This window comes from Streptomyces colonosanans (assembly GCF_001866645.1).
In the GTDB taxonomy this organism is placed as follows: domain Bacteria; phylum Actinomycetota; class Actinomycetes; order Streptomycetales; family Streptomycetaceae; genus Streptomyces; species Streptomyces colonosanans.
Genome location: NZ_MLYP01000059.1, coordinates 55,784 through 103,288, shown reverse-complemented (window position 1 = coordinate 103,288; position 47,505 = coordinate 55,784). Strand labels below are relative to the sequence as shown.

Genomic DNA, 47,505 nt, shown 5'->3' with positions numbered 1-47,505 from the left:
GGGCCGAGGCCGACGCCGCCTCCTGGAGCGCGGCCAGGGAGGTCAGCGCGCCCGGGCCGGTGGACAGCAGGAGCGGGGCGGCCTCGCCCGTGATCCGGCCGTAGGCATCCGCCGCGAAGCCCGCGTTGTTCTCCACCCTGAGCCCGACGTACCGCAGGTCGGAGCGGCGCAGCGCGTCGAACATGCCCAGCGCGTGCTGGCCGGGCAGTCCGAAGACGGTCGTCGCGCCGAGACCGGCGAGGGTCTCCACGACCAGGTCTCCGCCGTTGCGGCCGGTCATCACGGGGCGCGAAGCGCCTTCATGAGGGGTGGTGACCGGGCCGGGGGCACCTTCCAGCGGTGGCTGGGGGAGGGTGGGAGGGTTGAGGTCCGCCTCCGTCTGGGCAGGTCTGGGACGGAGTACCTGGTCGTGGTCCTGGGTCACTTGCCCTCGTTCTCCTTACGGGCTGCCGCGATCTGGCGGGTCATGATGGTCGTCAGCTCGTACGCCGTGTGGGACGCGGCCACGGACGTGATCTCCGCGTGGTCGTAGGCGGGCGCCACCTCGACGAGGTCCGCGGAGACCAGGTTGCAGGACGCGAGGCCGCGCAGGATCTCCAGGAGTTCGCGCGAGGTCAGGCCGCCGGCCTCGGGCGTGCCGGTGCCGGGGGCGTGCGCCGGGTCCAGGCAGTCGATGTCGATGGAGATGTACAGCGGGCGGTCGCCGATGCGCTGGCGCAGCTGGTCTGCGATCTCGTCCGCGCCACGCCGGTATACGTCGGCGGACGTGACGATGCCGAAGCCCATCTTCTCGTCGTCGGTGAGGTCCTGCTTGCCGTACAGCGGGCCGCGGGTGCCGACGTGGGAGAGAGCGGAGGTGTCGAGGATGCCCTCCTCGACGGCGCGGCGGAAGGGGGTGCCGTGGGTGTACTCGGCGCCGAAGTACGTGTCCCAGGTGTCGAGGTGGGCGTCGAAGTGGAGCAGCGCGACCGGGCCGTGCTTCTTGGCCACCGAGCGCAGCAGCGGGAGCGCGATGGTGTGGTCGCCGCCGAGCGTCATCAGGCGGGCGCCCGTGCCGAGCAGGTCGTCGGCGGCGGCCTCGATGGTCTCCACGGCCTCGTTGATGTTGAACGGGTTCACGGCGATGTCGCCGCCGTCCGCGACCTGCGCGAGCGCGAAGGGGGAGGCGTCCTGGGCCGGGTTGTACGGGCGCAGCAGGCGGGAGGCCTCGCGGATCGCGTTGCCGCCGAAGCGCGCGCCGGGGCGGTAGGACACTCCCGAGTCGAACGGCACACCGACCACGGCGACGTCGGCGGTGCCGACCTCGTCGAGGCGGGGCAGCCGGGCGAAGGTCGCGGGTCCCGCGTACCGCGGAACGCGGGACGAGTCGACGGGGCCGCGCGGCCCGTTGCCGCCTGCTGCGGGGTTCTCGGTGCTGCTCATCGTCGGGCTCCTTCAGGTCATGCACAGGTGGGTGCCGAGGACACGGCCTACTGCCCCAATGCCCCGGCAGGCGTGGACGGCACCGGCTCGCGGGGACATCCGCCCGGACCCGTGACCGCCGGTCCGGACTGACCTTAAGTCGCTGGAAGGCGCCGCTGAAGTGTACGTTTCATCCACTCGAACCGACCGAGATGGAGGAATCGTCCACCATGCGGGACCCCATCACCCCGGCGGTACCCCCCACCCCAGCGGTACCGCTGTCCGCCCTGCTCGCCCGGGACGACCTGGCCCTGCGGCAGATCGCCGGGCCGACGGATCCCGGCATCGTCATCCACTGGGCGCACACCTCGGAGATGGCGGACCCCTACCCGTATCTGCTGGGCGGCGAGCTGCTGCTCACGGCCGGCGTGCAGATATCCGAGGCCACGGGCTCCGGGACCCGCTTCGACGACTACGTCTCCCGGATCGTGGCCGCGGGCGGCGCGGGGCTCGGTTTCGGCCTGGCACCCGTGCACGACGCGGTGCCGGCGGCGCTGGTGGCGGCCTGCGACCACTACGCGCTGCCGCTGCTCGAGGTCCCGCCGCAGACGACGTTCTCGGGCGTGGCGCGTGCGGTGTGGCAGCTGATGGCCCAGGCCCGCCTCGCGGAACTGCGCCGCGTCACCGAGGCCCAGCAGAGCCTGGCCGCGGCGGCGGCCCGCCCGGCCCCGGTCCCCTCGGTACTGCGCCAGCTGGCCCAGCGGGTGGGCGGCCGGACGGTCCTGTACGCACCGGACGGCGCGGAACTGGCAGGCGCGGGCCGGGCCCCGGAGCAGGCGGTACGGGGGCTGCGGAAGCTGGCGAAGGTGGTACGCCCGGAAGGCGCGGGGCCCACCCCGTCCTCCGCCACCGACACCGTCGCCGGCACCCATCTCGCCGCCTATGCCCTCGGCACCGGGCAGGGCTTCGTGCTCGGGGTGGCCTCCCCGCGCCGCGAGCCGGGCGACCACACGATCTCCTCGGTCGCAGCGGTGCTGCTGTCGCTGCTCACCGGTGAACACCAGAGCGCCGACGGGGCGGCACGTTCGTCGGCGCTCGTGCGGCTGCTGCTCGGGGCCCCGCCCCAGGAGGTCGCACCGCTGATCGGCCCGGACCGATGGCTCGTGGTGCATGCCCGGCCCGCCCAGGACGGCTGTGCACCGGACGCGGTCGCCGCGTCGACGCTCGGCGCCGCGCTGGGCTCCCCGCTCGTGGACGCGGCCGGTGAGGTCGTACGCGTCCTCGTGCCGGCCGACCGGGTGCCGACCGCCCAGCCGGGCTGGACGCTCGGCGTCAGCGCGGCGGCGGAACCCGGCGAGTGGGCCGGTGCCGACGCGCAGGCCTCCCACGCGCTGGCCCGCGCCCGCGCGCGACGGCTGCCGCTGGTGCGCCACGGCGGGCGCGCGGGCGTGGCCGACCTGGTCCCGCCCGCTCAGGCCGCACTGCACGCCAGGACGCTGCTCGCGCCGATCGCCCGGACCCCCGCGCTCACCGACACCCTGCGCACCTGGCTGTCCCTGCACGGCAGTTGGGACCGTACGGCGGTGGCCCTCTCCGTCCACCGCAACACCGTCCGTCAACGCATCGCGCGCTGTGCCGCGTTGCTGGACGCGGACCTGGACGACCCGGACGTGCGCATGGAGTTGTGGTTCGCCCTGAAGCACGCGCAGGGATGACGGGCCGATACTCCGCCTTGGCGTGCCGGGACACCAGACGGAGCGCGGCGGCAGAATGGGGACATGCCGATACCCGGGATGCCCAGCCGCACCGAGCTCGTCGACCACCTCGTTCGGACCCGTATCGCGGGCCATGTCGCCACACCCCGCGAGAACAACCTCTCCCACTATCGCCAGCTCGCGAACGGCGACCGCAACTACTGGCTCGGCCTGGAACTCGGCGACCGCTGGAGCGATGAGCAGGACGTCCTCGCGGTCATGGCGGAACGCTGCGGCGTCAGCGACGACCCCGAGCACCGGTACGGCCAGGACACCATCGACCCGGAACTGACGGTCGACGCCCTGGAACGCCTCGCGGCCCGGCTGCGCAAGGCCGCCGACGGCGAACAGCGCGTCCTGTTCGCCACCGGTCACCCCGGCGGGCTCCTCGACGTCCACCGTGCCACCGCCGCGGCTCTGCGCGCCGCCGGCTGCGAGATCGTCGTCATCCCGGACGGGCTGCGGACGGAGGAGGGGTATGTGATGCAGTTCGCCGACGTGGCCGTCCTGGAGCACGGCGCCACCCTCTGGCACACCCACTCCCCCGAGCCGATGCGCGCGATCCTGAACGGCCTTCAGGCCGAGGGCCGCCCCCTGCCCGACCTCGTCGTCGCCGACCACGGCTGGGCGGGCTGTGCGGGCCGGCTCGGGATCGACTCCGTCGGATACGCCGACTGCAACGACCCGGCGCTCTTCCTCGGCGAGGCGGAGGGCACCCTCCAGGTGACGGTGCCCCTCGACGACCACGTCACCAGCCCCCGCCACTACGACCCGCTGACGGCCTACCTGCTGGGCCAGGCCGGTCTGACGGCCACCGGCTGAGGCCGGCGGCAGGCCGTCACCGGGGGACGCGGACCACGCCCTCCTGGATCACCGAGATCGCCAACCGCCCGTCCTGGGTGTAGATGCGGGCCTGCCCGAGCCCGCGTCCGCCGTACGCCGACGGGGACTCCTGGTCGTACAGGAGCCACTCGTCGGCCCGGAACGGACGGTGGAACCACATCGCGTGGTCCAGCGATGCCCCGACGACGTCACCGACGCCCCAGCCGCCGCGCCCGTGCGCGAGCAGGATCGAGTCGAGGAGCGTCATGTCGGAGACGTACGTGGCGAGGACGACGTGCAGCAGCGGGTCGGCCGCGTACTCGTCGAGCTTGCCGTTCGTACGGAACCACACCTGGGAGCGCGGCTCGCGGACCGTTCCCGCCGTGGCGAACGGCGGCTCGTCCACGTATCGGAGGTCGACGGCCGCGCGGGCCTCCAGCAGCCACTCCAGGACCTGGGGGCCGTCGAAGACGTCCGCGTAGCGCGGCAGCAGTTCCTCGCCCGCGGGCAGCGTCTCCGGGTCCGGCGCCGACGGCATCGGGGCCTGGTGGTCCAGGCCCTCCTCGTGCGTCTGGAAGGACGCGGAGAGGTGGAAGATCGGCTGACCGTGCTGGACCGCGACCACCCGGCGGGTGGTGAAGGAGCGGCCGTCGCGGATGCGGTCGACCGTGTAGACGATCGGGGCGCCCGGGTCACCGGGACGCAGGAAATAGGAGTGGAGGGAGTGGGCGTGCCGGTCCTCGGGGACCGTCCGCCCGGCGGCGACCAGCGCCTGGGCCGCCACCTGCCCGCCGAAGACGCGCGGGACGAGAGAAGGCCGGGACCGGCCGCGGAAGATGTCCTGCTCGATCCGCTCCAGGTCGAGCAGATCGAGCAGGGACCGAAGTGCGTGACTCATGGCGTCGGTTGTACGGGGCGATCCTGTCGCGGACCCTAGAGCCCCATGTCCTTCGCGATGATCGACTTCATGATCTCGCTGGTGCCGCCGTAGATGCGGTTGACGCGGTTGTCGGCGTACAGGCGGGCGATCGGGTACTCGTTCATGAAGCCGTAGCCGCCGTGCAGCTGGAGGCAGCGGTCGATGACGCGGTGCGCGACCTCGGTGCAGAACAGCTTGGCGGAGGCGGCCTCGGCGGCGGTCAGCTCACCGGCGTCAAGGGCCTCGGTGGCGCGGTCGACGACGGCCTCGGCGGCATCCACCTCGGCCTGGCAGGCGGCCAGCTCGAACTTGGTGTTCTGGAAGGACGCGACCGGCTTGCCGAAGACGGTGCGCTGCTGGACGTACTCCTTGGCGAACCGGACGGCGGCCTTGGCCTGCGCGTAGGCGCCGAAGGCGATGCCCCAGCGCTCGGAGGCGAGGTTGTGGCCGAGGTAGGAGAAGCCCTTGTTCTCCTCGCCGAGCAGGTCGTCGACCGGCACCTTGACGTCGACGAACGCCAGCTCGGCGGTGTCCGAGACGCGCAGGCCGAGCTTGTCGAGCTTGCGGCCGATGGAGTAGCCCTCGGCCTTGGTGTCCACCACGAAGAGGGAGATGCCGTGACGGCGGTCCTCGGCGGTGGGCGCGGCGGTGCGGGCGCACACGATCATGCGGTCGGCGTGCACGCCGCCGGTGATGAAGGTCTTGGCGCCGTTGAGGACGTAGTGCGTGCCGTCCTCCGAGAGCTTGGCGGTGGTCTTCATGCCCGCGAGGTCGGAGCCGGTGCCCGGCTCGGTCATCGCGATGCCCCACATCTCCTCACCGGAGACGAACTTCGGCAGGTAGCGCTTCTTCTGCTCGTCGGTGGCGAGCAGCTTGATGTACGGCAGGCCGAGCAGCGTGTGCACGTTGGAGCCGCCGAAGGTGACACCGGCCCGGGCGGTCTCCTCGTACATGACGGCCTCGAACTTGTGGGTGTCCAGGCCGGCGCCGCCGAACTCCTCGGGGACGTTGATGCCGAAGAGGCCCAGCTCGGCGAGCTGGTGGTAGAACTCGCGCGGGGCCTGGCCGGCGGCGAACCACTCGTCGTACACCGGGACGACCTCGGCCTCGATGAAGGCGCGCAGGGTCTCCCGGAACGCCTCGTGATCCTCGTTGAACACCGTACGGCGCACCGCCGCCACCTCCACCTGGGTCCTGGGTATGTCTAAGCGCTTGCTCAGATCAAACCGTACCGGCGGGTAGGGACGGCCGTCCAGAGTCACCGACCCGTAACGCTCGTCACGCTCCCGGAGCAGCCCCGCACGATCACGGGATCGCCTCGCGATCGCCCGGCTCAGTCCTTCCCGGCCGCCGAGAAGGCTCCCCTGGCCATCCGGTGCAGGAGCGTCGCCATCGCGTCGCGGCCCGGCAGGGCGGAACCCGGGCGCCCCAGGTGCGGCGTCGAGTTCAGCAGACCGAACACCGAGTGCACCGCCGAGCGCGCGGTCGGCTCGGCCAGCCCCGGGTACACCTCGCGGACGATCTCCACCCACAGCTCGACGTACTGCCGCTGCAGCTGCCGTACCAGCTTGCGGTCGCTGTCCCGGAGGCGGTCCAGCTCCCGGTCGTGCAGGGTGATCAGGGGACGGTCGTCGAGCGCGAAGTCGATGTGCCCCTCGATCAGCGAGTCGAGGACCTCCTCGGGGTTCCGTCCCGCGGGGCCCCCGTCGGCCTCGGCCACCCGGCGCCTGGCCCCGGTGAGCAGCTGCCCGCTGATCCCCACGAGGAGCTCGGCGAGCATCGCGTCCTTGCCCGCGAAGTGCCGGTACAGACCGGGTCCGCTGATGCCGACCGCGGCTCCTATCTCGTCGACGCCGACGCCATGGAAGCCGCGCTCGGCGAACAGCCGCGCGGCCTCCTTGAGGATCTGCTCGCGACGGGTGGGGCCGTCGGTTCTGGTGGCCATGAAATCGATTCTAGACAGGGAGGTTAGCGGTCGTTAACCTGAAGGAAGTGCGTTAACGCTCATTAACTCGGTGAGGGGATCGCAGGATGCAGGAGGCACCGGAGCTGACGAGCGCGGCCGAGCCCGCGTCGGAGGCCTGGCGGGCCAACGAGGAGGCGCACCGCGCGCTCGCCGAGGAGCTGCGCGGCAAGCTCGCCGCGGCCCGGCTGGGCGGCGGCGAGAGGGCCCGGGCGCGTCACACCGCGCGCGGGAAGCTGCTGCCGCGTGACCGCGTGGACACCCTGCTGGATGCGGGGTCGCCCTTCCTTGAACTGGCACCCCTCGCCGCCGACGGGATGTACGACGGGCAGGCACCGTCCGCCGGAGTGATCGCCGGGATCGGGCGGGTCAGCGGCCGCGAGTGCGTGATCGTCGCCAACGACGCCACGGTCAAGGGCGGCACGTACTACCCGATGACGGTGAAGAAGCACCTCCGGGCGCAGGAGGTGGCCCTGGAGAACCGTCTCCCCTGTGTCTACCTCGTCGACTCCGGCGGCGCCTTCCTGCCCCTGCAGGACGAGGTCTTCCCCGACCGGGAGCACTTCGGGCGCATCTTCTACAACCAGGCGCGGATGTCCGGCGCCGGCATCCCGCAGATCGCGGCCGTCCTCGGCTCCTGCACGGCGGGCGGAGCGTATGTCCCGGCGATGAGCGACGAGGCGGTGATCGTGCGGAACCAGGGCACGATCTTCCTGGGCGGCCCGCCCCTGGTGAAGGCGGCCACCGGAGAGGTGGTCAGCGCCGAGGACCTGGGCGGCGGTGAGGTCCACTCGCGCGTGTCGGGTGTGACGGATCATCTCGCGGAGGACGACGCGCACGCCCTGCGGATCGTGCGGACCATCGTGTCGACGCTCCCCGCCCGCGGGCCGCTGCCCTGGGAGGTCGTCCCGTCCGTGGAACCGAAGACGGACCCGTCCGGGCTGTACGGCGCGGTGCCGGCGGACTCCCGCACGCCCTACGACGTGCGCGAGGTCATCGCGCGCGTGGTGGACGGTTCACGCTTCGCCGAGTTCAAAGCGGAGTTCGGGCAGACCCTTGTCACCGGCTTCGCCCGTATCCACGGCCACCCGGTCGGGATCGTCGCCAACAACGGCATCCTGTTCTCCGAATCAGCCCAGAAGGGCGCCCACTTCATCGAGCTGTGCGACCAGCGCGGCATTCCCCTGGTGTTCCTGCAGAACATCTCCGGCTTCATGGTGGGGCGCGACTACGAGGCGGGCGGCATCGCCAAGCACGGCGCCAAGATGGTGACCGCCGTGGCCTGCACCCGCGTGCCGAAGCTCACGGTGGTGATCGGCGGCTCGTTCGGCGCGGGCAACTACTCGATGTGCGGCCGGGCGTACTCCCCGCGCTTCCTGTGGATGTGGCCGAACGCCAAGATCTCGGTGATGGGCGGCGAGCAGGCCGCGTCGGTCCTCGCGACCGTCAAGCGCGACCAGTTGGAGGCGCGTGGGGAGTCCTGGCCCGCGGAGGACGAGGACACCTTCAAGGCCCCGATCCGTGCGCAGTACGAGCGCCAGGGGAACGCCTACTACGCGACGGCCCGCCTCTGGGACGACGGTGTGATCGACCCGCTGGAGACCCGGCAGGTGCTGGGCCTGGCCCTGACCGCGTGCGCCAACGCGCCACTGGGTGACCCCCAGTTCGGCGTCTTCCGGATGTAAGGGGGAGTCCATGTTCGACACGGTGCTTGTGGCCAACCGGGGCGAGATCGCCGTACGCGTCATCCGCACGCTGCGGTCGATGGGCGTGCGCTCGGTGGCCGTCTTCTCCGACGCCGACGCGGACGCCCGGCATGTCCGGGAGGCCGACACGGCGGTACGGATCGGTCCGGCTCCGGCGACCGAGAGCTATCTGTCGGTGGAGCGGCTGCTCGACGCGGCGGCCCGGACCGGCGCCCGGGCGGTGCACCCGGGGTACGGCTTCCTCGCGGAGAACGCCGGGTTCGCGCGCGCGTGCGCGGAGGCCGGACTGGTCTTCATCGGGCCGCCCGCGGACGCCATCGCGCTCATGGGCGACAAGATCCGCGCCAAGGAGACAGTGAAGGCGGCCGGGGTCCCGGTCGTCCCCGGATCCAGCGGCAGCGGGCTCAGTGACGCGGAACTGGCCGACGCCGCCCGCGAGATCGGGATGCCGGTGCTGCTGAAGCCCAGCGCGGGCGGCGGCGGCAAGGGCATGCGGCTGGTGCGGGACGCATCGGTCCTCGCCGACGAGATCGCGGCCGCCCGCCGTGAGGCCCGCGCCTCCTTCGGCGACGACACGCTTCTCGTCGAGCGCTGGATCGATCGCCCCCGCCACATCGAGATCCAGGTCCTGGCCGACGCCCACGGCAATGTGGTGCATCTGGGCGAGCGCGAGTGCTCCCTGCAGCGCCGCCACCAGAAACTCATCGAGGAGGCACCGAGCGTGCTCCTCGACGAGGCCACGCGCGCGGCGATGGGCGAGGCGGCGGTCCAGGCGGCCCGCTCGTGCGGGTACCAGGGCGCGGGCACGGTGGAGTTCATCGTGCCGGGCGGGGACCCCTCGTCGTACTACTTCATGGAGATGAACACCCGCCTCCAGGTGGAGCACCCGGTCACCGAGCTGATCACGGACGTGGACCTGGTGGAGTGGCAGCTGCGGGTGGCGGCGGGCGAACGGCTGTCCTTCGGGCAGGAGGATGTCACGCTCACCGGGCATGCGATCGAGGCCCGTATCTGCGCCGAGACCGTGTCCGTCAAGGAGGGGGCCCGCGGCTTCCTCCCCTCCGGCGGCACCGTGCTGTCGCTGCACGAGCCGCAGGGCGAGGGAGTACGCACCGACTCGGGGCTGTCCGAGGGCACCGAGGTCGGCAGCCTCTACGACCCGATGCTGTCGAAGGTCATCGCCCACGGCCCCGACCGCGAGACCGCGCTGCGCAGGCTCCGGGCGGCCCTCGCCCAGACCGTCACCCTGGGCGTGCAGACCAACGCGGGCTTCCTGCGCCGTCTGCTGGCCCATCCGGCGGTCGTGGCCGGCGAGTTGGACACCGGGCTGGTGGAACGGGAGGTGGACGGCCTCGTCCCGACCGAGGTGCCGGACGAGGTCTACGCGGCGGCGGCGCTGCTGCGCCAGGCCGCTCTCGGACCCCGGGAACCGGGCTGGGTCGATCCGTTCTCCGTGCCCGACGGCTGGCGCCTGGGCGGTGAGCCCGCCTGGACGGCGCACCACCTGCGGGTGCCGGGCCACGACCCCGTGACCGTCCGCGTGCGCGGCACGGCGGACGGCGCCATCGAGGTGCTGTTCGACGGCAAGGAGCCCCTGCGCGGGCCCTCGGGTCCGCTGCCGGGCGCGGCACGGGAATCCCGGTTCACCTTCCCGCTCGACGGTGTCACCCACACCTTCGCCGCCCTGCCGGGGGGCACCTGGCTGGGCCGTGACGGCGATGCCTGGCACGTGCGCGACCACGACCCGGTCGCCGCGTCGCTGGCCGGTGCCGCCCACTCGGGCACCGACTCGCTGACCGCGCCCATGCCCGGCACGGTGACCGTCGTGAAGGTGGCCGTCGGCGACGAGGTGGCCGCCGGGCAGAGCCTGCTGGTGGTTGAGGCGATGAAGATGGAGCACGTCATCTCCGCCCCGCACGCCGGCACCGTCGCCGAACTCGACGTCACGCCCGGCACGACGGTCGCCATGGACCAGGTGCTGGCCGTGATCACACCGCACGACGACGGCCACGACGACCACGTGGACACGGAGGCCCAGGAATGACCGCTCAGGGACTGCCCATGGTCGTACCGGCCCAGGACCTGCCCGCACGGGTCAGGATCCATGAGGTCGGCCCCCGCGACGGCCTGCAGAACGAGAAGCGCGCGGTACCGACGGAGGTGAAGGCGGACTTCATCCGCCGGCTCGCCGACGCGGGCCTGACCACCATCGAGGCCACCAGCTTCGTCCACCCCAAGTGGGTCCCCCAGCTCGCCGACGCGGAGAAGCTGTTCCCGCTCGTCGCCGACCTGCCGGTGGAGCTTCCGGTCCTCGTGCCGAACGAACGCGGCCTGGAGCGTGCCCTCGCGCTGGGCGCCCGCCGGATCGCCGTCTTCGCCAGCGCCACCGAGTCCTTCGCCAAGGCCAACCTCAACCGCACGGTGGACGAGGCCCTGGGCATGTTCGACCCGGTGGTCGCGCGTGCGAAGGACCGGAAGGTGCACGTCCGCGGCTATGTCTCCATGTGCTTCGGCGACCCCTGGGAGGGCGCCGTCCCGATCCACCAGGTCGTCCGCGTCTGCAAGGCGCTCATGGACATGGGCTGCGACGAGCTGAGCCTGGGCGACACGATCGGCGTGGCGACTCCGGGCCATGTCCTGGACCTGCTCTCCGAGCTGAACGAGGAGGGCGTGCCGACCAGCGCGCTCGGCGTGCACTTCCACGACACCTACGGCCAGGCCCTCGCCAACACCCTGGCCGCACTACAGCACGGCGTGACGACCGTCGACGCCTCCGCGGGCGGCCTCGGCGGCTGCCCGTACGCCAAGTCCGCCACCGGCAATCTCGCCACCGAGGACCTGGTGTGGATGCTCCACGGCCTCGGCATCGACACCGGGGTCGACCTCGACCGGCTCACCGCGACGAGCGTGTGGATGGCCGCGCACCTGGACCGCCCCAGCCCCTCCCGTACCGTCCGAGCCCTCTCCCACAAGGAGTGACCCCCATGGACCATCACCTCTCCCCCGAGCTGGAGGAACTCCGGCGCACGGTCGAGGATTTCGCGCATGACGTCGTGGCTCCCAAGATCGGCGACTTCTACGAGCGCCATGAGTTCCCGTACGAGATCGTCCGTGAGATGGGCCGCATGGGCCTGTTCGGGCTGCCGTTCCCGGAGGAGTACGGCGGCATGGGCGGCGACTACCTCGCGCTGGGCATCGCGCTGGAGGAGCTGGCCCGCGTCGACTCGTCCGTCGCCATCACCCTCGAAGCCGGTGTCTCGCTGGGCGCGATGCCCATACATCTGTTCGGCACGGAGGAGCAGAAGCGTCAGTGGCTTCCGCGCCTGTGCTCCGGCGAGATCCTGGGCGCCTTCGGCCTGACGGAACCAGAGGCCGGCTCGGATGCGGGCGGAACCCGTACGACGGCCCGCCTGGACCCGGAGACCAACGAATGGGTGATCAACGGCACCAAGTGCTTCATCACCAACTCGGGCACGGACATCACCGGCCTGGTGACGGTCACGGCGGTCACGGGCCACAAGGAGGACGGCCGCCCGCGGATCTCCTCGATCATCGTCCCGTCCGGCACGCCCGGCTTCACGGTGGCGGCGCCGTACTCGAAGGTCGGATGGAACGCCTCGGACACCCGTGAACTGTCCTTCGTGGACGTCCGTGTCCCCGCCGCGAACCTGCTGGGCGAGGAGGGCCGCGGCTACGCCCAGTTCCTCCGCATCCTGGACGAGGGCCGCATCGCCATCTCGGCGCTGGCGACGGGTCTGGCGCAGGGCTGCGTGGACGAGTCGGTGAAGTACGCGAAGGAACGTCACGCCTTCGGCCGGAGCATCGGCGCGTACCAGGCCATCCAGTTCAAGATCGCGGACATGGAGATGAAGGCGTACACGGCCCGCCTGGCCTGGCGTGACGCTGCGTCCCGTCTGGTCTCCGGCGAATCCTTCAAGAAGGAGGCGGCCCTGGCCAAGCTCTACTCGTCCACGATCGCGGTCGACAACGCCCGCGACGCCACCCAGATCCACGGCGGCTACGGCTTCATGAACGAGTACCCGGTGGCCCGCATGTGGCGCGACTCCAAGATCCTGGAGATCGGTGAGGGCACCAGCGAGGTGCAGCGGATGCTGATCGCACGGGAACTGGGGCTGACGGGCTGACCTCGGCAACCGGTCCGCGCCCGTCCGGGCCCGGACGGGCGGGCGCCCCGGTGTACGGTCCACCGGGGCGCCCGTCACACGGCCTGTTTTACTGTGTCGGCCAGGGAACCTGCGGCGACCGGTAGTACCCGATCCCCAGGGCCTCCCATCGCGGCCCCTGCGCCGCGAGCCGCACCTTGTACGCATCCCAGTCGTGCGTGGCGGCCGGCGACCAGCCCAGCTCGGCCGCGCCCGGCAGCCTGGGGAAGGCCATGTAGTCGATATCGGCGTCCGTCACGAGCGTCTCCGACCACAGCGGCGCCTCGACCCCGCGGATCGCCGAGGCCGGCGCCCCGGGAAGGTAGGTGGCCGGGTCCCAGTCGTACGCCCGCTTCACCTCCACCAGGCCCGCCCAGGCCAGCCCGAGCGGGGTGTCCTTGGTGTACTTCATGTCGAGGTAGACCCGGTCGGCCGGGGACAGGATCAGCCCGGTGCCGTTCTGCGCGGCGTTCGCGACCTGCTCCTTCTCCGCGGCGCCGGTGTTGTCCAGACCCCAGTACTGGGCCAGCGCGCCCTCGACCGGATGCGCCCCGGTCAGCTGATGCCAGCCGATCACCGTCTTGCCGTACTTGGCGACAACGGGCTGCACCCGGTCCATGAAGGCCACGTAGTCGTCGTGGGTCGTGGAGTGGGCCTCGTCGCCGCCGATGTGGAGGTAGCGGCCCGGTGTGATCGCGGCCAGCTCGCGGATGACGTCGTCCACGAAGTCGTACGTCACCTGCTTGGGCACGCACAGCGAGCTGAAACCGACCTTGGTGCCGGTGTAGAGCGGGGGCGCGACACCGTCGCAGTTCAGGTCGGCGTACGAGGCGAGGGCGGCGTTGGTGTGGCCCGGCATGTCGATCTCCGGGACCACCTCCAGGTAGCGGGAAGCCGCGTAGCGGACGATCTCCTTGTAGTCGGTCTTCGTGTAGTAGCCGCCCTTGCCGCCGCCGACCTGGGTCGAACCGCCGTACGTGGCAAGACGGGGCCAGGAGTCGATGGCGATGCGCCAGCCCTGGTCGTCGCTCAGATGCAGATGCAGGGTGTTGACCTTGTACAGCGCCAACGCGTCGATGTAGCGCTTGACCTGCGCGACGCTGAAGAAGTGGCGGGAGACATCGAGCATCGCGCCGCGGTAGGCATAGCGCGGGGAGTCCTCGATGGTGCCGCCCGCGACCAGCCAGGGGCCGGTCTGCGCGGTCTTCTTCTCGACGGCGGCGGGCAGGAGCTGACGCAGCGTCTGCACACCGTGGAAGAGGCCCGACGGCCCGCGTGCGGTGATGGTGACGCCCTTGGCGCCGCTGTCAAAACGGTAGCCCTCGGCGCCGAACGGACCGCTCTCCAGGCGAAGTTGGATACCGCCGCTGCCGCGCGTGGTGACCGGTAGGCGATAGCCGGTCGAGGGCCGCAGGATGTCCGCGAGGTACTCGCCGACCCGGCGGGCCTCACGCGAGTCGTCCACCCGGATGTGCGTGCCCCGGGTGATCTCGTAGGGGGATCCGCCCGCGTCGACCGAGGCGGGCGCCGGGACCACCCGGCCGAGCGGTGTGGCGCCGCGGCCGGCCGCGGGTGCCGCGCCGACGACGGAGAGACCGGCAGCCGCCACGAGCAGCAGCGTGCCGAGAAGGCGGGGCGTTCTGTGGTGCGATCTCACATGCGCTCCCTTCCACAAGGTTCCACTTGCTTCTCTGGTGCATACCCAATGGGTATAGACCACTCTCTCGCACAGCGGGTGGAACAATCACCTCCATGGCGGAAATCATCCAGAAGGACGGCTCATGGACCTTCGACGGCGAGATACTCCGGTTGACTCCCGGACATGACAAGGGCGTTGGGCTGGTCCGCAGAACGCTGGGTGAACTCACGATCCCGCTGGACGCGTTGGCGGGAATCTCCATCGAACAGGGCAGGAAGACCGGGCGGCTCAGACTGCGGCTGCGTCACGGCGCCGACCCCCTGCTCCAGGCGACCGGCGGCAGGCTCACCGAGCCCAACGACCCGTACCAGCTGACCGTCGAGTCCAGCAGCTACGGCGTCGCCGAGTACCTGGCGGACGAGGTCCGCAACGCGCTCCTGCTCGACCAGGTGCCGTCCGAGCCGGTCGACGCCTATCTCCTGCCCGGACCCTCGGTTCCGCTGTCCGCGTCCGCCGGGGACGGCGCGGCGAGCTTCGACGGCGAGAACGTACGCCTGGAGTGGAACTGGAAGACGGAGGAGTCGAAGGCGGCCGCCGGTATCCGTTCGCTGGCCGTGGCCGACATCACCGCCGTGGAGTGGCAGCCGTCGGCCGGCCTGGAGAACGGCTACCTCCGCTTCACCGTGCGCGGCGCGGAGACCAAGGCGCCGCCGAAGTACGACCCCAACGCCGTGGTGCTCTGGGGATTCAAGAAGGACCCGCTGATGGCGCTCGTAGCGGCGGCCGTGCAGGCCCGGCTGCCGCACCCGGCGGCGCCCGCGGCCGTCACGCCGCCGGCGAAGGAATCGACCGCGCCCGCACCGAAGCGCTCGGGCGTGGAGGACGACCACGACACCCTGTTGCGCCGGCTGGGCGAACTGGGCGAGCTGCACCGGGCGGGCGTGCTGACGGACGAGGAGTTCACGCTGGCCAAGCGGGCGGTCCTCAAGCGGATGTGAGGACCGCCCGCCACTCCTGCACAAAACGTGACGCAAGGCACAGGGTGGACGGCCGTCAAACAGAGGCTCATAAGAACCTGAACGGCGAGCTGCCCGAAATCGGGCAGGATTCTTGCGATTCCGGCGTCCGTACCCCAAGATCTACCGGGTGCACGACGAACTTGTTGATCACCTGACGCGATCCACGACCCTCACCCGGGGCGAGGCGCTGCGCGTGATCCAGGACGTGCTCGCCTACTTCGACGAGACGACCGAGGAGTTCGTCCGCCGCCGCCACCGCGAGCTGCAGGCCCAGGGTCTGGTGAACGCGGCGATCTTCGAGCGGATCGAGGCGGACCTGAAGTATCGCGCGGTCGCACCGCCCGAGCTCACGCTCCGGCAGCTGCGCCGCATCGTCTACGGCTGAGACGCCGGGCGGATACTCCATCACCACGGTCGCAAAAGGGACTTAAGGAAACATATGTGCGGAATCGTCGGATACATCGGTAAGCGTGATGTGGCGCCGCTGCTGCTGGAGGGCCTGCAGCGGCTGGAGTACCGCGGCTACGACTCGGCGGGCATCGTCGTGACCTCCCCGAAGACGGCCGGCCTGAAGATGGTCAAGGCCAAGGGCCGGGTCCGCGACCTGGAGGCCAAGGTCCCCGCGCGCTTCAAGGGCACCACCGGCATCGCGCACACCCGTTGGGCCACCCACGGCGCCCCGTCCGACGTCAACGCCCACCCGCACATGTCGGCCGACCACAAGGTCGCCCTGGTGCACAACGGCATCATCGACAACGCCTCCGACCTCAGGAAGAGGCTCGAGGCGGAGGGCGTCGAGTTCCTCTCCGAGACCGACACCGAGGTCCTCACGCACCTGATCGCCCGCTCCGAGGCGGAGACCCTGGAGGAGAAGGTCCGCCATGCGCTGCGGGCCGTCGAGGGCACGTACGGCATCGCCGTGATGCACGCCGACTTCACGGACCGGATCGTGGTGGCCCGCAACGGCTCCCCCGTCGTCCTCGGCATCGGCGAGAAGGAGATGTTCGTCGCCTCCGACGTCGCCGCGCTGGTCGCCCACACCCGCCAGATAGTCACCCTCGACGACGGCGAGATGGCCACCCTCAAGGCCGACGACTTCCGTACCTACACCACCGAGGGCACCCGGACGACGGCCGAGCCGACCACCGTGGAGTGGGAGGCCGAGTCGTACGACATGGGCGGCCACGACACGTACATGCACAAGGAGATCCACGAGCAGGCCGACGCCGTGGACCGTGTGCTGCGCGGCCGCATCGACGACCGGTTCTCGACCGTGCACCTCGGCGGCCTGAACCTCGACGCCCGCGACGCCCGCGCCGTGCGCCGGGTGAAGATCCTGGGCTGCGGCACCTCGTACCACGCGGGCATGATCGGCGCCCAGATGATCGAGGAGCTGGCCCGTATCCCCGCCGATGCGGAGCCGGCCTCGGAGTTCCGCTACCGCAACGCGGTCGTCGACCCGGACACGCTGTACATCGCGGTCTCGCAGTCCGGTGAGACCTACGACGTGCTCGCTGCCGTCCAGGAGCTGAAGCGCAAGGGCGCGCGGGTGCTGGGCATCGTCAACGTCGTCGGCTCGGCGATCGCGCGCGAGGCGGACGGCGGCATGTACGTCCACGCGGGCCCCGAGGTGTGCGTGGTCTCGACGAAGTGCTTCACGAACACGACGGTCGCCTTCGGGCTGCTGGCCCTGCACCTGGGCCGCACCCGCGACCTCTCGGTGCGCGACGGCAAGCGGATCATCGAGGGCCTGCGGAAGCTGCCCGAGCAGATCTCCGAGATCCTCAAGCAGGAAGAGGAGATCAAGGAGCTGGCGGAGCAGTTCGCGGACGCCCGCTCGATGCTCTTCATCGGGCGCGTGCGCGGCTACCCGGTGGCGCGTGAGGCGTCGCTGAAGCTCAAGGAGGTCTCCTACATCCACGCCGAGGCCTACCCGGCCTCCGAGCTCAAGCACGGCCCGCTGGCGCTGATCGAGCCCGCCCTGCCGACGGTCGCGATCGTCCCGGACGACGACCTGCTGGAGAAGAACCGGGCGGCCATGGAGGAGATCAAGGCCCGCAGCGGCAAGATCCTCGCGGTCGCCCACCAGGAGCAGGAGAAGGCCGACCACACGATCGTCGTCCCGAAGAACGAGGACGAGCTGGACCCGATCCTGATGGGCATCCCGCTGCAGCTTCTCGCGTACCACACGGCGCTGGCGCTGGGCCGGGACATCGACAAGCCGCGCAACCTCGCCAAGTCGGTGACGGTGGAGTAGCCACTCCCCCACCACGGGCCCGTTGTGAACGCCCCCCTGTGCGCCACCGGCACAGGGGGGCGCTCTTCCGTTGCCGGGGCCACTCGGCAGCGACGACAAGGGAGTTGGCGACACCCGCAGCTCATGCCGCCCGGAAGAACGGCGCGTTGCGTTGTGGAAGGACGACCCCAAAGTCGCGCCGCCTCCGCGCTTCGGGGCGTGCCGGCCGGTGAGTTCAGGGGATGACGACGACCGGGCGCTGGGCGCGCTTGGCGAGACGGCCGGCGACCGAGCCGAAGATACGGCCCACGAGGCCGTGCGTGGAGCCGACGACGATGGCGTCCGCCTCGTACTCCCGCCCCACCTCTTCGAGTTCGTGGCAGATGTCGCCTCCGCGCTCGACGAGGATCCACGGCACCTCGGCGAGATGGTCCGCGCAGGCGAGTTCGAGCCCGAGGACCTCGGTGCGGTGGTCGGGCACGTCGACGAAGACCGGGGGCTCGCAGCCCGCCCACACCGTGGTGGGCAGCCGGTTGGCGACGTGGACGATGATCAGGCCCGTGCGGGAGCGGTGAGCCATGCCGATCGCGTACGCGAGGGCACGCTCGCTGGAGGTGGAGCCGTCGAAGCCGACGACCACACCGTGTTTGAAGGCGGGGTCGCAGGACGGGCGTGACTCTTCCGCCGCCAGGGGCTCGGCCGCCGTGGGGTCGGCGACGGGGCGTTTGCGGTCCGCGGGATCGGAGAATTCGTGTCCGGCCATGGGTGTCTCGGCGTTGTGATCCTCGTGGCATGGGTGTGGCGACAGTGTGCAGCGGAGCTGTGTCCGGGAATCATCTTCCCAACCCCATACCCCCAAGGGTACGGCGGCACGCCTCCTTGGCCCAGATCCCGCGCACACCGCACAGGGGTTCCAGGGAGCATGCCCGAGGGGGCGCCCGTGACGCAATGGTTGCTGCCTCGTACAGATGGTTTGCACGAGGGCTCCCGCACCGCCGGCGGAAGAGGTCGCGGTCAGTGACCGACCGCTTGAACGCGCGTTGAATCCGGTGACCCGACACCCCAGGGAGCACGCCGTGCCCGCACCTCGCACCGCCCCCCGCAAACGCCCCGCGCCGGACACCGCGAGCGATGTGGTCCGCTGGGCCGCCTTCAGTTGCGTCCTGGTCCCCGTGGTCCTCGTCTACTACGGCACTTCACCCGCCGGGGCGATCAGCACCATGCTGGGGCTGACGACCGTCACCGGGGTGTGCCGGGCGCTGCTGCGGGAGTCCGAGCGGGGCGCTGCGCAAGTGACGGCCGAGGAGCGCGTCCCGCACCGCGGACGGCACGGAGGGAACGGCACAAGGGCGTACGGAGGCGGGCGGCACAGTAAAGGAAGCACTCCGATCGTTTGACCGGTTTCCGCGCACGCCCCCGCTTCTTTTCAGCCAAGTTCTCACCCCCGCACATTCCGGGGTCGGACGGCCCCCCACCCCCCGTTCGACCTGCACCGAAAGGGTCCCGAAGGGCGCGCACACCCTACGGGGATTGGCCACCGGGGCGAGGCGCACTTCCCTGCACGGCCCGCGAGTGCGACGCTTCGTGATCGAATGCTTCACGCCAAGTTGCCATGTCGACAATGTGTCGGCTCGTGAACTGGCCACGCCGGCACCACGGGACACAGTAGATTCGATCATGACTGTCTTACGGCGGGGGACTCGTGCAGGACCGAGGGGAAACGTGCAGGAGCGACACAACCGAGGAGCCGCGACCACCGAGGGGGGCTTAGCAGGATGAGCCACGACTCCACTGCCGCGCCGGATACCGCGGCCCGGAAGCTGTCCGGGCGACGCCGCAAGGAGATCGTCGCGGTGCTGCTGTTCAGCGGCGGCCCCATTTTCGAGAGTTCCATACCTCTGTCGGTGTTCGGGATCGACCGCCAGGACGCCGGAGTACCGCGCTACCGGCTGCTGGTGGCCGCGGGTGAGGAAGGCCCGCTGCGGACCACAGGGGGCCTGGAGCTCACCGCGCCGCACGGGCTGGAGGCGATCTCGCGGGCGGGCACGGTCGTCGTGCCGGCCTGGAGGTCGATCACCTCGCCGCCGCCGGAGGAGGCACTCGACGCACTGCGCCGCGCGCACGAGGAGGGCGCCCGCATCGTCGGGCTGTGCACCGGCGCCTTCGTACTGGCCGCCGCCGGACTGCTGGACGGCCGGCCGGCCACCACCCACTGGATGTACGCGCCGACGCTGGCCAAGCGCTATCCGTCGGTGCACGTCGATCCGCGCGAACTGTTCGTGGACGACGGAGACGTCCTCACGTCGGCCGGCACGGCGGCCGGTATCGACCTCTGCCTCCACATCGTGCGCATGGACCACGGCAGCGAGGCGGCCGGCGCACTCGCCCGCCGCCTGGTGGTCCCGCCGCGCCGCAGCGGCGGTCAGGAGCGCTACCTCGACCGGTCTTTACCCGAGGAGATCGGCGCCGACCCGCTCGCGGAGGTCGTCGCCTGGGCGCTGGAGCACCTCCACGAACAGTTCGATGTGGAGACGCTCGCCGCGCGCGCGTACATGAGCAGGCGGACCTTCGACCGCCGCTTCCGTTCGCTCACCGGCAGCGCCCCGCTGCAGTGGCTGATCACCCAGCGGGTGCTGCAGGCGCAGCGGCTCCTGGAGACCTCCGAGTACTCGGTCGACGAGGTCGCCGGACGCTGCGGCTTCCGCTCCCCGGTCGCGCTGCGCGGGCACTTCCGGCGCCAGCTCGGTTCCTCGCCGGCCGCCTACCGGGCCGCGTACCGGGCACGCCGCCCGCAGGGAGAGCGGCCGAGCGAGGCGGACGGTCCGGCAGGCTCACCGGCGCCGCCGGTCGCGTCGGAGGCCACCTCGGTCCCCTTGCAGTCCCGCCGCACGGCGGCCGCGAGCGCACTCGGCCCCACGGCGTCCGTGTCCACGGACCACCCGGGCAAGCACGTGTCGGAGCTGTACGCGACGGGCCGCCCGAGCCTGCCCGGACAGCGCAGCGCGCCGTAGCACCGCCGTACCGGCATGGAGGGGCGGGATCCACGACGTGGTACGTACCACGCAGGTCCCGCCCCTTCGGTGTGCCGGCAGCGACGTTCCCCACATGCAGGGGCGGTCCGCCCGGACCCGGTGGGCCATAAGGTGGGACACATGAACGATCGCATGGTGTGGATCGACTGCGAGATGACCGGACTCTCGCTGTCCGACGACGCGCTCATCGAGGTGGCCGCGCTGGTCACCGACTCCGAGCTGAACGTACTCGGCGAAGGGGTGGACATCGTGATCCGGCCGCCGGCCGCGGCACTGGAGACGATGCCGGAGGTGGTGCGTCAGATGCACACCGCCTCGGGGCTGCTCGACGAACTGGCGACCGGCACGACGCTCGCCGACGCCGAGGAGCAGGTCCTCGCGTACGTACGGGAGCACGTCAAGGAACCGGACAAGGCCCCGCTGTGCGGCAACTCCGTCGGCACGGACCGCGGCTTCCTCTCCCGCGACATGCCGACGCTGGAGGACTATCTCCACTACCGGATCGTGGACGTCAGCTCCATCAAGGAGCTGGCCCGGCGCTGGTATCCGCGGGCGTACTACAACAGTCCCGAGAAGAACGGCAACCACCGGGCGCTGGCCGACATCCGCGAGTCGATCGCGGAGTTGCGGTACTACCGTGAGGCGATCTTCGTGCCCCCGCCGGGCCCCGACTCGGACACGGCGCGCGCCATCGCGGCCAAGCACGTGATGCGCACGCATTGACGTCCTCTCCTGCCCGAGGGCAGGAGATTGCGGTCCGCACCGCTACGCGGTGCCACCTCGGGTTCCTGCTTCACCGGCCCTTGCCGCTCTCCGGGGAGATCGGTCTTACAGGGGCCTCCACAGGCGTCACTTTCCGCCCGTCCGGCGGTAGATCCGACAACTCCGTCATCGGATGACGCAATCGTAGCCATGCCGCTGCGGCCCTCCGGGCCGCAAGGGACCGGATGCCCTTCACCTCCACCCTGAAGGGTGGAGCACTGGGCAAATGTTCGGTAGCGGCCCTGACGGGGCCCGAAAGGGCCCCGGGGAAACGTTGGCGCGAGCACCCCTTCGGACCCTGTACACTTTTTCTCGGCCGGTGCGGGAAACCAATCCAGAAGCACCGGGCATGGTGGGTGTAGCTCAGCTGGCAGAGCACCTGGTTGTGGTCCAGGATGTCGCGGGTTCAAGTCCCGTCACTCACCCTGAGTAATCAGCCGGTGACCCGTACAGAACGGGTCACCGGCTGATCTGCGTTTCAGGGCTTGCGGCCGAGTCCGCCGTGCTCGCCGATCACCGCCGGTTCCCCTTCGCCACCGCCGTCCGGCCGCCACAGGGGCACGGACACGACGCCGGGCTCCACCAGTTCCAGGCCGTCGAAGTAGCCCGCGATCTGCTCGACGGGGCGCAGGATGTACGGGACCGCGCCGCTCTTGTTGTAGCCCTCCTGGGCCCGTTCGTACTCCGGGTCGAAGCCGAGAGAGCCGTCGCAGTGGCAGAGGTGGCTGCCGGCGGGCAGACCGTCCAGCAGCCGGCGGACGATGGAGCGCGCCTCGTCGTAGTCGGCGACATGCCCGAGGATGCCGCTGAGGATCAGCGCCGTGGGCCGGGTCAGGTCGAGCGTCTCGGCGGCGGCCGCGAGGATGCGCTCCGGGTCGTACAGATCCGCGTCCACGTATGTGGTCACCCCTTGAGGGGTGGAGGTGAGCAGGGCGCGGGCGTGCGCGAGGATCATCGGGTCGTTGTCGACGTAGACGATCCGGGACTCGGGGGCCAGACGCTGAGCGACCTCATGGGTGTTGTCCACCGTCGGCAGACCGGTCCCCACGTCCAGGAACTGCCGGATACCCGCCTCCGTGACCAGATACCGGATGGCGCGCCCGAGGAAGGCGCGGCTGCCGCGGGCGATGGTGACGATGCCGGGGAAGACGGCGGCATAGGCGTCACCGGCCTCCTCGTCGACCGGATGGTTGTCCTTGCCGCCCAGCCAGTAGTTCCAGATCCGGGCCGAGTGCGGCACCGAGGCGTCGATCTCCCGGCTCCCCACCGGTCCGGACACGGGCGCGTGGTCGGTCATGAGCAGGCTCTCCTCAGCAGGGCGAGTGGGTATCAAAGTCAAACTAGATCCAACCCACCCTGCACGTAAGGCAGTTCGCACCCCCAGATCCGCCGGTCGAGCTGGGTGACGCACCTGGCCCTGACGGCAGATCGGCTGCGCGTTGATCGCTGCACTCGTCGTCGCTTTCGTCGCCCTGGTCGGCCTGCGCGTCACGTTCACCTCGGCGAGGACGTGAACTTGAAGGATCGAGTTCGAGTCCCGTCACTCACCCTTCACGACCGGCCGGTGACCTGTGACGTACAGGTGACCGGCCGGTCGTCTTCTCAAGGCTTGCGGCCGAGTCCGCCGTGCTCGCCGAGCACCGCCGGTTCCCCGTCCCCGCTGCCGTCCGGCCGCCACCGGGGAAGGGTCACGATTCCCGGCTCCACCAGCTCCAGGCCGTCGAAGTAGCCCGCGATCTGCTCGACGGGGCGCAGGATGTACGGGACCGCGCCGCTCTTGTTGTAGCCCTCCTGGGCCCGTTCGTACTCCGGGTCGAAGCCGAGAGAGCCGTCGTTCAAGGACAGGTAGCTGCCGGAGGGCAGACCGTCCAGCAGCCGGCGGACGATGGAGCGCGCCTCGTCGTAGTCGGCGACATGCCCGAGGATGCCGCTGAGGATCAGCGCCGTGGGCCGGGTCAGGTCGAGCGTCTCGGCGGCGGCCGCGAGGATGCGCTCCGGGTCGTACAGATCCGCGTCCACATACGCGGTCGCACCCTCAGGGGCGGAGGTGAGCAGGGCGCGGGCGTGCGCGAGGATCATCGGGTCGTTGTCGACGTAGACGATCCGGGACTCGGGGGCCAGACGCTGAGCGACCTCGTGCGTGTTGTCCACCGTCGGCAGACCGGTCCCCACGTCCAGGAACTGCCGGATACCCGCATCGGCGGCGAGGTACCGGATGGTGCGCCCGAGGAAGGCGCGGCTGCCGCGGGCGATGGTGACGATGCCGGGGAAGACGGCGGCATAGGCGTCACCGGCCTCCTCGTCGACCGGATAGTTGTCCTTGCCGCCCAGCCAGTAGTTCCAGATCCGGGCCGAGTGCGGCACCGAGGCGTCGATCTCCCGGCTCTCCACCGGTCCGGACACGGGCGCGTGGTCGGTCATGAGCAGGCTCTCCTCAGTCGAACGAGTAGGTCTCGGGGCCAACCTAGATCCAACTTTCCGTGTTCGTACGGAAGTTCGCACATCCGGTCGGCTGGACGGAGCCGTGCGTCAGTGCCGTCGGCAGGCAGCCCGGATGGGTCACACCCCAGCCGGTACACCACCCCCGTTGATGTGACGCCCGCCGAACGGCCCAGCTGAGCGCACGGCGCAGCGTGGTGGCGACGTTGTGATGCGGGAAGGTTCCTCGCCCCGGGCAGGCCTGCCTGTCAGCTTCACCCGGAGGCTGACAGGGGTCTTCGCCGGCTGCCGTGGTCAGATCATGTCCGGCGCCGGAAGGCGCCGTTGCGCCGGCCATGGGATTGATGGAGCGTCTGGCACCGCACTGCCCGCACTGCCTCCGCAACGGCGAACGTTTCCGGAGCCGGCCGCTCTCAGGAAGAGTCCCGCACCACCAGTTCCGTAGGCAGGACCACCTGGCGGCGGTCCAGTGCCCGTGATGCCGCGGGGCGGTCGTCCGCGATCTCGTGCAGCAGCAGGTCGATCATCGCGCGGCCCATCCCCTCGATGGGCTGGCGCACGCTCGTGAGCGGTGGGTCCATGTGACGGGCGATCACCGAGTCGTCGTACCCGACCAGCGCCACGTCGTCGGGTATGCGACGGCCCGCCTCGCGCAGCGCCTGGCGCGCGCCCGCCGCCATCACGTCCGACTCCGCGAACACCGCGTCCAGGTCGGGGCAGTGGGCCAGCAGGTGCGTCATCGCCCGGTGGCCGCCCTCCTCCGTGAAGTCACCGGGGGCGATCAGGGCCTCGTCCACCTCCCGGCCCGCGTCCCGCAGGGCGGCCCGGTACCCCTCGGCGCGCCGCTGGGCGCCGTACACGTCCAGGCGGCCCGTGATCGTGACGATGCGCGTACGGCCGCGGGCGATCAGGTGCTCGACCGCCGAGCGGCCGCCGCCGTGGTTGTCCGAGTCCACCGACGGCAGCGTCTCGTCCTCCGAGCGCGGGCCGCTGATCACCGCCGGGATCTCCAACTGGGCGAGGAGGTCCGGCAGCGGGTCGCCCGCGTGCACCGAGACCAGCAGGACGCCGTCCACCCGGTGCGCCGCCAGATACTGCGCCAGCCTGCGACGCTCACGGTCGCTGCCCGCGAAGATCAGCAGCAGCTGCATCTCCGTCTCCGCCAGTTCCGCGCCCACGCCGCGCAGCATGTCCGAGAAGTACGGCTCCGCGAAGAAGCGGGTCTCCGGCTCGGGGACGACGAGGGCGATCGCGTCCGTACGGTTGGCGGCCAGTGCCCGGGCCGCCGTGTTTGGCACATAACCCAGCTCCGCGACCGCCGCCTCGACGGCCGCGCGGGTCGCGTCGCTGACCCGGGGGGAACCGTTGATCACCCGGGAGACGGTGCCGCGGCCCACACCGGCCCGGGCGGCGACCTCCTCCAGGGTCGGCCGCCGGCCGCTCCGGCCCCGCGCTCCGTGGCCTGCCATCGCCGCCTCCCGTCACCCCATGCGCTCCGCGCCTGACCTGGAATCTAACAGCCGCGTCAAAGTCCCCACCCCGGCCGCGACCACCGGGCCGGGCGAACGGCTTCGCGGCCGGCACGAGCCCTCCCGGACACCGTCTCCCCTTCGGCGGCCATCCCGCCAGATCAGTCAACAGGTGGATAACTGGAGGCAGTTCACTCCGTCCGCTCCCTTGACACCCTCGCCGGGACCAACGACCCTTCAACACATCATCCATGGGAGCGCTCCCACAGTACCTTCCCCATACACATCCCGCACGTTCCCCGCCCGAGCCGCAGCAAGAACACACGGGCCCAGCACAGAAGTTGGCCGGGGGGTCGGCACGTCAGGGCGACAGGAGGACGACATGCGACGTACCCGCTTGGCCCACAGAGCGCCGGCCTTCGCGGCCGTCGCCGTGCTCGGCGCCGGTCTGCTGACCGGCTGTGCCGACGACAGCGGCGGGAGTGGCGGCAGCAGCGGCGATTCCGGAGGCGGCAAGGGCAAGACCACGATCACCCTTGGCCTCTTCGGCACCTTCGGCTTCAAGGAGGCCGGACTCTACGCGGAGTACGAGAAGCTCCACCCCGACATCAAGATCGCCGAGAATGTCACCGAGCGGAACGAGAACTACTACCCGGCGCTCGTCAACCACCTGACCACCGGCAGCGGCCTGCAGGACATCCAGGGTGTCGAGGTCGGCAACATCGCCGAGGTGGTCTCCACCCAGGCGGCCAAACTCGAGGACCTCTCCAAGGTTTCGGGCGTCGACAAGGGCGACTTCCTGGACTGGAAGTGGCAGCAGGCCACCACCACGGACGGGCAGACGATCGGCCTCGGCACCGACGTCGGTCCGATGGCCATCTGCTACCGCAAGGACCTCTTCCAGCAGGCGGGTCTGCCCACCGACCGTGAGCAGGTGGGCAAGCTGTGGGCCGGTGACTGGAGCAAGTTCGTCGGCGTCGGCGAGACATACAAGAAGAAGGCGCCGAAGGGCACCACCTTCATGGACTCCCCCGGCGGTCTGCTGAACGCGATCCTCAGCAGTGAGAAGGAGAAGTTCTACGACTCCTCCGGCAAGGTCGTCTACAGGACGAACCCCGCCGTCAAGAACGCCTTCGACCTGACCGCGCAGGCCGCCCAGGAGGGACTGCTCGGCGCACAGACCCAGTTCCAGCCGGCCTGGGACCAGACGATCGCCAACGTGAAGTTCGCCGCGATGGCCTGCCCGCCGTGGATGCTCGGCTACATCAAGGGGAAGTCGAAGGCGGACGCCAAGGGCAAGTGGGACGTGGCCGTCGCGCCCAAGTCGGGCAACTGGGGCGGCTCCTTCCTGACCGTGCCGAAGGCCGGCAAGCAGGTGAAGGAGGCCGCGGCGCTGGCCGCCTGGCTGACCGCGCCCGCCCAGCAGGCGAAGCTGTTCGGCATCCAGGGCAGCTTCCCGAGCGCGCAGGCCGCGTACAACTCGACCGAAGTCACCGGCGCGAAGAACGACATGACCGGTGACGCCCCGATCGGCACGATCTTCGCCGAGGCCGCCAAGTCCAGCCCGGTCCAGGTCATCGGCCCGAAGGACCAGATCATCCAGCAGGGTCTGACCGACAACGGCGTCTTCCTCGTGACGAAGGGCAAGTCGCCCGAGCAGGCGTGGAAGACGGCCACCAAGACCATCGACAACAACCTGGACCAGTGACCGGCATGGCCACCCGGGACGACACCGCCGCGCCCTCCCCGAAGGAGGGGGGCGCGGCCCCGGGCCGATCGCCCGCCGCACCCACCGAGGCGGAGCAGCGGCGCCGGACGCGGCTCTCCCGCCGCTGGCAGCGGGACATGCGCTGGAGCCCCTACGCGTTCGTCTCGCCGTTCTTCCTGCTCTTCCTCGCCTTCGGCCTGTTCCCGCTGCTCTACACCGCCTGGGCCTCGCTGCACACGGTGGAACTGACGGCGCCGACCGACATGCACTGGGCGGGCCTGCGCAACTACACCCGGATCCTCGACGACGACTTCTTCTGGAACGCGGCGAAGAACACCCTGATCATCGGGATCATCTCGACCGTCCCGCAGCTGCTGATGGCGATGGGCCTGGCCCACATCCTCAACTACAAGCTGCGCGCCTCGACCTTCTACCGGGTCGTGATGCTCGCGCCGTACGCGACGTCGATCGCGGCGGCCTCGCTGGTGTTCGTGCTGCTCTTCGGGCGCGACTACGGGGTGATCAACTGGGTGCTGCACTTCGCCGGGATCGACGCCGTCGACTGGCAGAACAGCAAGTGGCCCTCACAGACAGCGGTTTCCTCGATCATCATCTGGCGCTGGACGGGTTACAACGCGCTGATCTACCTGGCGGCGATGCAGGCCATCCCGCAGGATCTGTACGAGTCGGCATCTTTGGACGGCGCCGGCCGCTGGCAGCAGTTCTTCCATGTCACGCTGCCCTCGCTGCGGCCGACGATCCTGTTCACCGGCGTCGTGTCGACGATCGGCGCCAGCCAGGTCTTCGGCGAGCCGCTGCTGTTCGACGCGAACAAGGGCGCGTCGGGCGGCGCCGAGCACCAGTTCCAGACGCTGGGCCTGTATCTGTACGAGCAGGGCTGGGTGAACCAGCACCTGGGCCGGGCCTCCGCGATCGCCTGGACGATGTTCCTGATCCTCGTCGTGATCGGGATCGTCAACTACGCCATCTCGCGTCGGCTGCGCGCCAGTAGTGAGGAGAACCGGTCGTGACGACGCCCCTGACGAAACCCGAGGAGACGGCGCGCAGGACCGGGCGCGTACCCCGGTCCAAGGCCGCGCGTGCCGGTGGGCAGCGCTACGCCGGTCCGCTCGCGTACGCCGTCCTGATCCTGTTCAGCATCGGCTCGCTGTTCCCGCTGGTGTGGACGGCGATCGCGGCCTCGCGCGACAACAACCGGCTGGCGCAGACGCCTCCGCCCTTCTGGTTCGGGTCGAATCTGTTCCACAACCTCAAGATCGCCTGGTCGGACGCGAATCTGGGCAAGGCGTTCTTCAACACGACGTTCGTGGCGGGCGTTTCGGCGGCGGCCGTCGTCTTCATGTCGACGATCGCCGGGTTCGCCTTCGCCAAACTGCGCTTCAGGGGCCGCGGCGCGCTGATGCTGATCGTCATCGGCACGATGATGGTGCCCCCGCAACTCAGTGTGATCCCGCTGTACATGATGGTCGCCAAGCTCGACTGGACCGACCAGTTGCAGGCGGTGATCCTGCCGTCGCTGGTGAGCGCGTTCGGGGTGTTCTTCATGCGGCAGTACCTGCTCCAGGCGCTGCCGGACGAGATCATCGAGGCCGCCCGGGTGGACGGCGCGAGCAGTTGGCGTGTGGTGTGGCACGTGGTGTTCCCGGCGGCGCGGCCCGCGATGGCGGTCCTCGGCATGCTGATGTTCGTGCAGACATGGAACGACTTCCTGTGGCCGTTCCTGGTGCTGACCCAGAACGGCAATCCGACCGTGCAGGTGGCGATCGCGGGCCTGGGCCGCGGCTACACCCCCGACCAGTCCCTGATCATGGCGGGCGCGCTGCTCGGCACGCTGCCGCTGCTGCTGGTCTTCGCGATCTTCGGCAAGCAGATCGTGGGCGGCATCATGCAGGGCGCCGTCAAGGGCTGACGCCCTGTTCCAGGGGGCCGGGCCGCCGCCTCGGCCCCTGCACTTCTCCCCGGCCGCTCATCGGCCTCCACGACCTTCTATGGGAGCGCTTCCATGCCTGTGTCCGAATCCCGGGTGACCTTTCCTCCTGCCTTCCTCTGGGGCGCGGCGACCTCCGCGTACCAGATCGAGGGGGCGGTGCGGGAGGACGGCCGCACCGCCTCCATCTGGGACACCTTCAGCCATACGCCGGGCAGGACGGCCGGCGGCGACAGCGGTGACATCGCCGTCGACCACTACCACCGCTACCGCGACGACGTCGCGCTGATGGCCGAGCTGGGCCTGACCGCGTACCGCTTCTCGGTCTCCTGGCCGCGCGTGCAGCCGACGGGCCGGGGGCCCGCGGTCCAGCGGGGCCTGGACTTCTACCGCCGCCTCGTGGACGACCTGCTCGCCCACGGCATCAGGCCGGCGATCACCCTCTACCACTGGGACCTGCCACAGGAGTTGGAGGACGCGGGCGGCTGGCCGCAACGGGACACGGCGTTCCGGTTCGCCGAGTACGCGCGGATCGTGGGCGAGGCACTGGGCGACCGGGTGGAGCAGTGGACCACGCTGAACGAGCCGTGGTGCAGCGCGTTCCTCGGCTATGGCTCCGGGGTGCACGCCCCTGGACGTACGGACGCCGCGGCGGCGCTCAGGGCGGCGCACCACCTGAACCTGGCACACGGTCTCGGTGCCGTCGCGCTGAGGTCGGCGATGCCTGCCCGCAACACGGTCGCCGTGAGCCTCAACTCCTCGGTGGTGCGGACGGTTTCGCAGGATCCCGCGGATCTGGCGGCGGGCCGGAGGATCGACGACCTGGCGAACGGGGTCTTCCACGGCCCGATGCTGCACGGGGCGTACCCGGAGACCCTGCCGACGGCGACCTCGGAGATCACGGACTGGTCCCATGTCCAGGACGGTGACCTGGCGACCATCCACCAGCCACTGGACGCGCTCGGCCTCAACTACTACACCCCGGCACTGGTGTCGGCGGTTTCCGAGACGGGCTCGAGCGGCCCGCGGGCGGACGGGCACGGAGCGAGCGCGTACTCACCGTGGCCGGGGGCGGACGACGTGTTGTTCCATCAACCCCCGGGCCAGAAGACCGAGATGGGCTGGAGCATCGACCCGACCGGGCTGCACGAGCTGATCATGCGATACACCCGGGAGGCGCCGGGCCTGCCGCTGTATGTGACGGAGAACGGCGCGGCGTACGACGACAAGCCGGATCCCGACGGCCAGGTGCACGATCCGGAACGGATCGCATATCTGCACGGCCATCTGTCCGCGGTCCGCCGGGCGATCACGGACGGCGCGGACGTGCGCGGCTACTACCTGTGGTCCCTGATGGACAACTTCGAGTGGGCCTACGGCTACGAGAAGCGGTTCGGCGCCGTGTACGTGGACTACACGACGCTGGCTCGCACACCGAAGTCGAGCGCTCACTGGTACGGGCGGGCGGCGCGGACGGGAGAGCTGCCACCGGCGGAGGGCTGACCGCACGGAGGGCGGCGCGGAACAAAGGTGCCGTGCCCCGGCATCGGCGGCTTCGGGTCCGGGTCAGCGGAAGACCGACGGCGGTGGTGCCGGTGATGCCACCGCGGCCGCGTCCGTGACCGTCGGCGCGCCGCCCGTGAAGTCGGTCAGCGCCTTGCCGTGCTCCACGCGCGCGGAGTGCGGGTCCGAGGCGGCGCGGCGGGTCAGTTCGGCGACAGGGATCGGATGGCCGGAGGCGATCAGGACCGCGTTGCCGAAGCGCCTGCCGCGCAGCACGGCCGGGTCGGCGACCAGCGCGAGTTCGGGGAAGACGGCCGCCGCGGTCGAGATCTGGCCGCGCAGATGGGCGAGCGGCGGGCCGTCGGCGAGGTTGGCCGCGTACAGACCGCCCTCCTTGAGCGCCCTGCGGACGTCCGTGAGGAACTCGACCGATGTCAGGTGCGCCGGAGTGCGCGCCCCGCTGAACACATCGGTGATGACCAGGTCCGCCCAGCCGTCCGGCACCTTCGCGAGCCCCTCGCGGGCGTCCATGGAGCGCACCCGGATACGGGCGCCGGGATCCAACGGCAGGGCTCGGCGGACCAGTTGGACGAGCGCCCCGTCGCGCTCGACGATCTGCTGGGTGGAGCGGGGCCGGGTGGCGGCGATGTAGCGGGCGAGGGTGAACGCGCCGCCGCCGAGGTGCACGGCGTGCAGGGGCCGTCCGGGCGGGGCGGCCAGGTCGATGACGTGGCCGAGGCGGCGCTGGTACTCGAAGCTGAGGTACGTGGGGTCGTCGAGGTCGACGTGCGACTGCGGGGCGCCGTCGATGAGAAGGGTCCAGGCGCGCGCCCGGTCGCGGTCGGGTATCAATTGCGCGAGCCCGCCGTCGACCGCCTCGACGAGGATCTCGGCGGCCTGTCCGCGCCGCGCGTTCCGTGACCTGCCCATATCCCCATTATCGGGGGTGGGCGCAGGGGGCGGCCCCTCGACGGCTTCCGGTCGCTCCTGCGCGGGTCGGCGACGTAGGGGGCACGGGCTGCGCACCGCGGGCGGGTCGCCAGGCCTACTGGCAGTTGTCCGCAGCCTCGATCAGCCGGGCCGCCTCCCCGAGGGCCTCCCGCAGGACTGCCGGGTCCGTGGCCACCTCCGCGTCGCCGGGCGGGAGCAGCCAGTCCGTGCCCTCGCCCGGGGGTTCCGGGGTGACGAGGCTCATGCCGCGCCCCTTCGTCTGCGTGCACGTGCTGCCCGGGACGTCCCACGCGTCCGCCGTACCGGGCGGAACCAGGAAGCCGAGGGTGTCGCAGCCGTCGTCGTGGAGGACGGGTCCGACGCAGTCGGCCGCCCCGCGGCGGAGGATGTCGACGGCCTCAAGGCCCTGCCGGGCCGGGACGGTCACGAGGTCGGGGGCCTGCTGCGGCGGTGCGCTGGACTGCGGCACGTGCCGTGCGCCCGACGGCTGCGTACGGAAATCGGTGCTCTGCCTGGTCTGCATCCCGGCCTCCGACACTGAACCCCTCCTCGACGAGTGAGTTGGGTCGGGAGTTCGGGGGGCTCCCGGTCCACAGGGTTCAACGCTCCGGAACGTCAACGGCTACGGCACAACACAGCCACAAAGGATGGCAGTTCATGGCAGATCGCGCGTGAGATATCCGGTTTGTAGCCAAACCTCGCATGGCGACACCCGCGAGACAGGTACGTTCTTGCACCGCCGGACACAGGGAACCAACAGGCACCACACGGACGACTCCTCCCGAATCCGGCATGGTTCGACGGTTCGCACGAGAGGGCCCGGCCATGACCTCGTCCCCTTCCTCCCGGCCACCGCGGCCGAATCTCGCCTTCCGGCGGCTGCGCGGACAGCGCTCCCCGAGCGAGTTCGCCGCGGCCGTACGGCGCGCCGCACGCGAGATCGGCGAGCGGGTCAGCTGTGACGCGCGGTACATCGGACGCGTCGAGGCGGGCGAGATCCGTTGTCCCAACTACGCCTACGAACGAGTGTTCCTGCATATGTTCCCCGGTCGCACGCTCGCGGACCTGGGATTCGCGCCCCGCTCCGCGGTACGCGGCCGAAGGGCGCGCATCGCGGACGAAGCGCCCCTCGAACACACCGGCAGCCGTCCGTACGCTCCGAGTGAGACGGGTGATGCGTACGAGACGTATGAAACACAAGACAGTTACGAGACGCACGAGTCGTACGGCACGCACGCGTACGACGAACAGAACCACGAGGAGAGCGACGTGCTGCGTCGCGCATTCATGACCGGCGGCACCGCCACGATGGCGGCCGTCTCCCTGGGCCCTCTCGGGCTCGCCTTCGGCGACCCGGCGGCGACCGCCGAACGCCCCGTCCCCCGTGCGGGTTCGTCCGAGGCGAGCGCGCTCGAGGACGCCGTACGCAGGATCCGCCTGCTCGACGACCGGCACGGTGCGGACGGCCTCTACCGGCGCGCGGCGGCCCCCCTGCGCACCGCGTACGCCCTGCTCGACGCGGGGACGACCCGGCAGGCGATCGCGGACCGGCTGTACACGGGCGCGGGTGAACTGGCCCTCTCGGTGGGATGGTTGGCGCACGATTCGGGACGCTTCGACGACGCCCGCTCCCACTACGCGGAGGCGCTGTCGACGGCCCGGATGTCCGGGGACGCGGCCCTGGAGGCGCACGCGTTCTGCAACACCGCGTTCCTCGCGCGCGACGCGGGCCGGCCCCGGGAGGCCCTTCGGGCGGCACAGGCGGCCCAGCGCGCGGCCCACCCGCTCGGCTCGCACCGCCTGATGTCACTGCTGGCGCTGCGGGAGGCGGGCGGCTGGGCGGGGCTCGCGGACCGGGCGGGCTGCGAGCAGTCCCTGATCCGGGCGCAGGCCCTTTTCGGGCGGGGGCCCTCGGACGCAGACCCCGAGTGGATGACCTTCTACGGAGAGGCCGAACTGGAGGGCCTGGAGGCGCAGTGCTGGTCGACGCTCGGCGACTGGCCGCGCGCGGCCCGGCACGCCGGGCGCGCCGCACAGCTCCAGGACCCGCACTTCACCCGGAACATCGCCCTGTACACGACGGAACTGGCCGACGACCTGGCCCGCGGTGGCCTCCCCGACGAGGCGGCCGTGGCCGGCCTGCGCGTGCTGGAGCTGCTGGACGAGGTCCAGTCGTCCAGGATCCAGACGATGCTGGCGGGCACGGCTCGGGTGCTGCTGCCGCACCGCCGCACACCCGGGGTGTCGGCGTTCCTGGACCGCCATGCGTCGCTGCCGCGCCCGGCATGCGGGGCGGCCCTGTCGTGAGCGCGGCCGCACGGTCAGCGCGCACCCCCGGCCGCAGGCAACCCGGGAGCCGGTGCCTGCGTCTATGACGGCCGGGGGCGGCCCACCGGGGCGGGCACGTACACCGTAAGGTGTCACGACCGGACCGGACCGGGAGCCACAGGACAGCACAACGGGGAGGGCGAATCGGATGCCGCAGGCCGAGACACCGGGCACCACGGTGAGCCCGCCGACCTCACTGCGCTGGTGGACCGAGCTGCCGTTGATCGTCCTGGTGTACGCGTCGTACTCCGCGGGCCGGCTCCTCGCCAGGGGCGACGTCTCCACCGCCGTCGACCACGGCCTGGCGATCCTCCGCCTGGAGAAGTCGCTGCACATAAACGTCGAGCACCCGCTGAACCGTCTCTTCACCCGCGAGGCGTGGATCGGCATACCCGCCGACTTCTGGTACGCGTCACTGCACTACCTGGTCACCCCGGTGATCCTCATATGGCTCTTCAGACGCCGAGCGGCCGCCTATCGCGCGGCCCGCACCTGGCTGATGACGTCCACGTTCATCGGCCTGTTCGGCTTCACCCTGCTGCCTACCTGTCCTCCCCGCCTGCTCGCCGCGGGCCACGGCTTCGTCGACACCATGGCCCAGTACAGCTCGTACGGCTGGTGGGGCGCCGAGGCGAGCGCGCCACGGGGCCTGGGCGGCATGACGAACCAGTACGCGGCGATGCCGAGCCTGCATGTCGGCTGGGCGCTGTGGTGCGGGGTGATGCTGTGGCGGTACGCCGGCAGCCGCTGGGCCAAGGCCGCGGCCGTGGCGTATCCGCTGCTGACCGGCATTGTCGTGATGGGCACCGCCAACCACTACTTCCTCGACGCGGTCGCGGGCTGTGCCGTGATGGGCGTCGGCTTCCTGCTGACCGGCCCGGCGATGCGGGCACAGGACGCGGCCACGGCCCGGCTGCGGGCCTGGTTCACACCCGCCGCGGACACCTCGCAGGCCGCGGGAGCCCCCGTTGTCAGTGCCGGATGCCAGACTTCGACGGGTGAGCGAATTCCCCGACAGCGCACCTCCCGCCACGAGCCGGGAGCCGAGCCGGGTGCCTCTCCCGCGGACGCGGACGACGGCGCTGCGGCACCGACTCGCTGAGCTGCGCGGCCCGTCCCTACCGCCCAAGGCGCTCGACGCGCGCGCCCTTGCCGCACTCGCCGCGAACCCCGGGTGCAAGCGGCGCGCGCTCCTGGACGGCGCGGGGGTGAACAAGGCGGTGCTGGCGGACGCGCTGGGCGCGCCGTCGGCGTTCGGCCAGTCGCAGTTCGCCTTCATGCGGGGCAACGCGTTCGAGGCCCGGGTCAAGGCGGACGGCGGCGCGGAGCTATTGCGGCTGGTGCACGAGAGGCTGGACCCGTCCGCCGAGGCCCCGGGCGCGGCTCTCGTTCCCGACCTCGCGGCCGCCGGCCCTCAGGGACGTGCGGCCCGTACGGCACTGGCGCTGCGCGAGGCCACCGCGGCCCGCACCTGGGCCCTGCTCGACCACCCCATGCTCGCCCTCGACGTGGCGGGCTCGCCCGCGTTCCTCGAGCCGGACGCGGTGGTCGTCCACCCGGACGGCAGCTGGACCGTCGTGGAGATCAAGTCCTTCCCGATGCTGGACGGTGCGGCGGACCCGGCGAAGGTGGGGGCCGCTGCCCGCCAGTCGGCGGTGTACGTGCTGGCGCTGGAGGAGATCGCCGCCCGCCTCGGCGCGGAGCCGGAGGGACGCGCCGACCGCACCCCCGCGCCCGTGGTGCGCCACCGGATCCTGCTGGTCTGCCCGAAGGACTTCTCCAACCTGCCGGCCGCCTCCCCTGTCGACATCCGCAAACAGCGCGCGGTCACCCGGCGGCAGCTGGCCCGCCTCACCCGCATCGAGGAGATCGCCGACGCCCTCCCCGAGGGCACGTGCTTCGCGCCCGACCTCCCCCAGGAGGAGCTGGAAGCCGCCGTCGAGGCGGTTCCGGCGGTGTACGCGCCGGAGTGCCTCGCCGCCTGCGAACTGGCCTTCCACTGCCGCGACCGCTCCCGCGCCCAGGGCGCGGTGACGTCCCTGGGGCGGTCGCTGCGCGCCGAGCTGGGCGGCCTGACGACGGTGGATGACGTCCTGGCCGCCGCCCACGGAAAGGCCGGTGACCCGGACGACCCGGCGGTGGCGGCGCTGCGCAGGGCAGCCGAGCTGCGGGCCGAGGCGCTCGCAGGCCGGGAGGGTGCCGTATGTCGCTGATCGCCGCGCTCGCCCGGCTGGAGGCCGTGCGCTCCGGCCGCGCCCAGCCCGCCGCCACCGTCCGGCACCGGCACCTGTCCGAGCGGCCCCTCGTCTTCGTGCCGCTCACCACCGCCGGCGAGGCCGGGGCGCCGCTGGGGGCGCTCGTCGGCACCGAGCGGGACGCGCCCCGGCTGCTCGTGGTCCCGCAGCCGCGCGACCGCGACCTGAGGTTCGCGTTCCTCGCCGACCTCGCGGACATCGTGCTGCCCCACATCGACGCGTACGCCTGCTCGGTCGAGACCGCCGAGCGCGCCGAGACCGACCCGGAGACCGGCAAACGGGTCAAGGTCGAGGTGGACCTGTGCGCGGACGCCCCGCAGCTGATCGTGCCGAGCCGGGCGGGTATCGACCTCGTACGGCTCCTGGGGCGCTCCATGCGCTTTCGCCGCACCGCCGAGCAGGACCCGGAGGCCCCGCATCCGGCACCGCCGCACGTACCGCTGCTGGGCCGCTGGCTCACCCACTTCGGGGAGCGCGCCCGGGTACCCGGCTCCTCGCTGCTGCTCGCCCTCACCGAGGTGCTGACGCGGCACTGGGCGAGCGGCCAGTCCAGCCTGGAGGACCAGCACCTGGCAGCACTGCTCGCCTGGATCGACCCGCCCGCCGGTGCCTCGGGCGCGGACGCGGCGGTACGGGCCGAGCTGGCACGGGACGAGGACGGCCAGTTGCTGTGCCCGCCGGCCGGACCCGCCACCGACCCGGCCTTCGACAACAAGCTGCTCGCCCCGGCCATCGAGCGCTACGACCGGGCGCGCACCCGGCTCGCCGCCGCCGAGGACGGCGTCGAAGCGGACGACCGGTTCGGTGACCTCACCGCCGCCGAGCAGGAGATCCGCGCCCTCGTCGCGAGCCGTACGCGCCCCACCTGGGACGCGGTGTGGCACGGGCTCGACCTGCTGCGGGCGCTGCCGGAGGGGGATCACGTCGCGGACCGGTGGACGCGGGACCGCTGGTCGTTCACCGGTCACCGCGACCGCGTCGCCGCCGGAGAGCCTCCGCAGCCGCGCCGCGACGACGCGGTCACCGCGGCGAACAAGCTCGCCACGCGCGAGCGCGAACAGGCCCGTCTGGAAGCTCAGGAGGCGCTCGACGACCCGCTCGTCATGGCCGGGCGGCGGCTCGCCGGGGAGGCGTTCGCGGGCGAGGTCCTGGACGTGGTGATGACGTACAGCGAGGGGAAGAGGCCGAGCCCGCGCCCCCTGGTGACCGTACGGACCGGGGACCGGCCGCACCTCGGGGAGCGCACGAAGGTGTACCGGTCGCTGGACGGGAAGCCGCAGGCGGCCGAGTTCGTCGGTGACGAGGGATCGGACGGGGACGGCGCGGGGGACTTCCTCGTGGTCCTGCGCATCGTCGACAAGATGGGCCGCGGCAAGGAACCGGCGCCCGGGTCCGTCCCCGAGAAGGGCGACCGGGTCTGCTTCACGCTCTTCGAACACGAGCAGCGCGGCGGGGCGAAGCTGCCCGATCCGGAGGAGACACCGTGGACGCACGGCGGGCCGCCGGGCGAGGCCGACGCCGTACCACGTCCGGATCCGATGACCGAGGAGGACGTTCTATGACCGCGCTGTTCGCAGCGGACGGCAACCGCGGCCGTGCGTTCGATCCGGGGGCCGCGGCCGCGCGTGCCACCGAGGCGATCCTCCGGGACACGCTGCACGGCGCGCACCGCGGGGTCGTCGTCGACTCGCCCCCGGGCGCCGGGAAATCGACGCTGGTCGTCCGCGCCGCGCTCGAACTCGCGGCCGCCGGACGCCCGTTGATGGTGATCGCGCAGACCAATGCACAAGTGGACGATCTGGTGCTGCGGCTGGCGGAGAAGGACCCCGGTCTTCCGGTCGGCCGGCTGCACAGCAGCGACCCGGACCCGTACGACAAGGCGCTCGACGACCTGCCGAACGTCCGCAAGTCGACGAAGGCGGGCGATCTGGCGGGCCTGGACGTCGTCATCTCGACCGCCGCCAAGTGGGCGCACGTCAAGGACGTCGAGCCCTGGCGGCACGCGATCGTCGACGAGGCGTACCAGATGCGTTCGGACGCGCTGCTTGCGGTGGCCGGCCTGTTCGAACGGGCGCTGTTCGTCGGGGACCCCGGCCAGCTGGACCCGTTCGCGATCGTGGGCGCGGAGCAGTGGGCCGGGCTGTCGTACGACCCGTCGGCGTCCGCGGTGACGACGCTCCTGGCCCACAACCCCGAGTTGCCGCAGCACCGGCTGCCGGTGTCATGGCGGCTGCCGGCGTCGGCGGCGCCGCTGGTGTCGGACGCGTTCTACCCGTACACGCCGTTCCGCAGCGGTACGGGGCACGGGGACCGGCGGCTCACCTTCGGGGTGGCCTCGGACGGCTCGGGTCCCGACCGGGTGATCGACGAGGCGGCTCAGGCCGGCTGGGGGCTGCTGGAGCTGCCCGCCCGGCACACACCGCGGACGGACCCCGAGGCGGTGCGGGCGGTGGCCCGGGTCGTACGGCGGCTGCTGGACCGGGGCGGGGCAGCGGTCTCGGAGCGGGCCGAGGAGCCGGTGGCGCTGACCGCGGACCGGATCGCCGTCGGCACGGCGCACCGCGACCAGGCGGCGGCGGTGCGCTCCGCGCTGGCGGACCTCGGGGTGCCCGACGTGACCGTGGACACGGCGAACCGGCTCCAGGGCCGGGAGTTCGACGTGACGGTGATCCTTCACCCGCTGTCGGGGCGCCCGGACGCGACGGCGTTCCACCTGGAGACGGGCCGTCTGTGCGTCCTCGCCTCCCGGCACCGGCACGCGTGCATCGTGGTGTGCCGGGCGGGAGTGACACAGCTGCTGGACGACCATCCCTCGACGGAGCCGGTGCAGCTGGGAGTAACGGTGAAGTTCCCGGACGGCTGGGAGGCGAACCACGCGGTCCTGGCGCACCTCGCGGAACACCGGGTGCCGTGGCGCCCCTGACCTGAGCGCCGGTCCCGCCCTGCCTGCATGGACACAACACCACTAGGCGGGGGCGCGGACCGGCGCGCGCCGCCCCTGACCGCCCCCTTGTGCCGCCGCGGGACAATGGACGGTGGCCCCCTGAGGGCGCCACTCGAACCGTACGAGGAGGACAAGACATGGCGGAGCCCACGCCGCGTCGGAACGATCCGCGGCTACGCCCCGCGCCCCTGCTCTTCGAGCCCGCGGAGGCGGCCTCCGACCCGGAGCACTTCTTCGACCTGGAGTCGATCGACGACCCGCAGGCACTGCTGGCGCGGGCGACGGAACTCGCGCAGGCGTTCCGCGCGGCCGCGGACCGGGCGGTGGAGTACCAGGCGATCGCCGCGGCCCAGCTCGCCGACCCGCGCCGCCTGGACCGGCTGACCCCGGCGGCGATCGGCGACCAGGCCGAGTGGACCGAGGACTACGCCAAGAAGATGGTGGAGTTCGGCCAGGACCTGATGCGAGGCGGCGACGCGAGCGGCCCCGAGAACCTGGGCTGAACGCCGACCGGTCCGACGCCGTCCCCGCGGGAATGATCTTTCGGCATATACCGGACGGCAAAGTACTCCGCCCCACCCCCTCTTGTCCCGGTTTTCCACAACTCTCGGGACCGCACAGCTCACCGACGGTAGATCTGGTTGCCATGAGCAGTCGAACGCCGTCCGTCACCTCCCCCTGCAAGCCCCTTCCCGACGGATACGACATCGCGGGCGTCACCTCGGAGGGCGCCGCATGGCTGGCCTCCGCAGGACCGTATCCCCGCAGCACGCTGGCCACCTGGGCAGAGCGCCCCGCCGCCCCGGTCGTAGTGCCCTGCGGCACCGCGTTCGACATCGTCAACACGCCCGCGATCTTCGGGCGGCGCATGCTGGACCGGCTCTGGGACGAAGGGCCGGGCTCCGGGCCCGTCGCCACCCACCGGGGCCGGATGCTGCTGTTCGCGGCGCCCGGCACCGCCAGGCGGCTGCCCTCCCTGCTCGACTGGGAGGAGTGGAACGGCAAAGGCCACACCGGGACCGCCCGCACCCGCGCGATTCCGCCGCTTCTGTGCCACGGCCCCGGAGACGCCGTGACCGTCCCCGCGGTCCACGCCACGACGTCCCCCGCCGCGACCACCGAGATCCACCTCGCATCCCGCTGGCTCGTCGCGCCCGACACCCGTCACCCCTGGCTACCAGGGCCGGAAGTCGTGCTGTGGGCGGCCGTCCGAGCAGCCCGCGCCGCCGCCTCCGCCACGGTACCGATATCGATTTTTCCTCCCGCCGACCAGGGTGCTAAGGTCTAGGCGTCAGTAGGCGCCGCTAGCTCAGTTGGTTAGAGCAGCTGACTCTTAATCAGCGGGTCCGGGGTTCGAGTCCCTGGCGGCGCACGATGGCGATGGCGATTCGTGTTCGCGGTAAGCGCGAACCGGGTCGCCATCGTTGTTTTCTGCGCGGCGTCTCCGCGCGTGGTGGGGGCTTCGCCACCCACACCCCAGCTCGGCGCAGCGCGGTGAGCGCCAGGTGTGCAGGGCTCCTCGCGGAAACCGCCGGGTACGCAGGGCGCCCACCGCGGGCTTCCACCACCATGACCAGCGCCACCGCCCGGCACACAGGCCCCTGGGACCACCGTCGCCACTGGAACCACCGTGACGACCCCACCCGCGCCACGCGCTCACCGTCTCGTGATCTTCACCGTCCATGCCCCGGTGGCCGTTCGGTCCTCCACCTCCACCCGGACGCCGTCACCCGGCACCGTGAAGGTCTCCCCCACACCCACGGGAGCGTCCGCGAGCCGCGGGTAGACCGAGGAGTGCTCGCACGCCTCGGAGTGCGGATGGGCGTCCAGCACCTTGATCGGGCCGTCACCGGACTCCGTCTCGCCATGAACGCGATAGACGAGGACACCCTCCGTGCAGACCGTGCTGTCGTTCCCCATCGCACCGCGCCCCTCCACGGCCACCACGGTGTCGGGCCCCGTCCGCACGACCGCCAGCTTGGTGCCGCGCCCCGAGCCGTACGCCTGCAGACCGGGTCCCGGGGGCTGCTCACCGGCCGCACCCACGACCACCGGCACCTGCGGTACCCCCGTCGACCCCGACTCCAGCGGCTCCAGCGTCAGACGTGTGCTCCCCGGACCCCGCACACATTTCACCTGGCGGTCGTCCAGCCACCCCAGTTTCCACTTGTGCCAGGCGAACAGGTCCGGCGCCAGACCGAACTGGCTGCCCATGAGATCCCAGTCGCCGACATAGGTGTCCCAGTCACCCCTGCCGCCCATGGGACGGTGGTAGAGATCGGGCAGATCGAAGACATGCCCCGTCTCGTGCGCGAGGACGAGACGGTCCGGCGGATGCTTCTCGAAGACCGTGACCACCCGGCGGACCTCCTTGCCGTGCACGCGCAGGGGAGTGTCGAAGTTGACCACCTTCGTGGCGTCCGAGTCGACACCGGGCGCATCCGGGTCGGCCACCAGGTACACGACGCCGGACCGCGAGAAGTCGACTTCCTTGCCCGCGGCGGCGAACGCGTCGCGCAGATACGCGTCCCGCCGCCCGGGATCCCAGTCGCGCTGCACGGCATAGGAGGTGGCGGGATGGGGCATTCGGATCCAGTGACGCACCGGATGCGGGCGCAGCGTGAACCGGCCATAGGAGGCACGGTCGAAGAACCGGCTGGTGGCCGGGAAGTAGTCCGCCGTCAGCTGGGCCGGTGTGGTCGCCGGCACCGAGCCCGGGAAGGACAGGAAGACCATGACCGCGTCGAGCGGACGGGTGGGGCGCACATAGGTGGGATCCCAGGTGTCGACACCCTCCGAATGATGCGCCGGGGTGCGCGCGAGTTCGCAGGGTGCCGATGGGGAATCGGCGAGTGCGGGTCCCGTGACCAGCGAGGTCGAAACCAGCGCGGCCATCGACGTGAACACGGCCGCCAGGCTACGCAACAGCGCCACCCAGCCCCGGAAGAACCCCTTCAAGGACTCGCCGGAGAGCCCCTTGAGGGGGAGCGGACGCGGCACGGCGACCTCCGGGTGCGGGTCAGGGAACTCCGCATCCAGCCTTGTCGCACTTGTAGTACTACGCCCTGTTCGCCTGCACCAGAAGGGTGAGATGCCCCCACTTGGGGGAAAGGCCAGAAAGAGCCGCGACGGCCGCGGGAGGGGTGGTGCGGGGCGGGAGCGACGGACGGCGCAGAAGCACCGAGGGGGCGGCCGACGTGGGCCGACGCCCCGGATACTCACGGATCGTCACATTCAATCGCGGCCGGAAAGAACCCGACCAGGTCCGGGCAGAAACGATCTGTCGGAACGCGTGCCTGTTCCGGGACACTGGACTGTGGCTGGAAGGCCTCTGGGCCAGCCTCTATGATCGGCACACTTTCCTGCACGGACACGGCTTGTACGGCCGCTCATCACGCGGCCGTCGACCCCGACGAGAACCGTACGAAGAACGAGTGCACTGCGGGAGCGAGCGGTGAGCGGAACGTCCGAAGGGCCGGCGCCCGCGGCAGACCTCGTCGGCCCGGCCGTCACAGAGAGTCATGCACATCCCCCGGCAGGTATGTCCGCGCCGGCGCCTCCCGTCGGCGTGCACCAGCTCGCGCCGCCGGCAAGCCCGCCACTGCCGTTCTCCCCGGGCCCCGCTCAATCCGTCGCTGCCGGCGCCGCGTTCGCTGTCGCGCCGCTCGCCATGGCCGTCGTCGACCGGGAGGGCCTGGTCGCCACCGCCAACGAGACGCTGGGTTCACTGCTCGGCACCGGCGCGGACGGACTGGTCGGCAAGGTCGCCGCCGACCTGGTGGACCTGTCCTCCGACGCCCGCATCGCGCACGCGTACCACGAGGTGCTGCACGGCCGGCAGGCCCGGCTGCGCTGTACCCGCCGCCTCAAACACCCCGACGGGCACTCGCTGTGGGTCCATGTGACCGTCACGCCGCTGCCCACGGCCGAGCAGCCGGTGCTCCTCTCGGTCGCCGACATCAGCTCCCATCGTGAACTCCAGTCCCGGCTGCGGCACTTGCAGATGCACGATCCGATGACCCGGCTGCCCAACCGCACACTGTTCTTCGAACGCCTGTCGGCCGCGCTGGAAGCGGAGGCGTACGAGGAGAGCGGCACCGGCCGGATCGGGCTGTGCTATCTGGACCTGGACGGCTTCAAGGCGGTCAACGACACGCTCGGCCACCGCGTCGGCGACCGGCTGCTCGCGGCCGTCGCGGAGCGCCTGAAGCGCTGCGCGGACGAGGCGGGCCGAGCGAGGCCCACCACACCGTTGGTGGCCAGGCTGGGCGGCGACGAGTTCGCGCTGCTCGTCGAGGACTCGACGGGCACCGACCAACTCGCCGAGCTGGCCGAGTCGGTGCTGAGTGCACTGCAGACCCCGTTCGACCTGTCGGGTCAGCGCCTGTCCGTCTCCGCGTCCATCGGGGTCGTGGAACGGCACGCGGCCGGGACGACGGCGACCGGTCTGATGCAGGCGGCCGATACGACGCTGTACTGGGCGAAGGCCGACGGCAAGGCCCGCTGGACCCTCTTCGACCCCGAGCGCAACGCCCACCGCATGACCCGCCAGGCCCTCTCCTCCGGTCTGCGGCCCGCCATCGAACGGGGTGAGTTCGCCCTGGAGTACCAGCCGTTGGTGGGCCTGGAGGACGGACGGGTGCGCGGGGTCGAAGCGCTGGTGCGCTGGCATCACCCCCAGTTCGGCACCCTGACGCCGAATCGGTTCATCGGGCTGGCGGAGGAGGACGGCTCGATCGTGCAGCTGGGACGCTGGGTGCTGGCGACCGCCTGCCGTCAGGCGCGCCGCTGGCAGCTGGAACGCCCGAGCGAGCCGCCGATCTTCGTGAGCGTGAACGTGGCGGTGCGTCAGGTGTGGGACTCCGACCTGGTGGCGGATGTGGCGCAGACCCTCGCGGAGACGGAGCTCGCCCCTCATCTGCTCCAGCTGGAGCTGACGGAGTCGGCGGTGATGGGCTCGGCGGGCCGCCCGCTCCAGGTCCTCCAAGCACTCAGCGACATGGGGGTGCGCATCGCGATCGACGACTTCGGCACGGGCTACTCGAACCTCGCCTACCTCAGCCGGCTGCCGGTGTCGGCGCTGAAGCTGGACGGCTCGTTCGTCCGCGGCTTCCAGTACGAGGGCACGAACGCGCACCCGAATCCCGCGGACGAGGTCGTCGTCGAGGCCATGATCCAGCTCGCCCACCGGCTGGGGCTGACGGTCACCGCCGAGTGTGTGGAGACCTCCGCGCAGGCCAGCCGTCTGCGCCGGATCGGCTGTGACACCGGCCAGGGGTGGCTGTACTCGCGGCCGGTGCCGCCGGATCGTATCTCCGCGCTGGTGGACGCGGAGGCCTGCCGCCCGACCTGACCGGGAGGGGTGCCGTCGCCCCTGCGGCACGGCACCCTGCCGCACTCATGCGGTCGGCAACCCGTAGGCGTCCGCGATCAGTTCGTAGGAGCGCACACGCACATCCCCGCCGTGGGCGTTGGACGTGAGCATCAACTCGTCGGCGCCGGTGCGCTTCTGGAGGTCGTCGAGGCCGGAGCGGACCTCGTCCGGTGTGCCGTGGACGACGTTGGCGGTCCAGGTCGCGGCGAACTCCTCCTCCAATGGACCGAATTCGTGCGCCTCGGCCTCCTCGGGGGTGGGGACGAGTCCGGGGCGGCCCATGCGCAGACGGATCATGTTCAGGGCGGCGGCCCTCACCTGGCGGCGGGCCTCCTTCTCGTCGTCGGTGGCGAGCGCGGCGACACCGATCAGGGCGTACGGGGCGTCGAGGACCGTCGAGGGGCGGAAGGACGCGCGGTACAGGTCGAGCGCCGGAACGGTGTTCTGCGCCGAGAAGTGGTGCGCGAAGGCGAAGGGCAGGCCGAGCGTGCCGGCCAGGCGGGCGCTGAACCCGGAGGAGCCGAGTAGCCAGATCGGCGGGCGGTGCGGGGACTGGACGCCGCCGGGCGAGCTGGCCTGGACCGGGCCCGGGACCGCGTGGATTCGGGCGTAGGGGTGGCCTTCGGGGAAGTCGTCGTCGAGGAAGCGGGTCAGCTCGGCGAGTTGCTCGGGGAAGTCGTCGGCGCCCTCATGGAGCCGGTCCGTGCGGCGCAGTGCGGCGGCCGTGGCGCCGTCCGTACCCGGGGCACGGCCCAGGCCCAGGTCGACACGTCCGGGAGCCATGGCCTCCAGCGTGCCGAACTGCTCCGCGATGACCAGCGGGGCGTGGTTCGGGAGCATCACGCCGCCCGAGCCGAGCCGGATGCGGTCCGTGTGGGCGGCGAGGTGCGCGAGGATCACGGCGGGCGACGAGGAGGCCACGCCCGGCATGGAGTGGTGCTCGGCGACCCAGTAGCGGTGGAAGCCACGGGACTCCGCGAGCCGGGAGAGGGCGACGCTGGTGCGGAGGGCGTCGGAGGCGGTGTGGCCGGCGCCGACGGTGACCAGGTCCAGTACCGAGAGGGGAACGGGGGCGGTGCCCCGTACCGTGCCACGGATCTCGTCCACCGCAATGCCTCCTGCTCAACGCGTCGTGTCTCTCGCCGCCGGGCAACAGGAGGTCTTCTCCGGTTATTCCCGCCGGACATCCGGCCGGTGCGACCCGAGGACGGGAACCGCGCTGAAATCGGCCTGAATCCGGCGGTGTTGCCATCGGCCCGAATACATCGCATGGTCCCGGGTAGCCGCGCGCCCATGGCTCCACCACGGACGGAAGACGTAGGGAAACCAGGAACCACCCGCCGGTCGCTGCTGGCCGGTGCCGCGGCGTTCGGTGCGCTGGGGGCCGCCGGCTGCAGCCGCGTGGCCACGGCGTCGAGCACGCCCGGCGGCGATCTGCTCAGCCGGCTCAGGGCTCAGGGCGTCGTCCGTCTCGGCATCGCGGGCGAGATCCCCTTCGGCTACATCGACAAGAACGGCAAGCTCACCGGTGAGGCACCGGAGCTGGCGAAGGCGGTCTTCAAACGCCTCGGCGTCGACCGCGTCCAGCCCGTGCCGACCGAGTTCGGCTCGCTCATCCCGGGGCTGAACTCCCAGCAGTTCGATGTCGTCTCCGCCGGGATGTACATCAACCCGGAGCGCTGCGAGCAGGTCATCTTCTCCGACCCTGACTACCGGATGCTCGACTCCTTCATCGTGCGGAAGGGGAACCCGAAGGGCCTGCACGACTACCGGGACATCGTCGAGAAGAAGGCGAAGTTCGCCACCGGGACCGGATACGCCGAGATCCAGTACGCCGTCGAGGCCGGCTACAAGGAGAGCGACATCCTGATCGTCCCCGACCAGGTCGCCGGGCTGAACGCCGTCGAGGCCGGGCGTGCCGACGCGTTCGCCGGGACCGCGCTCACCACCCGTGCGGTCGTCAGGAACTCCCGCAAGGCGGAGGCGACGAAGGCGTTCGCGCCCCTGCTGAAGGGACAACCCCACGTCGACGGCGGCGGGTTCGCCTTCCGCTCCACGGAGACGGGACTGCGGGACGCCTTCAACGCCGAGCTGAAGAAGATGAAGGCGAGCGGCGAGCTCTTCCGCATCCTGCGGCCGTTCGGCTTCACCGAGGCCGAGATGACCGACATGACCGCGAAGGAGCTGTGCGGCGGATGACCTCGGGACTCTGGCACCTCGTACTCTCAGGCGTCTGGACCACCCTCCAGCTCCTCGTGCTCGGCGCGCTGCTCGCCACGGCCGTCTCCTTCATCGTGGGCATGGCGCGCACCCACCGGCTGTGGATCGTCCGCTTCGCCGCCGGTGTCTACACCGAGGTGTTCCGCGGCACCTCCACCCTGATCATGATCTTCTGGGTGTTCTTCGTCCTGCCTCTCGCCTTCGGCTGGCAGCTGGTGCCGATGTGGGCGGGCACGCTCGCACTGGGGCTGACGTACGGGGCGTACGGGGCCGAGATCGTGCGAGGCGCCCTGAACTCCGTCGACCCTGCGCAGTGTGAGGGCGGGATCGCGCTGGGCTTCACGCCCTGGCAGCGGATGCGCAAGATCCTGCTGCCGCAGGCGGTGCCAGAGATGATCCCGTCGTTCTGCAACCTGCTGGTGGAACTGCTCAAGGGCACCGCGCTGGTCTCCGTCATGGGCATGGGCGACCTGGCGTTCAGCGGCAATCTGGTGCGGCTCGCGCTCCAGGAGAGCGCGGAGATCTACGCGTACATCCTGCTCATCTACTTCGTGATCGCCTTCCTGCTCACCCGGATGATGCGGCTGCTCGAACACCGGCTCAAGGCCCGGGCCGGAAAGACACCTCGGCCCCATGTCCTCGTCCCCGAACCCGTCGGAGGTGGTCTCTCGTGACCTGGGACTGGGGTGCCGTCCGCGACTTCATGCCGCACTTCTGGGACGGCCTGCTCGTCACCCTCCAGGCGCTGGCCCTCGGCTCGCTGATCTCGTTCGCGCTCGGGCTGGTGTGGGCGCTGCTGATGCAGACGCCCGGCCTCCCCCACGCTCGAACAAACTCGCGCGGGTGGTACCCCCTGGTGCGCTGGCCGGTGGGGATTGTGACGGAGTTCATCCGTGACACCCCGCTGCTGGTGCAGCTGTTCTTCCTCTTCTACGTGCTGCCCGAGTGGG

General features: G+C 71.1%; 40 protein-coding genes, 2 tRNA genes and 1 pseudogene (1 of these 43 running past the window's edge). 29 read left to right on the top strand and 14 right to left on the bottom strand.

Annotated elements, in window-relative coordinates:
- Both BIV24_RS23510 and speB read right to left on the bottom strand, forming a co-directional pair.
- Window positions 1–424, bottom strand: a 424-nt coding sequence (locus BIV24_RS23510; protein WP_245766915.1) for a thiamine pyrophosphate-binding protein, incomplete at its 3' end; no start/stop codon positions are given.
- The gene (gene speB, locus BIV24_RS23505) at window positions 421–1,422 is read right to left on the bottom strand and encodes an agmatinase (protein WP_071368402.1); all 1,002 of its coding nucleotides are present in this window, start codon (window positions 1,420–1,422) and stop codon (window positions 421–423) included. The genes speB and BIV24_RS23510, both read right to left, overlap by 4 nt.
- 191 nt (window positions 1,423–1,613) lie before the next feature.
- Here speB and BIV24_RS23500 point away from each other — a divergent pair, with 191 nt between their 5' ends.
- Together BIV24_RS23500 and BIV24_RS23495 are read left to right on the top strand one after the other, a co-directional pair.
- Window positions 1,614–3,116 (top strand): PucR family transcriptional regulator, encoded by a 1,503-nt coding sequence (locus BIV24_RS23500; RefSeq protein ID WP_071368401.1) that lies wholly within the window; start codon window positions 1,614–1,616, stop codon window positions 3,114–3,116.
- Between the two features lie 63 nt (window positions 3,117–3,179).
- Window positions 3,180–3,977 carry a phosphatase gene (locus BIV24_RS23495; RefSeq protein WP_071368400.1) on the top strand — a complete coding sequence of 266 codons (798 nt, stop codon included), beginning with the start codon at window positions 3,180–3,182 and terminating at the stop codon, window positions 3,975–3,977.
- 16 nt (window positions 3,978–3,993) lie between these two features.
- On the opposite strand, the gene BIV24_RS23490 is transcribed toward BIV24_RS23495, so the two are convergent.
- The 3 genes from BIV24_RS23490 to BIV24_RS23480 form a co-directional block, all read right to left on the bottom strand.
- A complete protein-coding gene (locus BIV24_RS23490) occupies window positions 3,994–4,875 on the bottom strand; it encodes an acyl-CoA thioesterase (protein ID WP_071368399.1) in 882 nt (293 codons plus the stop codon).
- 35 nt (window positions 4,876–4,910) lie between these two features.
- Window positions 4,911–6,068, bottom strand: a complete 1,158-nt coding sequence (locus tag BIV24_RS23485; RefSeq protein WP_071368411.1) for an acyl-CoA dehydrogenase family protein — start codon at window positions 6,066–6,068, stop codon at window positions 4,911–4,913.
- 161 nt (window positions 6,069–6,229) lie between these two features.
- Complete coding sequence (locus BIV24_RS23480) at window positions 6,230–6,841, bottom strand: SACE_7040 family transcriptional regulator (protein WP_071368398.1); 612 nt, start codon at window positions 6,839–6,841, stop codon at window positions 6,230–6,232.
- A gap of 86 nt (window positions 6,842–6,927) precedes the next feature.
- Here BIV24_RS23480 and BIV24_RS23475 point away from each other — a divergent pair, with 86 nt between their 5' ends.
- The 4 genes from BIV24_RS23475 to BIV24_RS23460 are packed head-to-tail and all read left to right on the top strand — an operon-like array spanning window position 6,928 to window position 12,710.
- A complete protein-coding gene (locus BIV24_RS23475) occupies window positions 6,928–8,544 on the top strand; it encodes a carboxyl transferase domain-containing protein (protein ID WP_071368397.1) in 1,617 nt (538 codons plus the stop codon).
- A 10-nt stretch (window positions 8,545–8,554) separates the two neighbouring features.
- Complete coding sequence (locus BIV24_RS23470) at window positions 8,555–10,609, top strand: acetyl/propionyl/methylcrotonyl-CoA carboxylase subunit alpha (RefSeq protein ID WP_071368396.1); 2,055 nt, start codon at window positions 8,555–8,557, stop codon at window positions 10,607–10,609.
- Window positions 10,606–11,544, top strand: coding sequence for a hydroxymethylglutaryl-CoA lyase (locus BIV24_RS23465; protein WP_071368395.1), 939 nt, complete (start codon window positions 10,606–10,608; stop codon window positions 11,542–11,544). The genes BIV24_RS23470 and BIV24_RS23465 overlap by 4 nt, the downstream gene beginning before the upstream one ends.
- Before the next feature lie 5 nt (window positions 11,545–11,549).
- Entirely contained in the window at window positions 11,550–12,710 is a 1,161-nt protein-coding gene (locus BIV24_RS23460) for an acyl-CoA dehydrogenase family protein (protein WP_071368394.1), read from the top strand.
- A gap of 88 nt (window positions 12,711–12,798) precedes the next feature.
- Here BIV24_RS23460 and BIV24_RS23455 read toward each other — a convergent pair whose 3' ends face one another.
- A complete protein-coding gene (locus BIV24_RS23455; RefSeq protein ID WP_071368393.1) occupies window positions 12,799–14,385 on the bottom strand; it encodes a beta-N-acetylhexosaminidase in 1,587 nt (528 codons plus the stop codon).
- Between the two features lie 95 nt (window positions 14,386–14,480).
- On the opposite strand from BIV24_RS23455, the gene BIV24_RS23450 reads away from it, so the two are divergent.
- The 3 genes from BIV24_RS23450 (at window position 14,481) to glmS (ending at window position 17,643) form a co-directional block, all read left to right on the top strand.
- A complete protein-coding gene (locus BIV24_RS23450; RefSeq protein ID WP_071368392.1) occupies window positions 14,481–15,365 on the top strand; it encodes a DUF4429 domain-containing protein in 885 nt (294 codons plus the stop codon).
- Between the two features lie 148 nt (window positions 15,366–15,513).
- On the top strand, window positions 15,514–15,771 hold the full coding sequence (locus BIV24_RS23445; RefSeq protein ID WP_071368410.1) for a hypothetical protein: 258 nt from the start codon (window positions 15,514–15,516) through the stop codon (window positions 15,769–15,771).
- Between the two features lie 54 nt (window positions 15,772–15,825).
- Window positions 15,826–17,643, top strand: coding sequence for a glutamine--fructose-6-phosphate transaminase (isomerizing) (gene glmS / locus BIV24_RS23440; protein WP_071368391.1), 1,818 nt, complete (start codon window positions 15,826–15,828; stop codon window positions 17,641–17,643).
- Between the two features lie 214 nt (window positions 17,644–17,857).
- Here the strand turns inward: glmS and BIV24_RS23435 are convergent, their stop codons facing one another.
- Complete coding sequence (locus BIV24_RS23435) at window positions 17,858–18,385, bottom strand: universal stress protein (protein ID WP_071368390.1); 528 nt, start codon at window positions 18,383–18,385, stop codon at window positions 17,858–17,860.
- Between the two features lie 313 nt (window positions 18,386–18,698).
- On the opposite strand from BIV24_RS23435, the gene BIV24_RS23430 reads away from it, so the two are divergent.
- The 4 genes from BIV24_RS23430 to BIV24_RS23415 all read left to right on the top strand — a co-directional run bounded on the left by BIV24_RS23430 (window position 18,699) and on the right by BIV24_RS23415 (window position 21,841).
- The gene (locus BIV24_RS23430; protein WP_071368389.1) at window positions 18,699–19,019 is read left to right on the top strand and encodes a hypothetical protein; all 321 of its coding nucleotides are present in this window, start codon (window positions 18,699–18,701) and stop codon (window positions 19,017–19,019) included.
- A 378-nt stretch (window positions 19,020–19,397) separates the two neighbouring features.
- Window positions 19,398–20,633 carry a helix-turn-helix domain-containing protein gene (locus BIV24_RS23425; RefSeq protein WP_071368388.1) on the top strand — a complete coding sequence of 412 codons (1,236 nt, stop codon included), beginning with the start codon at window positions 19,398–19,400 and terminating at the stop codon, window positions 20,631–20,633.
- Between the two features lie 141 nt (window positions 20,634–20,774).
- On the top strand, window positions 20,775–21,377 hold the full coding sequence (orn, locus tag BIV24_RS23420; RefSeq protein WP_071368387.1) for an oligoribonuclease: 603 nt from the start codon (window positions 20,775–20,777) through the stop codon (window positions 21,375–21,377).
- A 391-nt stretch (window positions 21,378–21,768) separates the two neighbouring features.
- Window positions 21,769–21,841: transfer RNA gene (locus tag BIV24_RS23415), tRNA-His, on the top strand.
- Between the two features lie 53 nt (window positions 21,842–21,894).
- Here the strand turns inward: BIV24_RS23415 and BIV24_RS23410 are convergent.
- The 3 genes from BIV24_RS23410 to BIV24_RS23400 form a co-directional block, all read right to left on the bottom strand.
- Entirely contained in the window at window positions 21,895–22,713 is an 819-nt protein-coding gene (locus BIV24_RS23410) for an SAM-dependent methyltransferase (protein ID WP_071368386.1), read from the bottom strand.
- Between the two features lie 305 nt (window positions 22,714–23,018).
- Complete coding sequence (locus BIV24_RS23405) at window positions 23,019–23,837, bottom strand: SAM-dependent methyltransferase (protein WP_071368385.1); 819 nt, start codon at window positions 23,835–23,837, stop codon at window positions 23,019–23,021.
- A 431-nt stretch (window positions 23,838–24,268) separates the two neighbouring features.
- Entirely contained in the window at window positions 24,269–25,324 is a 1,056-nt protein-coding gene (locus BIV24_RS23400) for a LacI family DNA-binding transcriptional regulator (RefSeq protein WP_071368384.1), read from the bottom strand.
- Window positions 25,325–25,706: 382 nt separating this feature from the next.
- On the opposite strand from BIV24_RS23400, the gene BIV24_RS23395 reads away from it, so the two are divergent.
- From BIV24_RS23395 to BIV24_RS23380, 4 genes are all read left to right on the top strand, one after another.
- Complete coding sequence (locus BIV24_RS23395; RefSeq protein ID WP_071368383.1) at window positions 25,707–27,032, top strand: ABC transporter substrate-binding protein; 1,326 nt, start codon at window positions 25,707–25,709, stop codon at window positions 27,030–27,032.
- A 5-nt stretch (window positions 27,033–27,037) separates the two neighbouring features.
- Window positions 27,038–28,063, top strand: a complete 1,026-nt coding sequence (locus BIV24_RS23390) for a carbohydrate ABC transporter permease (RefSeq protein ID WP_071368409.1) — start codon at window positions 27,038–27,040, stop codon at window positions 28,061–28,063.
- Entirely contained in the window at window positions 28,060–28,962 is a 903-nt protein-coding gene (locus BIV24_RS23385; RefSeq protein WP_071368382.1) for a carbohydrate ABC transporter permease, read from the top strand. The genes BIV24_RS23390 and BIV24_RS23385 overlap by 4 nt, the downstream gene beginning before the upstream one ends.
- 93 nt (window positions 28,963–29,055) lie before the next feature.
- Window positions 29,056–30,483: a glycoside hydrolase family 1 protein gene (locus tag BIV24_RS23380; protein ID WP_071368381.1), complete on the top strand. Its 1,428-nt coding sequence runs from the start codon at window positions 29,056–29,058 to the stop codon at window positions 30,481–30,483.
- Between the two features lie 63 nt (window positions 30,484–30,546).
- Here BIV24_RS23380 and BIV24_RS23375 read toward each other — a convergent pair whose 3' ends face one another.
- A complete protein-coding gene (locus tag BIV24_RS23375) occupies window positions 30,547–31,413 on the bottom strand; it encodes a spermidine synthase (RefSeq protein WP_071368380.1) in 867 nt (288 codons plus the stop codon).
- A 115-nt stretch (window positions 31,414–31,528) separates the two neighbouring features.
- Window positions 31,529–31,957, bottom strand: coding sequence for a hypothetical protein (locus tag BIV24_RS23370; RefSeq protein ID WP_245766913.1), 429 nt, complete (start codon window positions 31,955–31,957; stop codon window positions 31,529–31,531).
- Window positions 31,958–32,259: 302 nt separating this feature from the next.
- Here BIV24_RS23370 and BIV24_RS23365 point away from each other — a divergent pair, with 302 nt between their 5' ends.
- From BIV24_RS23365 to BIV24_RS23330, 8 genes and pseudogenes are all read left to right on the top strand, one after another.
- Entirely contained in the window at window positions 32,260–33,741 is a 1,482-nt protein-coding gene (locus tag BIV24_RS23365) for an NsdA family TPR-like regulatory protein (RefSeq protein WP_071368379.1), read from the top strand.
- Between the two features lie 169 nt (window positions 33,742–33,910).
- Window positions 33,911–34,864 (top strand): phosphatase PAP2 family protein, encoded by a 954-nt coding sequence (locus BIV24_RS23360; protein WP_071368378.1) that lies wholly within the window; start codon window positions 33,911–33,913, stop codon window positions 34,862–34,864.
- Complete coding sequence (locus tag BIV24_RS23355; RefSeq protein ID WP_071368377.1) at window positions 34,815–35,975, top strand: hypothetical protein; 1,161 nt, start codon at window positions 34,815–34,817, stop codon at window positions 35,973–35,975. The genes BIV24_RS23360 and BIV24_RS23355 overlap by 50 nt, the downstream gene beginning before the upstream one ends.
- Window positions 35,966–37,579: a hypothetical protein gene (locus tag BIV24_RS23350; RefSeq protein WP_071368376.1), complete on the top strand. Its 1,614-nt coding sequence runs from the start codon at window positions 35,966–35,968 to the stop codon at window positions 37,577–37,579. The genes BIV24_RS23355 and BIV24_RS23350 overlap by 10 nt, the downstream gene beginning before the upstream one ends.
- Entirely contained in the window at window positions 37,576–38,940 is a 1,365-nt protein-coding gene (locus tag BIV24_RS23345; RefSeq protein WP_071368375.1) for an AAA domain-containing protein, read from the top strand. The genes BIV24_RS23350 and BIV24_RS23345 overlap by 4 nt, the downstream gene beginning before the upstream one ends.
- A gap of 158 nt (window positions 38,941–39,098) precedes the next feature.
- Window positions 39,099–39,464: a hypothetical protein gene (locus BIV24_RS23340; RefSeq protein ID WP_071368374.1), complete on the top strand. Its 366-nt coding sequence runs from the start codon at window positions 39,099–39,101 to the stop codon at window positions 39,462–39,464.
- Between the two features lie 143 nt (window positions 39,465–39,607).
- Window positions 39,608–40,269: pseudogene (locus BIV24_RS23335) on the top strand (bifunctional DNA primase/polymerase).
- Window positions 40,260–40,333, top strand: a tRNA-Lys gene (locus tag BIV24_RS23330). Before BIV24_RS23335 ends, BIV24_RS23330 begins: the two are co-directional and overlap by 10 nt.
- Before the next feature lie 284 nt (window positions 40,334–40,617).
- Here the strand turns inward: BIV24_RS23330 and BIV24_RS23325 are convergent.
- Entirely contained in the window at window positions 40,618–41,961 is a 1,344-nt protein-coding gene (locus BIV24_RS23325) for a M6 family metalloprotease domain-containing protein (RefSeq protein WP_071368373.1), read from the bottom strand.
- Between the two features lie 439 nt (window positions 41,962–42,400).
- On the opposite strand from BIV24_RS23325, the gene BIV24_RS23320 reads away from it, so the two are divergent.
- On the top strand, window positions 42,401–44,314 hold the full coding sequence (locus BIV24_RS23320; RefSeq protein ID WP_425442587.1) for a putative bifunctional diguanylate cyclase/phosphodiesterase: 1,914 nt from the start codon (window positions 42,401–42,403) through the stop codon (window positions 44,312–44,314).
- Between the two features lie 45 nt (window positions 44,315–44,359).
- Here the strand turns inward: BIV24_RS23320 and BIV24_RS23315 are convergent, their stop codons facing one another.
- Window positions 44,360–45,448, bottom strand: coding sequence for an LLM class flavin-dependent oxidoreductase (locus BIV24_RS23315; protein ID WP_071368372.1), 1,089 nt, complete (start codon window positions 45,446–45,448; stop codon window positions 44,360–44,362).
- A 180-nt stretch (window positions 45,449–45,628) separates the two neighbouring features.
- Between BIV24_RS23315 and ehuB the strand changes: the two genes are divergently transcribed.
- The 3 genes in view from ehuB to ehuD are tightly spaced (each overlapping or abutting the next) and all read left to right on the top strand, a layout consistent with a single transcriptional unit that may run on beyond the window.
- A complete protein-coding gene (gene ehuB, locus BIV24_RS23310; RefSeq protein WP_071368371.1) occupies window positions 45,629–46,534 on the top strand; it encodes an ectoine/hydroxyectoine ABC transporter substrate-binding protein EhuB in 906 nt (301 codons plus the stop codon).
- Window positions 46,531–47,229, top strand: coding sequence for an ectoine/hydroxyectoine ABC transporter permease subunit EhuC (gene ehuC, locus BIV24_RS23305; RefSeq protein WP_071368370.1), 699 nt, complete (start codon window positions 46,531–46,533; stop codon window positions 47,227–47,229). Before ehuB ends, ehuC begins: the two co-directional genes overlap by 4 nt.
- A protein-coding gene (ehuD, locus tag BIV24_RS23300; RefSeq protein WP_071368369.1) for an ectoine/hydroxyectoine ABC transporter permease subunit EhuD crosses the window boundary here: on the top strand, window positions 47,226–47,505 show its start. 407 nt of this gene lie beyond the right edge of the window; only the first 280 of its 687 coding nucleotides appear in the window; it begins with the start codon at window positions 47,226–47,228; its stop codon lies beyond the right edge, outside the window. The genes ehuC and ehuD overlap by 4 nt, the downstream gene beginning before the upstream one ends.

Excerpts from the sequence above, each read along its gene's own strand:
- speB (WP_071368402.1), bottom strand. The coding sequence starts at position 1,422 with ATGAGCAGCACCGAGAACCCCGCAGCAGGCGGCAACGGGCCGCGCGGC.
- BIV24_RS23500 (WP_071368401.1), top strand. The coding sequence starts at position 1,614 with ATGGAGGAATCGTCCACCATGCGGGACCCCATCACCCCGGCGGTACCC.
- BIV24_RS23495 (WP_071368400.1), top strand. The coding sequence starts at position 3,180 with ATGCCGATACCCGGGATGCCCAGCCGCACCGAGCTCGTCGACCACCTC.
- BIV24_RS23490 (WP_071368399.1), bottom strand. The coding sequence starts at position 4,875 with ATGAGTCACGCACTTCGGTCCCTGCTCGATCTGCTCGACCTGGAGCGG.
- BIV24_RS23480 (WP_071368398.1), bottom strand. The coding sequence starts at position 6,841 with ATGGCCACCAGAACCGACGGCCCCACCCGTCGCGAGCAGATCCTCAAG.
- BIV24_RS23475 (WP_071368397.1), top strand. The coding sequence starts at position 6,928 with ATGCAGGAGGCACCGGAGCTGACGAGCGCGGCCGAGCCCGCGTCGGAG.
- BIV24_RS23470 (WP_071368396.1), top strand. The coding sequence starts at position 8,555 with ATGTTCGACACGGTGCTTGTGGCCAACCGGGGCGAGATCGCCGTACGC.
- BIV24_RS23465 (WP_071368395.1), top strand. The coding sequence starts at position 10,606 with ATGACCGCTCAGGGACTGCCCATGGTCGTACCGGCCCAGGACCTGCCC.
- BIV24_RS23460 (WP_071368394.1), top strand. The coding sequence starts at position 11,550 with ATGGACCATCACCTCTCCCCCGAGCTGGAGGAACTCCGGCGCACGGTC.
- BIV24_RS23450 (WP_071368392.1), top strand. The coding sequence starts at position 14,481 with ATGGCGGAAATCATCCAGAAGGACGGCTCATGGACCTTCGACGGCGAG.
- glmS (WP_071368391.1), top strand. The coding sequence starts at position 15,826 with ATGTGCGGAATCGTCGGATACATCGGTAAGCGTGATGTGGCGCCGCTG.
- BIV24_RS23435 (WP_071368390.1), bottom strand. The coding sequence starts at position 18,385 with ATGGCCGGACACGAATTCTCCGATCCCGCGGACCGCAAACGCCCCGTC.
- BIV24_RS23425 (WP_071368388.1), top strand. The coding sequence starts at position 19,398 with ATGAGCCACGACTCCACTGCCGCGCCGGATACCGCGGCCCGGAAGCTG.
- orn (WP_071368387.1), top strand. The coding sequence starts at position 20,775 with ATGAACGATCGCATGGTGTGGATCGACTGCGAGATGACCGGACTCTCG.
- BIV24_RS23410 (WP_071368386.1), bottom strand. The coding sequence starts at position 22,713 with ATGACCGACCACGCGCCCGTGTCCGGACCGGTGGGGAGCCGGGAGATC.
- BIV24_RS23405 (WP_071368385.1), bottom strand. The coding sequence starts at position 23,837 with ATGACCGACCACGCGCCCGTGTCCGGACCGGTGGAGAGCCGGGAGATC.
- BIV24_RS23400 (WP_071368384.1), bottom strand. The coding sequence starts at position 25,324 with ATGGCAGGCCACGGAGCGCGGGGCCGGAGCGGCCGGCGGCCGACCCTG.
- BIV24_RS23395 (WP_071368383.1), top strand. The coding sequence starts at position 25,707 with ATGCGACGTACCCGCTTGGCCCACAGAGCGCCGGCCTTCGCGGCCGTC.
- BIV24_RS23390 (WP_071368409.1), top strand. The coding sequence starts at position 27,038 with ATGGCCACCCGGGACGACACCGCCGCGCCCTCCCCGAAGGAGGGGGGC.
- BIV24_RS23380 (WP_071368381.1), top strand. The coding sequence starts at position 29,056 with ATGCCTGTGTCCGAATCCCGGGTGACCTTTCCTCCTGCCTTCCTCTGG.
- BIV24_RS23375 (WP_071368380.1), bottom strand. The coding sequence starts at position 31,413 with ATGGGCAGGTCACGGAACGCGCGGCGCGGACAGGCCGCCGAGATCCTC.
- BIV24_RS23370 (WP_245766913.1), bottom strand. The coding sequence starts at position 31,957 with ATGCAGACCAGGCAGAGCACCGATTTCCGTACGCAGCCGTCGGGCGCA.
- BIV24_RS23365 (WP_071368379.1), top strand. The coding sequence starts at position 32,260 with ATGACCTCGTCCCCTTCCTCCCGGCCACCGCGGCCGAATCTCGCCTTC.
- BIV24_RS23360 (WP_071368378.1), top strand. The coding sequence starts at position 33,911 with ATGCCGCAGGCCGAGACACCGGGCACCACGGTGAGCCCGCCGACCTCA.
- BIV24_RS23350 (WP_071368376.1), top strand. The coding sequence starts at position 35,966 with ATGTCGCTGATCGCCGCGCTCGCCCGGCTGGAGGCCGTGCGCTCCGGC.
- BIV24_RS23345 (WP_071368375.1), top strand. The coding sequence starts at position 37,576 with ATGACCGCGCTGTTCGCAGCGGACGGCAACCGCGGCCGTGCGTTCGAT.
- BIV24_RS23340 (WP_071368374.1), top strand. The coding sequence starts at position 39,099 with ATGGCGGAGCCCACGCCGCGTCGGAACGATCCGCGGCTACGCCCCGCG.
- ehuB (WP_071368371.1), top strand. The coding sequence starts at position 45,629 with ATGGCTCCACCACGGACGGAAGACGTAGGGAAACCAGGAACCACCCGC.
- ehuC (WP_071368370.1), top strand. The coding sequence starts at position 46,531 with ATGACCTCGGGACTCTGGCACCTCGTACTCTCAGGCGTCTGGACCACC.